The following is a 57,671-nucleotide window of genomic DNA, read 5'->3' as shown; positions in this document are numbered from 1 at the left end:
ATCGCCGATGTCCACGAAGCTCGACGACACCGACTTGCAGTACCAGGGCTCGGACGAGCACATGGCGTTCTGCACGTGGAAGTGCAGGTGCGCGGCGGTGATCTGCCCGCTCAGGCCGATCTCCCCCACCTTCTGACCGCGCCGCACGAGCTGCCCCACCCGCAGGCCCGTGGAGCCCATGCGCAGGTGCATGATCTGGGCCTCGCTGCCATCGTCGAACGCGAGCACCACATGGTTGGTGGAGCGCCAGCAGCCGCCATCGATCCCGCACGAGACATCGAAGCCGTCCTCGACCGCCCGCACCACGCCATCGTACGGAGCGACCACGGACTCTCCCTCGCCGAGCCCGACGTCCCACGCCCACGCATCGAAGGAGTCGGAGGAGTGGCTGCTGCCCGTGTTGTGCCCCTGGGTGATCTGCCGCTCCACGTCGCATGGCCATGGCGCATGGATGGGAGGCGCGGCGAAGGCGAGGCCCGAACCGAGGGCACAGAGCGCGAAGGCAGCGGTGACGAGGGCGTGGCGGGCGTGGGTCATGCAGGCTCCGAGTCCATGGTGCCGCATGACGAGGCATGGTTCAGCCTCGAGTCACGATTTCATCGGCTCGACCGCTGCGCATCGTGCGGGTGAGTGGAGCCCGCGCGAGTTCGGCCGCCCCCATGCTCGGCCGGCGCTCGAGGAGTGAGGTCCGACACCCTTGGAACGCAGGCCGCACTCGAATGGCGGGCTCGCGCCACGACCCACGGGATCCCGGGGCAGGTGTAGAGTCCGCCCCGCATGCTCGATCATCGCCCGCCCGCCCGCCGACCCGACGGCAAGCTCGAGCTGGTCACGACGTACCTGGAGCTACGCACGCCACCCCGACATCCCCGGGTCTCGATCACGGGACGCACCCTGGCGCTGGTGCACGCCAAGCGCCCCCCGCTGCACTTCTACCGCTACCTCTACCACACCGTGGGTGCTCCCTACCTCTGGTGGCAGCGCCGCGCGCTGTCCGACGAGGCCCTCGCCTCGATCATCCACGACGAGCGCGTCCATGTGCTCGTGCTCCAGGTCGACGGCGTACCGGCGGGCTTCGCCGAGCTCGACCGCCGCAGCTCCGCCAATGTGAGGGGTGACGTGAGGGGCACGGTGCGGCTCTCGTGCTTCGGTCTCGTCCCTGAATTCGTGGGACAGGGTCTGGGACTCCCGTTCCTGAGCCGCGTGCTCGATCACGCCTGGCAGCAGGACGACGTCGAGCGGATCGTCGTCCACGCACACTCGACCGATCACCCCCGGGCCCTGCTGGTGTACCAGCGCGTCGGCTTCGCCCCGTACGACGTCGTCCGCGAAGAGTTCGACGATCCCCGCGACCGTGGCCTGTTCCCCGAGTTCGCCCCCATCGAACGAGCCCCCACGGTTCCCGACGACGCCTGACGGCCCGCGCCACCAACGACTCGTACGACGGAGCCGATCCATGGGAGCATCCACGGCGATGCGTGCCAAGACCTGGATCCTCGTGACGTCGATGTTGGCCCCGAGCGCCTGCAAGGACGAGCCCGTGCCCTCCGCGGACGGCTCGAGCACCGGCACCACGGCGGGCTCGGACACCTCGGACACCTCGGACACCGGGACCGCATCGCTCGACGACACCGGCACGTCCACCGGCGGCGAAGACATCGACCAGTTCCCCGGCCTGTCGGGCCCGGTCGAGATCCTCATCGACGAGCGAGGCATTCCCCACATCTACGGCCAGGCCGACCTCGACGTGATGTACGCGTCGGGCTACCAGATGGCCACCGACCGCCTGTTCCAGATGGACCTGGTGCGCCGCCGTGCGCTGGGCCGCCAGGCGGAGGTGCTCGGCCCCGACTTCGTGGGCCAGGACGAGATCTCGCGCATCTTCGACCTGCCGCGCTGGGGCGCCGCCAACGTCGATCGCCTGCGCGCCGAGGACCCCGACACCTACCAGCTCATCGTGGCCTGGCTCGCGGGTGTCAACGCACGCATCGAGCAGGTGCTCGCGGGCGAGGTCCCCCTGCCCTACGGCTTCGGCCCCGGCGAGGCCGACTACCTCCCCGAGCCGTGGACGCTGCAAGAGCACTCGGCCATCGCCAAGCTGATGATGCTGGGCAACTCCAACTCGCTCGAGCGCGAGCTCCTGGCCACGATCGTCCAGCGCAACCTGCCCGCGGCCTGGGCCAGCATCGAGCTGTCGCGTCCTGCGTTCTCCGTCCCCACCATGCCTCCCGACGAGCTGCCCGCCCCCGCGCCATGGCGGCCCGGGGTTCAGCACGCCGCCAAGCCGCCCATCCCGGCGTCCCCCACCGAGATCGTCTCGGCCCTCGATGCGCTGCACCGCGCGATGCAGCACATCCCGCGGGTGGGCAGCAACAACTGGGCGGTGAACGGCCAGCTCACCGCCACGGGGCGCCCGCTGATCGCCAACGACCCGCACCAGCCGCTGCAGAGCCCCTCGCTGATGTACGCCCAGCACCTGAGCAGCGTCGATGCGGGCGGCCAGATCGACGTGATCGGCTGGGCGTTCGCGGGCACCGCGGGCGTGCAGCTCGGCCACAACCAAGACCTGCACTGGGCCGCCACCACCAACTTCGCCGACGTGATGGACATCTGGGAGGTGGAGCTCTCCGGTGACCAGGTCGCGGTGGGCGACCAGATGGTGACGATGGAGATCCGCAGCGAGGTCATCGAGGTGGCCGGCGAGGACCCCCAAGTGCTCGAGGTCCGCGACGTTCCCGGCTTTGGCGTGCTCTTGCCCGACGACATCGTGCCGCTGCCCATCGCGGCCCCGGGCAACGCGCTATTGCTGAACTGGACGGGCTTTGCCGCCACCGCCGAGGAGCAGACGTTCGTGGCCATGGCCAAGGCCGCCACCCTCGACGAGTACGACGCCGCGGCCGACACGATGGAGGTGGGCGGGTTCAACTTCGTGGCGGCCACCGCCGACGGCATCACCTACCGCGTCAACGTGCACGTGCCCGATCGCGGCGATCCCAGCGCGCGCCCGATGCCCTTCCTGGTGGTCGACGGCAACGACCCCGAGAGCCTGTGGAGCGGGCAATTCCTCCCGCCCGAGCAGATGCCCCGCAGCCGCGCCGAGAGCCGAGGGTGGATCGCCACCGCCAACAACGATCCCTGGGGCTTCACCTTCGACGGCGACGTGAGCAACGACCCCTGGTACTACGGCTACTTCTTCGCCTCGGGCTTCCGTGCGCAGCGGATCGACGAGGAGCTGACGCGCCTGGCCAACCTCGGAGGCATCTCGCTCGAGGACATGCAGGCGCTGCAGACCGACACCCACAGCACCGCATCGGATCTGCTGCTGCCCATCCTCGAGCAGGCCTGGAGCAACCTCGGCGTCGACCCCGAGCTCGCGCCCTACGAGGGCCGCCCCGAGCTGCAGACGCTCTACTCGCTGCTCACCGACACCTGGGATCAGCGGATGGAGCGAGACAGCCCCGGGGCCCTGGTCTTCCACCTCTACCTGATGATGCTGACCGACGAGGTCGTCCGCGACGAGCTGTCGTTCCTCTACAACATCGTGCTCGAGGCGGAGTCGCCCTTCGTCGTCAAGATCCCGATCCTCGCGATGCTCGATCAGTATCCCGACTCGGCCGCGCTGCTCGGAGCCTCGCGGGACGTGGTGGCCCTGGAGACGCTCTCGCGGGTGGCGAGCCTGCTCGAGGCGTTCTACGGCGACGTCGATCCGTCCGGCTACACCTGGGGCGACATGCACGGCACCGACTTCACCAACCCGCTCGGCGGCGACCTCTACGGCGGCTGGTGGCCGAGCGACGGCGGCGAGGACACCGTCAACGTGTCGTCGAGCGCGTTCCTCGACGAGAACGGCAACGTGGCCGAGCGCTTCGACTCGCACGACGGAGGGATCTTCCGCGTGGTGACGACGTTCGCCGAGGACGGCACGCCGCAGGCCTACTGCAACTTCCCGCCGGGCAATTCGGCCGATCCGGGCAGCCCCCACTTCGACGACACGCGCGAGGCGTGGCTCGAGGATCAGTACACGTTCCTGCCGTTCGAGCGCGACGAGGTCGAGGCGGTCACCGAGCAGACGATCGTGCTCGAGCCGTAGACCTCGCGGGGTCCCGTCAGCCGGCCTTGGCCTCGGCCGGTGCGCCCCCCGGCGCATCCGTCTTCTCCGGCTTGACCTGGACCGAGCCGTGCTCGGCCATCAGCCGCTCCCACAGCGGCTCGGTCGTCTTGAGCCCGTCCCCATCGAGCCGCAGCGTCCGCTCGATCTGCGCCTTGCGGAAGATCGCGGGCGGGGCATCGGGCTGCTGCGGATCGATGTCCTTGATGAGGACCTGCTCGTCCACCGTCACCACGCCCTCCTCGAACTTGAAGGTGCGAGCGAGCTCGAAGCGCCGCACGATGCCGTCCTCGCGCTTGATCTCCTCGAACCGATTCATCGCGAAGGTGGCCGCGCCCAGACACGCGCCCGACTCCGCATCGAGCAAGGGGCGCTCGACGAAGCGATCGCCCTCGCGCGGCAGCAGGCGCACCACCTTGGCGCACTTGGCCGGGTCGTCGGGCGGGCACACCATGCTCTCCACCACCAGCACCGTGCCCTCCCCCATCGGCTCGATCCGCATGCGGATGCGGTTGGGGTTGGCCCGCAGCGCCCCCAGGGCCCGCACGGCGATGCCGTTCTTGCGGTACTCGGCCACCGCGATGGGCCCCAGCGCATCACCATCCTCGAAGTACTCGGTGCGGACCCAGACCAGCGCCTTGCCTTCCTCGATGCCGATCACCTCGAGGTCCTGCTCGCCATCGAGCGGTCGCGCAGGCAGGGCCGGAGCCGGAGTCTCGGGCAGCACGCACGCGGCCACCTGCTCGTCCTGGATCTCGAGCGGACGGTTGGTGCAGTCCTTCGCCGGGCGAGCGGGCTCACCGGTCTTGGCGTTGAAGCTCTTGAGGATGAGCGCGAACCACACCTCGGGCGGCACGTTGTTGCTCTGGGTCTCGAGCGCCTCACCGCCCTCGACCTCCGACGAGCACAGCGCCATCGGGCCATCGACGGTCTTCTTGCAGGCGGCCAGGGCACAAAGGGACAGCGCGAGCGAAGCGACGATCGGACGTCTCACCCCCTCAGTCTTACCCCAACCCCTCTATCCCCGCGAGCCCTCGCCGCCGACCTCCGCGTAGGCGCGCGCGAACTCGGGCCCGAACACGTGCTCGGTGATGTTGCGATCGGCCTCGGTCAGCTCCTGGTAGCGCTGCACGAACGCCTTCCACGCCACCGCGGCCCGACTGCCCCAGGCCGACGACACGCCGCGCTCGATGGCGGTGGGATCGAGCCGCGCCAGCAGGCTCCGCACGCCCTCCATCACGCCGTTGATGAGCGCGACCTGGTGGATCATCACGTCGGCGTACACGCCCACCAGCTCCTGCGTGCGATGGGGCCCGCCCTTTTGCCAGTCGAGCAGGTACTTGAGCACGTTGTCGGGCGTCCCCGCCGCATGCAGCGGCGTGAACTCCTTGATGGTGCGCACGCCCATCTCGCGCCCGAACTGCTCCTGTCCCTTTTGCAGCTCCACGAACGCCTTGGCGCTCGCCCGCAGCACGTCCTCCACGCATGCGAGGAAGCGCTCGGCTTCCTCGGCGCTGCGCGGCGGCTCCTCGTCGGGCCGCACCCCCTGGGCCAAGCGCTGGACCGCGGCCATGCCCTCGGCCCCGTCACCGCCGCCTCCACCCCCGGCTCCGGGCACGCGTGCCCCCAGGCGCCGGGCCAGCCCGCCGAAGTCGGACTCGTGGGCCACGGCCGGGAACTCGCGCGCGAGCACCGAGACCGCGAACTCGTGCAGCGACGGGTGCATGCTCGTGAGCGACGACTGCAGCTCCTGCTGCACGCGCGTCCACGCCTGCCGATAGGCATCGTAGGCGGGGCGCAGCCGGTGGATCGCCTGATGCACGTCGGACATCTGGACGTGCGCGGTGTTGCCTCCTGGCGCCGCCGGCATCTGCATCGACGGCTGGCGATCGATGGTCCCCGTCATCGCGTTGCCCGCGTGTCCGTAGACCGGTGGCGGCGGCTGGGGAACGTAGGGGTCGGCCACCGGTGCGGGCGGCGCATAGCCGGCCTGATGCATGCTCGACACCATCTCGCCGCGGCTGAAGCGAAGCTCGAGCTTGCCGATGGTGACCGACAGCATCTCACCAATGACCACAGGCTCACCCGCCTGGATCTTGCGACCGTTGAGCAAGGTGCCGTTGGTGGAGCCGAGATCGAAGAACTTGGCCTGGCCGTCATCGAAGCGCACGACCGCGTGCCAGCCCGAGACGAACGGGAACGGCAGCGGAAGGTCGTTCAGCGGATTGCGGCCGATCCGAACCGGGGATGTGGCAAAGGTGTGGTCCGAGGTCGTGCCTGCCTCGGAATCGAACACGGTGATCACCACGGGGCGCATGGAAGCAGTGCGACACTCGGCTCCCCGCCGAGATGCGATCGCCAGGGTAACACGGGGCGCGGGTACAAGCGCGAGGAAGGGAATTCCCGGGGGGTCCGATGCGAGTAGCGGGCTTCGCGCGAAGGCACCGCGAGGCCGGGGGACGCCGAGCCCCGTGCTATCCTGGCGACTCGGACGCGTGACCCGGACGGGCCCACCTGGGTGCTGCGACCGCAAGGCCTTCTTCGAATGGGAACGAGCGATCAAGGCCCCGGCAAGGGGCGACGCGAGCCCGACGCGCCCGTGTCGACGCGGGGTCCTCTTCGCGTGGTGGACGAGGCCAACGCCAGCGCCGAGCCCCCCGCGTTCGACGAGAACGGCGGCGACTACAACATCAAGATCCTCCAGCCGCTGTTCGGCTACATCCGCAGCAAGCTCGATGAGGACACGCTCGCGGACATCGTGCACGACTGCGGGCTCCCGCGCGAGGTGATCGAGCGGCAGACGGGGTGGATCAGCCACGAGCGCCTCGAGCACTTCTTCGCCGCTGCCCGCGAGATCGTCGGCAGCGACGAGGAGTTCATGCGGGCGTGCGTGTACGAGTTCAAGAAGCTGTACGGCCCGTTCTTGCTCATCATGCGCAGCATGTCGGTACGCGGGCTGGTCGAGCTCGCGACGCGCACGACTCCGATGATCTGCCGCGTGGGACGCTACGAGATCGCTCGGAGCACCCGCACCTCCACTCTGCTCCACTACTACACCGATCGTCACGAGAGCCGCCTGGTGTGTCTGTCGCGCCAAGCCGCCATCAGGAACACCCCCACCCTGTTCCTGGGGATGCCGCCGGCCAAGCTGGTCGAACACTCGTGCGTCGCCCATGGTGACGAGCGCTGCGAGTACGAGATGTCCTGGTACGAGCCGCTGCGCTTGCGGCTCGTGGGAGCGGGCGCGCTCATCGGGCTGCTGGTCGCGCTCGGCCTGCCAGAGGGCGTGGCAGAGCCGTTCCTGTCGTTGTCCAGCCTGTCGCTCCTCGGTGGGATGACCGGGGCGCTCCTGGAGATGCGCCGCCTGCTGCACGAGCAACGGCGATTCGCCGACGAGACGACCCTCGAGATGGAGAAGATCATCGTCTCGCACGCCCAGGCCACCGACGAGCTGGCCTCGCTCCAGCAGCGCGAGCGCGACTGGAACCGCCACGTCGAAGAGGGCGTGGCCGCGCGCACGCGCAAGCTCAACGCGGTCGTCGAGCGACTCCAGGCGGTGATCCGTCAGCGCTCGGGCAGCTTCCCCGTGGCGAGCAAGGCCTCCACGAACGACGATGGCAGCGAGGCCTCGGCTTCGAGCCTCGCGTCGCACGCCGGGCGATCTCCGTCCATGGAAACGGCGGTCGACCGGGTCTCTCGCCTCGTCGGCGAGCTCGTCAGCATCGCCGGCGACGACGCGACCAAGCGTGATCTCAAGCCGGAGTCGGTGAGCGTGGACGTCTTGGTCGATCAGATCCGACGGCAGCTCAAGGCCACGATGGTCGGCCGCAACGTCCGCATCACCGTGTTCCAGACCCGCGAGGCGCCGCCGTCGATCACCACGCTGCGCCCCATCCTCGAGCGCGTGATCGACAACCTCCTGTTCAACGCCAGCCGCCACACCGACCGAGGCAGCGTGGTGGTGGAAGCGAGTGGCACGCCCGGCAGCCTGCTGCTCAAGCTCTCCGACACCGGCTCGGGCATCTCCAAGGAGCGGCTCGAGCAGGTGTTCGACAACGAAGGCGGCGCCAGCGGGCGGCTGTCCAACGACCGCTCGGGTCTCGCCTACGCGGCACGCCTGCTCGACCACATCGGTGGCCGCCTCGAGATCATGAGCGAGCCCGGGGTCGGAACCACGCTGTGGGTCTACATTCCAGTCGAGCCTCCCGTCGAGTCCTCGGACTCGCCGTCGCAGGACGGTGACGCACCGAGCACCGACGAGCCCCATGCGGCCCAGTCGAGCGTGGTCGGTCGGGTCGTCAGGATTCGCTCGAAGCTCAGCCCGGCCGCCGAGCCCTAGCGACGGGCAGTGTCGATGAGCCAACAGCGTGCGAGCCAGCCCGTCAAGCGCATGGTCGACATCACCATGCGCTACCTCCGGGCCGAGGGTGCACGGGTGGTGTTCGGCGTCCCCGGGGGCCTGCTGCATCCGTTCTTCCAGGCGGTGGAGTCCGAGCCCGAGATCCAGCTCATCGTCACCAAGCACGAGGCCGGCGCAGCGTTCATGGCCGACGGCTACGCGCGCTCGACCAACAGCCTGGCCGTGTGCGCGGGGACCTCGGGGCCCGGTGCCACCAACCTGCTCACCGGGGTCGCGGCCGCGTTCTGCGACGGCGTCCCCATGCTCGTGATCACCGGGCAGGCCCCCTCGCACGCGCTGGGCAAGGGCGCGGCCCAGGAGATGGCGCCCGAGGACATCGACATCGTCGCGATGTTCAAGCCGATCACCAAGTACTCGGCGATGATCCCGGCGCCCGATCGCGTCTCCCATCACCTGCGTCGCGCACTGCGGCTGGCACTCACTGGCCAGCGAGGACCCGTGCACCTCAACGTGCCCGTGGACTTCTGGGACCAGCCCGCCCGCCCGGAGTGGTTCGAGCCCCAGAGCTATCGCCCCTCCACCGAGGCGTTCGACCGCGAGGCCGTCCGGCACGCCTCCTACTACCTGGTGCGCGCCGAGTATCCGGTCTTGCTGGTGGGCTCCGGCGTGGCCAGCTCCAACGCGCGGGTCGAGGTTCGACAGTTCGCGGAGCGCTTCGGGGCGCGCGTGGCCACCACCGCCAGGGCCAAGGGCGTGTTCCCAGAGAACCACCCGCTGTCGCTCGGGGTGATGGGTCTGGCCGGGCACGCGACCGCCCGCGACACCCTGCTCTCCGATCAGGTCGATGTCCTGATGACCATCGGCGCGTCCCTCAACGAGACCACGACGCTCAACTGGGATCCCCGCCTGATGCCCCGCGAGGCGCTGATCCAGCTCGACATCTCGGTCGACAAGATCGGCCGCAACTATCCCGTGACGGTCCCCCTCGTAGGGGATGCTCGTACGGTCGTCAGCGAGCTCTCGTTCCACGCCGAGCGCGAGCTCGAGGGCACCGACACGCCCTCGCGCTGGCACGAGGAGCCGCCGATCATCCACGATCATGGGTTCTACGAGCACCCGGAGCTGCGCATCTCGACGGCCGTGCCCATCACGCCGCAGCGCTGGCGGGTGGAGCTCAACGAGATCCTGCCCCGCAACGCCATCGTGTTCTCCGACATCGGCGGCCACATGCTGTTCAACGTGCACGACCTGGCGATCCGCAACCGCCAGAGCTTCATCCTCAACCTGGGGTTCGGCTCCATGGGACACGGCACCGCCGGCCCCATCGGGGCTGCACTCGCGGCTCCGCACCGCCCGGTGATCGCGATCATCGGCGACGCGTGCTTCACCATGACCGGTATGGAGTTGCTGACCGCCAGCGAATACGATGTCCCGGTGATCTGGATCGTGGAGAACAACCAGATGCACGGGATCACCTGGCACGGCAGCCAGCACGTGGGCAACGGCCAGCCCATGGACTCGGTCCGCTACCGGCGACCGCTCGAGATCGCCTCCATCGCACGCGCGATGGGCCTGTCTGCCTGGGTCATCGAGCGCCCAGGCGAGCTGCGACTGGCGTTCATGGAGGCCCTCGAGCGCCGACAACCTGCGCTCATCGAGGTCTTGGTCGACGGCTCCGTATGCCCTCCCCTGGGGGAGCGGGCCAAGACCATCGCCGGGTTTCGCGACCGGTGAGGCAGACGACCAGCGCATCATCGACACTCGAGGAGTCAGGAGAGCTGAACATGGCCAAACGCACCGGTCCCTTCGAGGAAGGAAGATGGCCACAGCGCCTGAGGGCGGTGGCGGTCTCCCCACCGCCACATCCTCGCCTTCACGGCTACGACATCGCGCGCGACCTCTCCCGCCACTACAGCCTCGCCGAGGTCATGGTGCTGGCCGTGACGGGAGAGCTCCCCGATGAGGCCAGCGGCCGAGCACTGGAGATCGCCCTGATCATCGCGAGCACCTGCCCGATCAACGAGGCACCCACCCACGGCGCCGCGCTCGCCCGAGTCATGGGTGCTCCGGTCGGCAACGCCCTCGCCACGGGCTTCCTCATCGGCTGCGAAGCCTCTCGTGCCACGGTCGAGGATCACCGCGAGCTGCTGCAGTGGCTTCGCGACGGCCGCGAGGGCCCGCCACCGCCCTGTGCACGTGCCAACGAGGACCACGAGGCCGATGTGGTCGAGGAGCTCCGCCGAGCCCTCGCCCCGCTCGGACCGAGCCTGGCCCCTCCCAAGGGCACGAGCCGCACCGCGGCGCTGCTCTCGGTCATGTGGGCATGTGGCCTGCGCTGCGAGGATGCGCTCATTGCTGCCCTGAGCTGGGCCAAGACGCTGTCGATTGCCGCCGAGAGCGTGGGCAACCCCCGCGGAGAGCTATCGAACCTTCCGAACCGAGTCCCCGACTTCCAGTACGAGGCGCCAGGGTCATGAGCTCAGCCACTCTACACCTGACAACCGAGCTGGGGCACGCCGGTTGGCACGATCACGAGGTTCGTGGAGTCGTCGTCTTCGAGCTCGATCCTCGCAGCACCACCCTGATCGATCTGGCGCTGCTGAGCCTCGGCATTCGCGCCGACCGCGACGAGGCTCACCTCGTGCTCACGATCTGCGCCCAGGCGGCACTCAATCCCGACCCGCGGATCCCTCCCATGAAGCTCGTGCGGCTCGGCGCGACGCATGGCGGCCTGCTCTCGGCCCTCGCGGCGGGCCTGGTGGGGATCGAGCGCTCCTTGGTCGGCATGTCGGCCGTGACCGACTCCGCGGGCTTCCTTCATGACTTCGTGGCGCGGGTGGGCTGGGACGCGAGCGACGACCGGATCCATGCGGCCCTCCAAGAGCTCAAGCGCTCCGGTGCGGTCATCTACGGCTTTGGGGTGCCAGGGCGCCCGGTCGACGAGCGTGCCCGCTGGATGTCCGAGCGACTCGACGAGGTCCTGGCGTCTCCTCGCCCGTGGTGGAGAATGTACGAGAGGATTCGGGGGTGCCTGCGCCTGCCCCCCAATCTCGGGGCCGTGTTCGCGGCTGCGCTGCTCGATCTCGGGTGTACGCCGGACCAGATCGGAGCGATCTCGTGTGTCGTCAACCTGTTTCCCCTGCTCGGCAACGCCCACGAGGGGGCTCGACAAGCGCCCCGACTGCTGCGCACGCTCCCCGCAGAGACGGTGTCCTACGAGGGCCCCGCTCCACGGCGAAGCCCTCGCGCAGCCCGGGCCAGCAAGGAGTCCTGACCCCAGCCCCGCGCCGTGGTCGAGTTCATGCGCGCCGTCGATGACGGACCAAGCAGGGCACGACTGGCCGGCGCAGGATCTCCTTGGCCTCGACGACGGGCGCTCCGACGAGCTCGAGCTCGAGGTGTTGCAGCGCGGTCCCGACGAAGGTTCGGACGGCCTGCTGGGCAAACGCCTTGCCGATGCAAGCATGCGCACCACCGCCAAAGACGATGAGCGCGTGGCGTGGCAGCGGCTTCCCGTCCAGGAAGCGACCGGGATCGTAGCGCTCGGGATGCTCGAACACCTCGGGTAGGCGCTGCGCAACCGGCGGGCACAAGGCGACGATCCATCCCTTGCGGATCCCGAACCCCCCGAGGGTCAGGTCCCGACGAGCCACCCGCGTGATGATTCCGGTCGGCGGATCGTATCGCCCCGACTCCTGGACCACGGCGGAGAGGTACGCGAGCCCGGCGAGCCGATCGATGGTGAGCGCGGGGCCTCCGACCTCCTCGCGCAGCCGTGCGAGCACGTTGGGGTGTCGAAGGACGTGGACGATGGTCCACGCCATCAAGGATCCGGTCGTGTGGTGAGAGCCGAACAGCACCGAGACCACGAGATCCACGGTCTGCTCCATGCTCCAATACTCTCCTCGCTCGTCCCGAAGCGTGGAGAGCCACTGCATGGTATCGGCCGGCGCATCGGCCATGCCGCGCCGCTCGTCGACCGCCTCACCGATGATCCGGTCGAGGTAGGCCCGCGCACGGTCGCGGCGACGGAACTTCGGGAGCGGGAGGTTGGGCGGCACGAAGAGATCGAAGCTCTTGATGAGCGCGGAGAAGGCCTCGCGAAAGCGAGCGTCGGTGCCTTGGGCGAACGCGTCCCCGAGGATGCAGCGAACCGCAATGGTCTGGCTCAGCCGTTCCGTGAAGCCGACCAGCTCGAGCTCCCCCTCCGCTGGCAGTCCCAGCGCGGCCCGCTCGGCTTCCTGGAGCATCACGCGGGCGTGCTGCTCCAGGTGCGACTTGGTCACCAGCGGGGTCAGTGCATCCAGCAATCGCCGGTGCTCCTTCTTGCCGTCGGGGAACGCAATGTCGCCCATGATGGGCTTGACGGGCTCGGCCGCGAGGTTGATCGAGAGCACCTCGCCAGGCTGGCGAAAGTACTCGGCGGCGTACTCTGGCCCGATGAAGCAAGCCATCGTCTTGGGACCCAACGAGAGCACGAACGCCGGACCGAGCGTCTCGTAGGCGCGCCCGATGACCCCCACCGGATCCCGCATGAACGCAAGACCACTACCAAGCAGGGGCAGCCCTCGCATACGAGGCGGCGGTGGTCTCATCGTGGCGATCATAGCCCACCGTGATCAAGCGCTACCCACGCAGCAGGACGCGGCTCGGGCCAGCCGCGTCCTGCTCTCTGCTCGGGTCGGCGAATGCAGCTAGACCGACTCGCTGGTGTCGACCGGCGCGGGCTCGGCCACCTCGGCCTCGGGCTCCGCCGCGGCCCCTCCGTCGGGCGCCCCTCCGTCGAAGTCGAAGTTCCAGTGTCCACCAAAGCCCAGCCCGATGGTGAGCTTGGGCGGCATCTCGCCGATGGCCATGCGCTCGAGGATCGCCTTGGCGAGCACCGGCATCAGCGAGCCACGCAGCGCGTGGTCGAGGGCGCGAGCACCGGTCTCCGACTCGGTGCAGCGCGAGACCATCTCCTGGATGAGCGAGTCGGCGAACAGCGTCTCCATCCCGTGCGCCTCCTCGAGCCGCCGGCCGAGGCTGCGCAGCTTGAGCTTGGCGATGTCGGTGAGGATCGACGGATCCATCGGCCGGTAGGGCACGATCGACATGCGAGCGAGGAGCGCGGGCTTGAAGTGCTTGGACAGCGTGGGCCGCACCGCATCGACGACCTCCTGCATGGAGGGCTTGGCCCCGTTCTCGTGCAGGCTCATGATCACGTCGGTGGCGAGGTTGCTGGTGAGGATGACGACGGTGTTGCGGAAGTTGATGATCTTCCCCTCGCCGTCGCTCAGCATGCCCTTGTCGAACACCTGGTAGAACAGGTTCATGACCTCGAGGTCGGCCTTCTCGCACTCGTCGAGCAGCACCACCGAGTACGGGCGCTGGCGCACCGCCTCGGTGAGCACGCCGCCCTCGCCGTAGCCCACGTAGCCCGGCGGGGAGCCGATGAGCCGGGAGACGGTGTGCTTCTCCTGGAACTCGCTCATGTTGATGGTGACCATCGATCGCTCTCCTCCGTAGAGCAGATCGGCCAGCGCCAGCGCGGTCTCGGTCTTGCCCACGCCGCTGGGGCCCACGAACAGCATCACGGCCACCGGGGTCTGGGGGGCGCGCACGCCGGCCTGCGACATGCGGATCGCCTCGGCCACCGCCTCGGTGGCGTGGTCTTGGCCCTTGATCCGCTCCTGCAGCAGGCTCTCGAGCCGGAGCATCACCTCGATCGAGCTGCTTCGCATCTTGCCCACGGGGATGCCGGTCCAGTCGGCCACCACCTGCGCCACCGCGTCGCGATCGACCTCGTAGTGCACCAGCGGCTCCTCGCCCTGCACCTCGCGGAGCTTGGCCCGCGCCGTACCCACGACCTCGAGCTGCTTGGTCTTGGCGTCGCCCTCCGACTCGCGCAGCTTGGTGGTGGCCTCGCGCAGCGCGGTGATCGCCTCGCGCTCGGCGGTGAGCCGGGCCTCGAGCGCCGTGATCTCCCCCTCGAGCTCGGTCACGCGCTCGCGGATCTCGGCCACGCGCTCGGCCGAGTCGGACTCGGCCGCGGCATCGTCGATGTCGCGGGTGCGGGCGGCGAGCTCGCGCTCGAGGCTGGCCTTCTCGGAGCGCAGCTTGACCAGCGCGGGCGGCGGAGCGTCCTGCTCGATGCGCACGCGAGCGGCGGCCGTGTCGAGCAGATCGACGGCCTTGTCGGGCAGCAGGCGCCCCGAGATGTAGCGATCGGAGAGCTCCACCGCGGCCTCCACCGCGTCGTCGCGGATCACGGCGTTGTGGGCGTTCTCGTAGGTGGGCCGGATGCCGCGCACCATCACCTTGGCGTCGTCGACCGTGGGCTCGCCCACCTGCACGGGCTGGAAGCGGCGCTCGAGCGCCGCGTCCTTTTCGAAGTACTTCTTGTACTCCGACCAGGTCGTGGCCGCGATCGTGCGGAACTCACCGCGGGCCAGGGCCGGCTTGAGCAGGTTCGGGATGTCGTTGTCTCCGCCGCCGCCGCCGCCCACCAGGGTATGGGCCTCGTCGATGAACACGATGATCGGCGTGGGCGAGCCCTTGACCTCGGCGATCACCCGCTTGAGCCGGTTCTCCATCTCGCCACGCACGCCCGCGCCCGCCTTGAGCAGGCCCATGTCGAGCGACAGCAGCTCCACCTGCGCGAGCTCGGCCGGCACCTCCTTGTTGGCGATCGCCCGGGCGAGGCCCTCGACCAGCGCGGTCTTGCCCACGCCCGGCTCGCCCACCACGATCGGGTTGTTCTTCCGACGCCGCCCGAGGATGTCGATCATCTGGCGGATCTCGCGATCGCGGCCGAAGATCGGGTCGATCTCGCCCTTCTTGGCCTTGTCGGTGAACGAGATCGTGAAGCGGTCGAGCGCCTCGCGACCGGGTGCGCTGCCGGCCTGCCGCGCCTGCCCCGGCTCGGACGGCGGGGCCATCTCCACCGTCTCCTTGCTCGCCGCGATCATGGCGTCGAACGACTTCTTGAACTCGTTGACGTCGATCTCCTCGAGGATGGGGAACTCCTCGGCCGAGTAGTACCCGGTGCGCTCGAGGAACTGCAGCAGCAGGTCGGCGCCGCGCATCTGCGTGGCGCCGCGCTCGAGCGAGGCGGCCACCCACGTGTCTTCGAACCAGGCGAACAGCTTCTCGGAGAACACGGGTCGCCCGGCATTGCCCGTGCGCAGGGCCTGCAGGCTCTTTTCGAGCGACGCAGCGAGCTTGAGGCGATCCTTGCGGAAGAAGTGCAGCACGTGCCCCACGTCGCCGTCCTCCAGCTCGCAGAGGCCCAGCAGCATGTGCTCGACGGTGATCTCGTAGTAGCGACCCCCGGCGGCCCGCTCGACGACGGACTCGAGGATCTTGGTACACGTGGGATTGAGGCGACGGACGAGAGAACGGGGATCGGCGCGCATGGGAGAGGGACCTCTTGGGGGGTTGGCAGAGTGACGTCAGGAGGATTGGAAAAGGGAGTGGATGCCGGCTATGGCCGCTCGCGGGCAGCGGAGGCGCTCGGTGCCAGGGTGCCGGAGCCGACCTCGCGCTGGGTGACCCGCAGCAGGTCCTTGGGCAGCGGCACCTTGAGATGGGTCTGGCCGCGCTGGGCGGCTCGCGAGCTGAGCCACGAGTCGAAGCCGACGCGACCACCCTCCTTCTTGCCCAGCAGGAACGGTGGTCGGTCGACGAGCACGAGATCGAGCTCGTACTCGATGGGCTCGGGCGACAGCATCCCGACCAGCTCGCAGATCGCCGGGAACATGTCGCCATCGGCCAGGAAGCGGCGGAAGTTCTCGCGCAGGGGTCCGATCACGATCGTGGCCTTGCCCGCGCGGTGGAAGCACTCCACGCCCAGCACCGCGTTGATGCCGACCTCGCTGTTGGCCAGGCCCAGCGAGATCCGCTGCTCGGGATCGAGCAGCGTCCAGTCGCCGGTGAACTGCACCACGTGCACGGTCGCGTCCTGCAGCGCCTCGGAGGTCACGTCTTGCACGGCGAGCGCCAGCGTGTGGGCCGAGCGCACCTTCGAGGACAGCAGCGGGGCCAGCCGCAGCAGCTGGCTCCGCGACAGGTGACGCATGCGCCACCCGTCGTAGGCGTCGAACCCGGCCATCGCCAGCATGCGTCGCGACCAGGCGTCGTTGGCCCCCTGGGTGTGCTCGCGGGCAAAGTCGAACTTGATGCCGATGCGATAGACCAGGCTCACCAGGCGGTGATGGAACAGGTCGAGGAAGTCGCGCTTGATGCGGGCGCCGTCGTCGTCCTGGCAGACCTCCTCGGCGATGTAGAGCGGCATCGGGGTCATCGCCCCCGAGACGCCCATGAACGCGGTCGTGACCTCGTAGCGGTAGCGCTCCTCGTCGAGCACCTGCTCGGCCGAGTGCGGCACCCTCACGCGCTCGATGCGACCGAGCTCGCCGGCGTTGAACACCAGGTCGTGCGCGTGCCGAAAGCGGATGGCCTCGCGTGCATAGGGACCCTCGCCGCCCACCCGCACCGCGCCGGGGGTGAGGCGCTCGAGCATGCTCACCGAGACGAAGAAGTTGTAGCGCTGGCCATGGGCGAGCAGCCGCTCCTCGGCGGTGGGCTTGTGCGGGCGCTTGCGCGAGTCCTGCATGCGACGCTCCCCGTCCGCCCTCGGCTCAGATGATCTGCTGCCGGCCGCTGCGGGCCGGCCAGCGCAGCACGGTCTTGGACGGGTGCAGCCGCACCCGCAGCTCGTTGAAGGAGTTCAGCGAGGCGTGGCTGGCGAACAGCTCGTCGAGCACGCAGCCGAACAGGAACGCCTCGCCGGCCGTGCCGAGCCGCGCCTCGTCGAGCTCGACGAGCGTCTGCACCCCACGCACCGGTGCGCCCTGCATCATGCGGGTGATGGGCGTGGAGTCGACGGTGCGGATGGCCTCGATCTTGAGCTCGTTGGCGCGCCCCACCACGGGACTGACGTCCTTTTGGAAGTTGTAGAGCGCGAGCAACGAGCGCAGGGTCTGGGCATCGGCCAGGCTCTGACGATTGATGGCCAGGTGCGACAGCAGCCGCCAGTGCAGCTCGGAGCCCAGCGGCGGCCGCACCGGCGTGGTCACGGCGTTGATGTTCTTGAACGGCGCGGGGCTCGAGGTCCCGCGCGGGGTGGCCGAGATCTCGCCCAGCTGCAGCTCGGCCGGCAGCGAGCGGTTGGTGCAGCGCACGTCGATCGACAGCGTCTCCTCGACCTCGGAGGGCGCCACGTCGCGCGGGGTGACGACCGACAGGTACATGTCGATGCCATCGTCGATGGGCGAGACGGTGGGGTGGAGCGTGTAGTAGGAGGGCTCTTGCGGGTTGCCCCGAGCGTCGCGAGCGTTGGCCTTGCCGCCGTGGGCGAAGCCGAAGAACGGCTGGTAGGTGCGGCGCTGGGTCTGCCCCTGGCGCACCCCGATCACCTCGGTGAGCTCGTAGATCTCCATGTGCTTGGGGTTGAGACCCGAGGCCCGCAAGAGGTGCTCGTAGACCAGCGGATCGAGCTTGACCGGATCGGCGGAGACCTCGAACAGGTTCAGCACCGGGGTGCAGTGCAGACGGAAGTTGTCGGGTGAGATGCGCCCCTCGAGCGCGGGCGGGCGTTCGAAGGAGAAGCGCAGCTCGAAGCGATCGTCGGTGAGCTCGCTGGCCTTGTGCAGATCGACGACGTCGAGGAACAGGAACTTGCCGGGCTGGGTGAAGTACTCCTGCAGGTAGCGGTAGCCCGGCTGCGAGAACGTGGGCCAGGGCAGCAGCGCCTCCTCGGGTGTCCAACCCACCGGGCGCACCACGTTGGCGCGACCGATGGCCGACGTGCGGCCGTCGCAGCGCAGCTCCACGTCGACGAGGTGACGACGCATCCACAGGTAGAGCGTGGCGCAGATCGACATGTCGCCGTGCAGCAGCAAGCGAATGCCCTCGCGGCGCGGGATCAAGGGGCGCCCCGCTTCCGTGGTCTCGAACATCAGCCGGATCACGGGACGCGACGCGGCCGTCTCGTCGAGCTGCACGTCGACGATCTGCAGCGGCAGCAGCTCCACGTCTTGCGTGGTCTGGAACTGGCACGCCGTGCCCTGCATGGGCGTGCTGGCCACCTTGGCGCCGCGACCGATCGGCTGGACGCCGCGCAGCGCCTTGATCGACGGGCTGTACTGGATGATCGAGGTCGCGGGGATCGAGCGCAGGAAGTGCGGCAGCAGCAGCTCCGTGATGCCCTGCACGATCGCCGGGACCGCATCGTCGACCTTCTCGCGGATGCGGGCGGTGAGGAAGGCAAAGCCCTCGAGCAAGCGCTCGACGTCGGGATCGTTGCCTCGCTCGGCCAGAAGGCCCGCGGTGGATGGATGCACGAGCGCAAACTCGCGGCCCATCTCGCGGAGATACGCCAACTCGCTCTCGTAGTACTTGGCGCCCACTGGGCGCCTACTCTACCTTGACTCGCCCGCCCTGGGACATCTCGGTTCGCACGCGGACCAAGCCCTTGCGCTTGTCGCCCACCATGCGCGCCGAGACCTCGAACGCCAGCGAGAGAGGGTCACCGCTGTCCACGAGCCTCACCCTCACATTGCGGAGGCGGGGCTCGAACTCGGCGACGGTGTTTCGGATGCTGCGCTGGATCACCTGGGCAGCGCTGGGAAACTGATGAACGAGGTCGACGAAGTCCACCACCCCGAACCCTTGAGCGGCCATCGAGTCGCCCAGGCGCGTGTTGAGCAGCGCCCGCAGGTTTCCGACGATGGAGTGGACTTCGTCGACCGGTCGAGAGGGATCGGCCGATGCCAAGCGGGAGAGCAATCCTCGCGCTGCCATCGTCCGATCCCCCCTTGCCTATCCTCTGGGTACCCCTTGGGTCCGATGGGCTAGGAGTTCTCGCGCCAGTTGTCGTGGTGGCTCGCGCCCGACGGCTCGTAGGTCCACGTGATGTTGTGGAACACGAACGAGACCTGCTCGGTCGGGGGCTCCTGCGCGCTGGCCGGGTCGATCACGTCGGGCGAGCCGCGAGTGATGCTCGCGACGCGACCCTCGGCGATCTCGACGGTGAAGAAGTGCTCCGTGGTGCCGTCCCCCGCGGGGTTGGGCCGGAAGAACTTGAACACGCCTTCGATGACCTCGTTGTTGCAGAGCGAGCGAGCGAGCAACGGCGAGGACTTGTCGATCCGCTTGCGAAACTGAATGGGCTCGTAGGTGCGACGGCCGGTGGCCAGCGCGGAGCCCTTCTCGCGAGCGGTGCGAACGGAGTCCACGAACGAGAGGCACTCGATCGAGTTCTCACGACCAAGGCTCGTCTGGGTCGACTCGCCTTGGATGTCCTCACCGTTGGACTTGAGGTAGAGGTGTACGGTTTCCGCCATGCTCGGACCCTAGCAGTGCGGGGTAGGAGCGGCAACCACTGTTTGGTGCCCGACGTGCTGATTCCTTTGCCCGCTCCGCGCTGCTACGGGGCCCCTTTGGGTCTGTTTTCGGTCGGCAGTCGCGTCCGCATCTGGTTTGCTTGCCAGTCTGCTTTCCGGATCGTGGACAATCGTCCCGATCGGAGTGACCGCACACCGGACGCGGGCGCGTTGGTTCGTGACCCGAGCGACCCCATGGCTGCCAGTTGGGGCTGCCTGTTGGGGCCGGCGGTTGGGGCCGGCGAGTGGGACCGGTCCCCATGGCCGACCTCGCAGTGTTTGGCCGCGTCGGTCTGCGACCCGGGTTGGGACACGCGAGCAAGGCCGCATTCGCGCATGCGCGCGCATCGACGCGGATGCATCCGAAACCTCGGGCACGCTCGGCCGGACCCGTGCGGAGGATCGGCCGAGCGCTCGCGCTTGCCCGTGAACGGGGCCGGGCAACATCAATGGGACCGCCCAAAAAACGGCTTGGAGCCACGGCCGGGGCGGGTCATTCTCGCATGCCCCGCCCATGCTTCGGATCACGGTCACCAAGGATGGAGGGCTGCCGCAGGTCAGCACCTTCGACAAGCGCGAAATCACCATCGGCCGCACCAAGGCCAACGACTTGGTGATCGGCGAGCCCGGTGTCTCGAGCGCGCACGCCCGGATCCTCTCTACGGGCGACGGCATCACGCTCATCGACCTCGAGTCGACCAATGGCACGTTCGTCAACGGCGAACGGATCCGCGGCCCTGCCCTCGTGCAGCCCGGAGACGAGGTCTACATCTGTGCGTATCGCCTCGACTTCGAGCTGGCCGGGTCGGGCGCGCAGCCCGTGTCCGATGGGCCTCCTCCGATGATCGGTCAGCCGAGCCCGCCCCAGGTGCCCGGCCCGATGTCCAGTCCAATGCCCAGTCCAATGCCCGGTCCAATGCCGGGCGCGATGGACGACGGGCCTCCTCCGATGTTGGGTGGTCCTCCGATGCTGGGGGGTCCCGAGTACCCAACGCCGGCCGAGCTCGGTCCTCCTCCGCTGCTCGGCGGCTCCAGCCGCCCAGAGCCCGCGTTCGACGGCCCGCCCATGCTCGACGGGCCTCCGCTCATGTCTCCCGCTCCAATGGGGGCTCAGGAGGATGCGCCGCCGCTGCTTCCTCCTCCCCTCGAGCAAGCACCACCGCCGAGCCCAACGCCGATTGCACCTCCGGTCGGGCTCGCCGAGCCCGAGACTCCGCCTCCGATGGCGCCTCCCCCCATGGCGCCTCCCCCCATGGGTGCGCCTCCCCCCATGGCGCCTCCTCCGATGACGGCGCCCCCGATGGCTCCTCCGCCGCCGATGATGACGGCGCCCCCTCCCAACGGGCGTCCATCGAGCGCGAGCACCCCCTCGGCTCCCACCCCCGTTTCGGAGCCTGCTCCCGCGCCACCGGCAGCGGCTCCCACCCCTCCCGAGGACGACGAATCGCGGCCTCCGTCGATGGTCTCCGGCCAGATCTCTGCGGTCGAGCCTCCACCACCCTCCGGGCCTCCGACCCCCAGCGAGCTCCCGCCGCCGCTCGGGGCACGTGCGGTGCCCGTGGCCATCGATCCCACGCCCACGCCCATGCCCGCTCCCCTGGCTCCGCTCCCGGCACGGACCGGGACCGAGCCCATCCTCCTGCCGGCACCGAGCGACGATCTGTCCGATCTCAGGGGCCCGGGGGCCGGAGCCGAGGCCTGCGCGCGCGTGTTCGCGATCGTTGCCTACCGCCTCGCTCCCGACGGCAGCCTTCCCGCCAAGGACGCCCAGACCCGCGCCAGGGCGCGTGGCGAGGCCCAACGATTGCTGGCGGAGGTCGCCGAGCGCGTGCCCGAGGTGCAGGCCCGCCCCTGGGCCAATCGCATCGCCAACGAGCTGTGCGGCCTGGGAGCCCTCAGCGCGCCCATGGCCGAGCCCGACGTCTGCGACGTGCACGTGCACGGACCCAACCTCGTGCTCGTGCGTCGGCGTTCGGAAGCCCTCGCGCCCATCGACGCCAAGTTCACCTGTCCTGCCGCCGTGGAGCTGGTGGTGCGGCGCCTCACGGGTCAGCCCTTCGGACCCGAGCACGCGATCGTCGAGGGTCGCACGCCCTCGGGGGCCGACGTTCGCGCGCTGCATGGCTCGCTGACGTCGCCGGGCCCGTTGGTGACCATTCACCGCAACACGGTCGACAAGGAGCCCCGTGGGCTCGAGTCGTTCGTGCGAGCCCGTGCGCTGCCCTCGGGCATGGCCACGCTCCTCTGCCACGCCGTACAAGCCGGCCTCAACGTGCTGGTGTGCGGAAGCCCGGGTACCGCCACGTTCTCGTGGCTGGCGGCGCTCACGGCCGAGGCTCCATCGTCGGATCGCGTGGTGGTGGTGCGACCCGGCCCCGAGCCGGACCCGCTGCCCAGCAGCGCAGTGGTCGTGCACGGTGGATCGCTGCCTCCGCGCGACGGCCTCGGTGGGTCGCAGCAGGCGATACGCGGCGCGCTGAGCCTGGCGCCCGATCGCCTGGTGGTGCACGAGGTCGCCGGGCCGGAGGCGAGCGAGGTGCTGATGGCGATGGGCCGCGATCTCTCGGGGACCATCGCATCGGTGCGTGCGAGCTCGGCCAGTGCCGGCCTGACCCGCTTGGCCGCGCTCGCGGGGCTGGGCGGCGACGCACCCGATGCGGCCGCACGCGCGCGCCACGTGGCGTCGTCGGTCGATCTCGTGCTCGCGGTCTCGCGCTTCGGCGACGGACACGTTCGGGTCACCGAGCTGGCGGAGGCGTCCGTATCCGGCGCAGGGGCCATCCAAGCGGTCTCCCTGGTCATGTACCAGCCCCATACCGGGGGCTGGAGGGCGAGCGGGTCCGCCTCGACGGTGCTCCAGACGCTGCAAGGCCGCGGGTTCCCGGTGGACGACAGCCTCCTCCACGAGTGACCCGTCCTCCGCCTTGCCAAGGCGCTCGCCGGTGTGTGAAATTTCGCGACCAGTGCGCGCCCCTTCTTCACCGATGCCCTCGCTCGACTCGAGACCTCGCCGCAGCCGCTCGCGCCGCTCGCGATGGATCACCGGCTCCGTGCTCGCGGGGCTGACCGCCGCCATGGCGCTCCTGCCCGCGTGCAAGAAGAAGGAGAAGGACACCTGCAATCCCGACGAGAAGGGGTTCACCAAGGTCCGCGTGGTGGTGCAGCCCACCGCCGACATCAACCCCGATCCCGAAGGCACGCCGCGTGCGACCAGCCTGCGCATCTATCAGATCAAGGGCGGTCGCAGCCTCGACGTGCCGCTCGACTTCCGTCAGGTGTGGCAAGACGCCACCGCGGTGTTCGGCGACGAGCTGCTCAAGGAAGAGGAGCTGACGATCTACCCGGAGAAGATCGACGTCTTCGAGATCGAGCCCGAGGAAGATGCCACGCACTTCGTGGCGGCCGCGATCTTCCGCGAGCCGCTGGGCAGCTCCTGGTACGCCGAGTGGGAGACTCCCCTCTACCACGGCGACTCGGTCTGCATGGCCGAGAAGAAGAAGCAGACCTACGAGGACCCGTGCTTCCTCATCTTCATGGAGGGCAGCCAGATCGACGGCGGCCACAAGCCGCCGCCCGGGATGGAGCTCGACAAGATCACCGTCCAGTGCCCGCCCGAGCCGCTCGAGGTCAAGCCCAAGCCCGAGGTCGACCCCAAGCAGAAGAAGAAGGAAGAGCGCAAGAAGAAGCGCAAGGAGAGGCGAGCCAAGCTCAAGGGCAAGGCCGAGGACACCCAGGCGACGGGAGAGGACGCGCAGGGCAAGGCCGACGCCGCCGAGGGAGCCGGCGACAAGGCCTCGAGCGCAGGCGACAAGGTCTCCAACCCCGAGGCCCCCAAGGGTCCGGACGTCCCGGGCAAGGACTAGGCGCCCCCTACCGTCCCGGCATGGCCCCCAACCCAGACCCAGCATGGCTCACTGACGTGATGCGAGCGTGACCGAGTAAGGAATCGACGAGCGATGGCGCGACGGCATCTCGATAGGGTGGTTTGGAGCGAGGGCATGTTGATGTGCCCCCAGCACCTGCAACAAAACGACCTCTTTCACGAGGCCACCCTGGCCGCGCGACTGGCCGCGCTGAGCCCCTACCACTTCGGGGTGGCGAGCCAGAAGATCGACGAGGGCGAGCTCAAGAGCGGGGTGCTCAAGCTCGTCGCGTTCACCGGGGTGCTCGCGGCCGGGCTCCCCGTCGACTACGGCGTGGGCGAGGTGGGCGGCCCGCCCAGCCGCCCCATCGAGGAGCACTTCTCGAGCACGGCCACCACGCTCGAGGTCTACCTCGCGGTGCCGATGGCGCGCGAGGGCATCCCCAACTACCAGGATGCGGTCGACGACGCCGCCGTGGCTCGCTACAAGACCGTCAACCGGCCCGTGCCCGATCTCACGATCGCCAAGACCGAGCAAATCATCGGGTTCGGGCGACCCAACCTGGTGATGCTGTTCGGCAACGAGCAACGCGAGGACTTCGAGACCCTCAAGATCGCCGAGATCGTCCGCGACCCCACCGGCTCGTTCTCGCTCTCGCGCAACTACATCCCGCCGTGCGTGTTCGTCTCGGGCAGCAAGGTGCTGGTGGCGTGGGCCACCGAGCTGCTGTCGGTGATGCTCACCAAGCAGCGCGCGCTCTCCGAGACGCGACGCCAGATCGACGCGTCCGCGGTCGAGTTCACCTCGCAGGACATCACCCGCTTCCTGCTGCTCAACGCGCTCAACACCCACATCCCGGTGATGCGCCACGTGGTCGAGAACCAGCTCGCGTCGCCGCTCGAGCTGTTCCTGACGCTCATCCAGCTCGCGGGCGAGCTGACCAGCTTCTCGAGCGAGATCGATCCCTCGAGCTTCCCCAAGTTCAACTACGGCGACCTGCGCTCCACGTTCGAGCCGCTGTTCGGTGCGATCAACCAAATGCTCGGAGCGACCGTGCGCGAGCGCTGCATCACCGTGCCGCTCGAGCCCCGCGCCGACGGCATGTGGATCGGCCAGCTCAAGGACGAGCGCCTCGTTCGCTGCCCGCGCTACGTGCTGGCGGTGGAGGCCCAGTCGCCGCAGCAGGAGACCGCCAACCGCCTGCCCAAGCTCAGCAAGATCGCCTCGTGGAAGACGATCAACACGATCGTGCAATCCGCGACGCCCGGCGCGCCGCTGACGGCCACGCACCGCCCGCCGCCCGAGATCCCGGTGCGGCCCAAGCAGGTCTACTTCATCGTGCGCACCGACGACCGCTTCTGGCAGCAGATCATCTCCGAGAAGACGGTCGCCGTGTACCTGCCTCCGCCCTTCGATCCCTCCAAGGCCAAGATTCAGCTGATGGGGATCCCCGATCGCAACACCGACGCCTGAGGTCGGCGGCACGCTTCGTGCCCCGGCCCTCGCCCTGAACCCCAAACCCCGGTCCGGCCGTTCCAAGCGGCCCCCCTCGAGCAAGCCCCATGGATCGCGTCAACGAAGTCACCGCCGAGTGCTTCAACGCCCTGATCCAGATCCGCAATCTGGCCGACGACGGGCACCTGGCTCCCGAGATGTTCCACCAGCGGCTCATCTCGTTCATCGATGGCGTGTTCATCAAGGGCCGGCAAGCCGGCATGCAGGAGCACGACGTCCAGGACATGGCCTACGCGCTGGTCGCCCTGGCCGACGAGCTGGCGCTGCGGCGCCCCGGAGGCATCCGCGACGTGTGGATGAGCAACCCGCTCCAGCTGCACTACTTCAACGAAAACGTCGCCGGTGAGGGCTTCTTCTACCGGCTCGAGCACATCATCCGCGACCCGTCGCGGATCGACGTGCTGCGCGTCTACTACCAGTGCCTGCTGTTCGGCTTCCTGGGCAAGTACGCCATCCGCGGCGGCGAGCTCGAGCTGGCCGCCGTGACCCGGCGGGCCCAGGACGCGCTGGCCGGCATCCTGCGCCCCGAGGCGCTGTCCAAGCGGCACCTGCGACCCAAGGAGCGCATCAACCGGCAGCGCCAGGGCTTCCTCACGATCTGGATCGGGCTGTTCGCCCTGCTGTTCGCGCTGGCGCTGCTCATCGTGCTGCGCGTGACCCTCAACTCCCAGACCGAGTCTCAGGCCGAGCGCATCGAGACCATGGTCGGCGGCTAGGACCAAGGAGCCAGACCGATGCTCAAGTACATCTTCTCGGTGCTCCTCATCGCGGCGGTCTGGACCACGGTCCTGCTGCTCAAGCTGCCGCTGTGGATCGCGGTCGTCTCCACCATCGTGATCCTTGCGGTGCTGCTGACGGTGGTGATCTACCGCGTCATCAAGGCCAAGCGCGCCGCCAAGGAGATCGAAAAGGCGCTGCAGGCCCAGGCCGATCAGCACGCCCGCGGCGCCCGCCCCGATCTGCAGCACGACATCGAGGCCATGAAGGGCGAGTTCATGCGGGCGGTCGCCGCCCTCAAGACCTCCAAGCTCGGCGGCAAGCGCCCGGCCGAGGCCCTCTACGCCCTGCCCTGGTACATGATCATCGGGCCTCCGGGCTCGGGCAAGTCGACGGCGCTGCGCAACTCGGGCCTGCGCTTCCCCTACCTCAGCAAGAGCGGCGGCGGGGTCCAGGGCGTGGGCGGTACCCGCAACTGTCAGTGGTGGATGACCAACGACGCGGTCATCCTCGACACCGCGGGCCGCTACACCACCGAGGAGAGCGACCACGACGAGTGGATGGCGTTCCTCGAGATGCTCAAGCGCAACCGCGCCAAGGCCCCCGTCAACGGGGTGCTGGCCGCGATCGCCATCACCGACCTGCTCGACGTGCACGCCGAGCAGATCGTGGCGCAGGCCCGCGAGATCCGGGCGCGCATCGACGAGGTGATGAACAAGCTCGAGATGGTCGTGCCGGTGTACGTGCTGTTCACCAAGTGCGACCTCATCCCGGGCTTCGTCGAGACGTTCGGCGACCTCGGCAACAACGAGCGCGGCCAGATCTGGGGCTTCACGTTCCCGATCTCCAAGAAGATCCGCGACCCCATGGGGGTGTTCGCCGAGCACTTCCAGGAGCTGGCCGGGGTCACCGAGCGCCGAGCCCTGCGCCGCATGAGCGAGGAACGCAGCCTCGAGATGCGCGACAAGATCTTCGCGTTCCCGCAGTACTTCGAGCCCATGCGCGACGCGCTGGCGATGTTCACGGGCGAGCTGTTCGCCGAGAACATCTACAACGAGTCGCCGATCATGCGCGGCTGCTACTTCACCAGCGGCACCCAGGAGGGCCGCCCCATCGACCGCATCATGAACTCGATGGCGGAGGCGTTCGGGGTGCAGCCGCGCATGCAGATGATGCACAACCCGCAGCACGTCGAGGCCAAGAGCTACTTCCTCGGCCAGCTGTTCACCAAGGTGCTGTTCCCCGACCGCTACGTGGCGGGACGCTCGGCCGCTCGCATCAAGCGAGCCCGGCTCGTCGGGCACGGCATCGGCGCGGGGCTGATGGCCACCGCCGGCGGCATGGTCGTGCTGCCCGTGATGTCGTTCCAGAACAACCGCGAGCTGCTCGAGGAGACCGACGACGCCGTCGCCAAGGTCAACGAGCACTACCAGGAGAAGGCGGAGACCGAGAGCGTCGACCCGATCCGCATCGAGCGCATCGAGCCGCTGCGCCGGGTCGAGCGCAAGCTGTTCGAGTACGAGGACGACGGCCCCCCGATCGGCAGCCGCTGGGGCATGTACCAGGGCGAGGAGATCTATCCGCCGGTCCGCGATCTCTACTTCACCGCGGTGCGCGAGGAGCTGCTCGTACCGATCCGCGACATGGAGATCCGCGAGCTCAAGCGCTTCAAGCTGCAGTACGGGCAGCTCTCGGAGCCCGCGCCCGACGACGAGCACGCGGCGATGAAGGATCGCCTGCGGATGTACCTGCTCATCACCGCACCGGTCGAGGGCGAGCGCCCCGAGTCCGAGCCGGGCCTGAACGAGGACGAGCAGGCGTGGCTGACCGAGCGCGTCGCCACCCTGTGGGAGAAGCCGCTCGAGATCGCGGGCGACGTGGCCAGCAAGGGCGAGATGCGCGAGGTGGCCCGCGCCTACGTGGCGATCCTGGCCACCGAGCCCGATCGCCTGTTCGAGCGCGACGACAAGCTGGTGGCGGACGTGCGCAAGATCCTGATGCGTACCAACCGGACGCAGGCGCTGCTGGCCCAGATCCTCGAGGACGTGGACACCCCCGACCTCGACCTCAAGCTGCTCACCGACACGCGCGAGGCGATGAGCAACGACAACCGCAAGGTGCAGGGCAAGTACACCCGCACCGCGTGGGAGGAGTACGTTCGCGATCGCCTCTATGCTCCGCTCGACGACATGCTGGGCGACGAGTGGGTGCTCGGCATCTCCGAGGAGGACATGAAGAAGGACCGCGACAAGCAGCTGGCCGAGCTGCGCTCGCTGTACTTCGAGCAGTACATCCAGGAGTGGATGCAGTTCATCAACGCGATCAACGTGCGACAGCCGGGCAACTACAACGACGCGCTCACGGTGCTCGAGGACCTCACCCGCGGCGAGCCGGCATCGTTCAAGCGGCTGTGCCAGAACCTGGCCGTGCACACCACGCTGCCGCCGCCCGAGGAGGAGGAGACCGAGGAGGCCACGTCTGGAGTGCTCGACGCGGTGGAGGGCGAGGCCACCAAGGCGCTGCAGAAGAAGGGCAAGGCGGGGCGCATCGCGGCCGAGCAGGCCCGGCGCCGCAAGATGGAGCGCGAGAAGAAGAAGAAGTCCCAGGCCTCGCTGCTCAAGGACGAGTACGACGTGCAGTACGCGTTCGAGGGCCTGGTGGGGTTCGGCTACGCCGAGCCGCCGCCCGCCCCCGAGGACGGCCCGCGCCCGCCGCCACCGAGCGTGCCGGTCGACGACTACATCGAGACGCTCAAGGAGCTGCGGGTCGCCGTCAAGGGCAAGGTGCAAAACGACACCGAGGAGGACGCCAAGGCGCTGGCCGGCGCGGTCAAGTCGGCGGGCAACACGGTCGACTCGCTCATCAACGACACCGACACCAAGGGCTGGAGCACCACCCTCGACAAGTGGCTGCGGCCGCCCGTGCGCGGGCTCGAGAGCGTGGGTCGAGGCCAGGCGGGCGCCGACCTCACCAAGGCCTGGTGCGACGAGGTGGTGCGGCCGTGGAGCAAGCTGGCCAAGCGCTACCCGTTCGACACCAAGGGCAAGGAAGTGGCCCTGGCCGACTTCGCGGGCTACTTCCAGCCCGAGACCGGCACGCTGTGGAAGTTCTACAACAACCTGCTGGTCGCCCGGATCCCCAGGCGCCACGAGGGCTACACGATCGAGACCAGGGGGGCCAAGGCCACCAACGCCATCAACCCCAAGGTGGCCGACTTCCTCGATCGCGCCCAGGCGGTGACCACGGTGATGTTCCCGCCCGGTACCGACGCGGTGACGTTCGAGTTCAGCGTGCAGGTGCAGGGCGCGGCAAAGAACGTGGGCACGGTCAGCCGCACCATCTTCACCGTCGACGGCCAGCAGATCGAGTACAAGAACGGCCCCTTCGAGTGGAAGCCCATGACCTGGCCGGGCGAGGATCCCAAGCAGGGACACATCAGCGCGCTGGGCTTCGGCACCAAGGGCGAGGTGGGGCCACACGAGGGCGAGTGGGGCCTGTTCCGGCTGCTCGAGGCCGGCACCGCCACGGGTGACGCCACCAAGGACACGTTCAAGTTCGAGTGGGACATCCGAGATCAGAGCGCGGGCATCATCACCGTGCTCATCAAGCCCAACCTCGACGACACCCCGATCTACGGCACGCGTGCGCGCGGGGTGGAATTCATGCAGGTGTTCCGGCACCCCGATCTCTCCCCGCCGCGACAGATCGTCATCGGCGGCCCCACCTGCGGCGGAGGCTGAATCCACCATGAACCCGCGCCTCGCGTTGTTCGGCAAGCTGCCCGCGATGGGTGACTTCGTGGCGTTCAACGCGGTCCACCCCGTGGCCCGTCAGCTCGACAAGTGGCTGCAGGCCGGTGTCGACGTGGTGGTCGGACGGGGCAAGCCGCTGCCCCCCGCCCCGGTGCGGTTCCTCTATCGCGACCCCGCGAGCACGGGGGCGTGCCTGGGCGTGTTCGTGCCCAGCCAGGACCGAGTCGGCCGTCTGTTTCCGCTGTCGACGTTCGTCTATCTCGACATGCCGGTCGCGGTGCACCGGTTCCCGTTCCTCCCAGCGGCATACGCGCCGTTCCTCGATGGCGCGGCGGCGATGCTGGGCCAGGCCGCCGGTACCGAGCCCAACGTGCTCCTGCAGCACCTGGCCACGCTCCCGCTGCCCGCGCCGCAGGAGCTCGAGGAGGCGCGCATGTGGGGCTCCGCCGCGCTCGACGCGACCCCGGGACAGGCGCTGCTCGAGGCGCTGTTCGGCCCCGTGGCAGGCGGGGTGCAGTACCACGGCCTCAACATGTTCCTCACCGCGTGCGGCATGGTGCAGGGCGGTGCGGTGGCCCAGGCCTCCACCGTGCTCGAGTGCAACGCCTCGGACGACGTTCAGCTGGTCTTCTGGCTGCGCCTCGCCCAGGAGCTCTTGCAGTGGCACCGCAGCCCTCCGTGCTTGTTCTGGAGCGGTGCCGACTCGAGGGATCCACGGCTGCTGCTGGCCCTGGGCTCACCCGAGCCCGCGGTGCTGCACTACTTGGCCGATCCACCGCTTCGAGCCGAGCGCCTGTGGCCCACGCTCACCGACAATGCTCGTAGCATCGAGCACGGTCGAGCCAGCCTTCCCCCCGCGGTCCTCAAGGCGCTCGAGCCTCCCGCCCCGACCGCCTCGCACCTGCTTGCGGCTCTGCTGACCCCGCCGCCTCCGCCCGAGGGCTAGCGGTCGGTGAGGTCGAGCGAGTACGAAGCACTCGCTCGCGGTTCCGCAACGGCGCGCCCCTCTACCCCGATGGAAGCGTCGAGCCCGATGCGTCACGTTGGTGCCTCGCGTCGGTTTGGTGGCCTCGATCGCGGGATCACCGTACGTACGCGAACGCGCAGCGGCGGGCTCACTCGAGCCTTGCCCCACGCTCGGTGTTTTCTGATAGCCTGCGGGCCTCCTACGCCCCACCCCATCGCGGGCGAGGAACCCCCGAACCCCCGCTCCCACGACGAGGATATCAGGATGGCAAAAGAAGGATCGGTAGCGCCCAAGGAGCGCGTCAACATCGTCTACAAGCCGGCCACCGATGGTGCCGAAGAGGTCGAGCTCCCGCTGAAGATCCTCGCCATCGGCGACTACACCGGTCGCACCGACGACCGCGCCGTCGAGGACCGCAAGCCCATCAACATCGACAAGGACAACTTCAACGAGGTGATGGAGAAGCACGAGCTCGGCGTCGATCTCAACGTCGCCGACAAGCTCTCGGGCGCCAACGACGGCTCCGAGCTCGCGGTGTCGCTCAAGTTCAAGAACCTCAAGGACTTCACCCCCGAGGGTGTTGCCAACCAGGTGCCCGAGCTCAAGAAGCTGCTCGAGCTCCGCGCCGCGCTGACGGCTCTCAAGGGCCCGCTGGGCAACCGCCCCGCGTTCCGCAAGCAGCTTCAGAACCTCCTGGACGACGATGCCTCGCGCAAGAAGCTCATGGACGAGCTGGGCATGGGCGAAGGCGGCGGCGGCGAGGGCGGCGGCTCGTAGGCCACAGGCATCGGCCCGGTAGGACGAACCACGAAACGGACAACCTCAAGCCTCTTCAACGGTTACGACGATGGCAGACGAGCAACAGCAAGCACAAGGCGCGACCACCACCACCCTGGGCGGGTCGCTGCTCGACGAGCTCCTTTCCGAGGCGAAGGTCACCCCCGAGCAGGAGACCTACGCAATCGCCCGGCAGGGCGTGGAGACCTTCATCACCGAGGTGCTCAGCTCCTCGGACAAGTACCGCAAGATCGACAAGGCGGCGGTCGACGTGATGATCGCCGAGATCGACGAGCGGCTCTCGGCGCAGATCAACGAGATCATGCACCACCAGGACTTCCAGAAGCTGGAGTCGGCGTGGCGCGGTCTCAAGTACCTCGTCGACAACGTGAACTTCCGCGAGAACGTTCGCATCGAGGTGCTGAACTGCTCCAAGCAGGACCTGCTCGACGACTTCGAGGACTCGCCCGAGATCCCCAAGTCGGGGCTGTACCGCACGGTGTACTCGGCCGAGTACGGCACGTTCGGCGGCAAGCCGTTCGGCCTGATGGTCGCCAACTACGACTTCGGCCCCGGCCCGCAGGACATCCAGCTGCTGCAGAATGCGGCTGCCGTGGCCGCCATGAGCCACTGCCCGTTCATCGCCAACTCCTCGCCCGAGTTCTTCGGTGAGGAGAAGTTCGAGGCGCTGCCCAAGCTCAAGGACCTGCAGTCCCTGTTCGAGGGCCCGCAGTATGCCCGCTGGCACGCCTTCCGCGAGAGCGAGGACGCGCGCTACGTGGGCCTCTGCATGCCGAGGTTCTTGCTGCGGCTGCCCTACGGCGAGAAGACCATCCCGGTCAAGTCGTTCAACTTCAACGAGGAGTGCATCGGCAATCACGACTCGTACCTGTGGGGGCATGCCTCCATGGCGTTTGCGACGCGGGTGGCCGACTCGTTCGCCAAGTACCGCTGGTGTCCCAACATCATCGGCCCGCAGGCGGGCGGTGCGGTCGAGGACCTGCCGCTGCACCAGTACCCGGCGATGGGCGAGATCCAGACCAAGATCCCGACCGAGATCCAGCTCACCGAGCGTCGCGAGTACGAGCTCTCCGAGCAGGGCTTCATCGGCCTGGTGTTCCGCAAGGACAGCAACAACGCGGCGTTCTTCTCGGCCAACTCCTGCCAAAAGCCGAAGATCTTCGCCGACACCCCCGAGGGCAAGGAGTCGGAGACCAACTACCGACTCGGCACTCAGCTCCCGTACATGTTCGTGATCACCCGCCTGTCGCACTACCTCAAGGTGATGCAGCGCGAGCAGATCGGTACGTGGAAGGAGCGCGCCGACCTCGAGCGCGAGCTCAACCTGTGGCTGCGCCAGTACATCGCCGACATGGAGAACCCGGCCCCGGCGGTGCGCTCGCGCAAGCCGCTTCGCGCCGCGAAGATCCTCGTGGAGGACGTGCCCGGACAGCCCGGGTGGTATCGCTCGACCATCCAGGTGCGCCCGCACTTCAAGTACATGGGCGCCTCGTTCACGCTGTCGCTGGTGGGCAAGCTCGACAAGAACTAGCCGTAGCCCCCCGCGGCCAGCGGTAGGCAAGCAGACAGCCAGGTGCCCCCCCACAGGGGGGCTCATCGAGGTCCTTCGGGGCCTCTTTGCTTTTGCGGCCAGCGGAAGCGGTAGGCAAGCAGACAGCCAGGTGCCCCCCCACAGGGGGGGCTCATCGAGGTCCTTCGGGGCCTCTTTGCTTTTGCGGCCAGCGGAAAGCGGTAGGCAAGCAGACCGCCAGGTGCCCCCCACAGGGGGCTCATCGAGGTCCTTTGGGGCCTTTTTTGTCTTGTGGCTTGCATTCAGTTGCGCTGGTCCCCACGTGCAACGTCGGGCGCATTCGTGGCTGTTGCGAGCGAGCGCTTTGGCTCGATGCATTCGTCGCTCTCCGTGATTCGCGGCAAGGCGACAACGGGAGCGTCGGTGATGCGCGCGGTTGCGAGCCGAGCCGAGCCGAGCCGAGCCGAGTGCGGCCGCGCTCGATGGTCGCGTCGATTTGACGGCTCGCGGGGCCTCCCCTATAAACGAACATGTGCCTTAGGATGCGTTACGCGACTCTGTCCCAAGCCATCGAGGATCTGCGCAACGCCCAGGAGGGGAATGGATTTCGGTTCTTGTCCGAGCGTTCCGTCCACTCCAAGGCGATCATCTCCACCGACACCACGTTTCGCGCGCTCGCCGACCGCACCGCCGACATCGCCGGCGCCCTGCTCGAGCTCGGTCTGCGCAAGGGCGACCGCGTGGCGCTCGTCATCATCGACAACGAGGAGTTCATCAGCGTCTTCATGGCGGCGCTGCGCGTCGGCGTGATTCCGGTGCCCATCCACCCGCCCCACTCGCTGACGCAGGTGACGCTCTACATGGATCGGGTCATGCACATCCTGGTCTCGTGCGATGCACGCGTGGTGGTGGCGTCCCAGCGGATCCACAAGCTGTTCGGCAGCCTGACCGTGTCGAACGGAGTTCAGCGCCGGGTGGTCCCGGTGTCGACGCTGTACGAGCATCGAGGGGGCTGCCCCTCGGTCGCGATCGAGCCGGACGACGTCGCGTTCCTGCAATTCACCAGCGGCTCGACGTCCCGTCCCAAGGGCGTGACGCTCACCCATCGCAATTTGATGGCGAACATCGAGCACTTCATGGCCAACGGGCTGCGCGTCACCGACGAGGACACGGGCGTGTCCTGGCTGCCGCTCTACCACGACATGGGCCTCATCGGCTTCATGCTGGGCCCCATGGTCTATCAGCGGCGGATCCACTACATCCCGCCGCTGGTGTTCCTCAAGCGACCGTCCCTGTGGCTGCGCCTCATCTCCCACGACCGCGCCGCGATCTCGTTCTCGCCGACGTTCGGCTTCGCCCTGTGCTGCAAGCGTGCACCGCTCTCCGAGCTGGAGGGCGTGGATCTGTCGAGCTGGCGCGCCTCGGGCAGCGGCGGTGAGCCGATTCGTGCCGAGGTCATGGAGAGGTTCGCGAAGATGTACGCGCCGCTCGGCTTTCGTGCCGGCGCCCACCTGCCGACCTACGGGCTGGCCGAGTCGTCGCTGGCGGTGACCTTCAGCCCGCTGGGCCAGGGCGTGCAGAGCACCCGCTTCGACGTGCACGAGCTGGTCGAGCACGGCCGAGCCGTGCCCGCCGAGGGCTCCACCGAAGACGAGCAGGGGACGATCGAGCTGACGAGCTGCGGCCGATGGTTTCACGACCACGATCTGGGCATCTTCGACATCGACGACCCCCGCAGCGAGGCGCGCCTCGAGGACGGCCGGCTCGGCGAGATCCGCATCAAGGGTCCGAGCGTGATGCGCGGGTACTGGGACGACGACGAGGCCACCGCGCGCGCCATGGCGGGGGACATGCTCAAGACCGGTGACATCGGCTTCCTGCACGACGGGAACCTCTACGTGTGCGGGCGCCTCAAGGAAGTCATCATCATCAACGGTCGCAACTACTTTCCCCAGGACATCGAGTGGGCCGTGTCGAACAACCCCGGCATCCGCCGCGGCAATGTCATCGCGTTCGGGGTCGATGGCCTGACGCCCGGCGCAGACGGCGAGGGGCAGGAGTCGGTGGTGATCCTGGCCGAGCGACGCCCCGACGCGGAGCAGACCGACGCCGTGCTGCAGCGGCAGCTGCACGAGCTGGTGCGCCGCGACGTCGGCGTGGAAGCGCGTGACGTCCTGATCCTCGAGCCCAACACGCTGCCCAAGACCTCGAGCGGGAAGCTCCAGCGCGTGGCCGCCAAGGACATGTACCTGCGCGGAGGCTTTCACCAGGGAGCGAAGCCGTCCGTCGTCGCCGACCGCCTCGAGCTGGTCAAGGTCCTGCTCTCCAGCCAACTCGGCTATCTTCGTGCGAGACTCTCGAGGTAGTGCCGTGACTCGAACCGAACCCAATCGGGAACGAGACGAACCATGACCGCGTTGCCGAGCATCCTGTTCACGACCATCTACGATCCCGCGCACATCCTCGATCGCTGGGCCGCCACCGATCAGATGGCCTATCGCCTGACCCGGGGCCAGGGCATCTTCACCATGGAAGAGCACGCCCACGCGTGGCCGCTGCACATCCTGGCCCAGAACGTCGACAGCCCCAGCCGCGTGCTCGAGTGGCCCACCCGCGAGGCCTTCATCCAGGAGCTCGGCCAGGGGTCATGGGACTACGTGTGCATCTCGTTCATGAATCGCGACATCAACAAGCTCCGGGACATGAGCGCGTTGATCCGCGAGCTGCAGCCCAACGCCCAGATCGTGATCGGTGGCTACGGCGTCATCTGCCTCCCCGACCACAAGAGCGTGGACCATGCGCCGGACTACGATCACATCTGCCGCGAGGAGGGCGTGGAGTACCTGCGGCGCCTGCTCGGCCAGCGCGAGCACGAGCCCGTCGTGTGCCGCATGCCCATGTCGGGCTCGTCGCTGCCCTGGATCAGCCAGCGGCGAAGGGGCTCCGTGGGCGCGATCCTGGCGTCGCTCGGCTGCACCAAGCGCTGTCCGTTCTGTGCGACCAGCTTCTACACCTCTGGTCGGCGCGACCAGCTCATGGACGAGGCGGCGATCTTCGCCGCCATGAAGAACTACTGGAAGACCAACCCGTTCACGACGTCGGTCAACATCTACGACGAGAACTATCTCGACTACAAGGATCGCGTGACCAACCTGGGCGCGATGATCCGCAACGACGACGAGCTGGGCCTCGAGCACCTGAATTTCTTCACGTTCGGCTCGATCAGCGCGGTGTGCAAGTACGACCCCGAGGAGCTGCTGCTGTGCGGGCTCGACACCGTGTGGGTCGGCGTGGAGTCGCTGTTCACCAATCTCAAGAAGGCCAAGAAGAAGAACGGCGCCCTCGAGGTCTGGGGCGAGGAGACGCCCAAGGGCCTGACCGACGCAACCGAGGTGTTTCGTACGCTGCACGATTCCGGCATCAAGACCATCGGCTCGTGGATCGCCGGCCTCGACGTCCAGAACACCGCCAACATCTCCCGCGACATCGCCTACTTCGTGTCGCTCGGCGCGACCTTCCAGCAGGTGTCGATCCTGACCATCGAGCCCGAGATGCCGTGGGCCAAGCGCTTCAACACCGTGGCCAAGGACGGCGGCCGCTACCCGTGGGAGAACTACCACCTGTACGGGCAGACGTTCGAGCCCAAGAACTTCGACTACCCGCAATTGCTCGACGTGGTCGAGAACGTCTACGCGTCACTGTACGAGACCCATGGCCCCTCGGTCATGCGAGTGCTGCGGACCAACGTCAACGGCTATCGGACCTGCAAGAACTCGAAGCACGAGCAGCTGCGTGGGCCCAAGGCGGCCTACTTCCAGCGACGGATTCGCGCCTACAGCCCGCTGCTCCGGAGCTGCGAGACCTTCGCCCCCACCGAGCGAGTGGCGAGCGGCATTCGTGAGCTCCGCCGCGAGATCACCGAGCTGTTCGGCCCGTTCTCGCGGGAGCACGAGGACTACGAGGCCATGCTGCTGCGCCGCGCCGAGGTCGAGCACGAGCACCTCGCGGGCCGCGAACGCGGCCCGCGTCCCGACGACCAGCGTTGCTATAGCTATGCAGCCGGCATCGAGAATCGCGGAGGGAAGAAGCCCTATCGGCTCGAGTCGCTGGTCGTGCGCCCGCGCGAGTCACCGAACCCGAGTCGAGCCGAGCCACGGCCGAGCTTGCCGGACTCGGGTGAGGCGTATAGGATCCCCGCGTCCCCCCGTGTTCATTGACACCATGTGAATGGGCCCCAGGCGGCACATCGGCAAGAGGAGCAGATTGCATGGACCAACGAGAAGTCGAGAAGAAGATCGCCGAGATCCTGATCGCCGTGGAGCCCAAGCTGGAGGGGCAAGAGATCGGACCGGAGTCGACGCTTTCGGGTCTTGGACTCGATTCACTGAAGCTGGTGGAGATCGGCGTTCGGGTGGAGGACGCGTTCGGAGAAGAGATCGTCTTCGACGACTGGCTGGAAGAGGAGCAGGAGAAGGCCGAGGCCGGGTTCAGCGTCGGCTCCCTCACCAAGCTGATCCTCGACACCCTGGGACGCTCCACCTGAGCGGCTCGCCGCCGAGGGCCGCATGACCGACAAATACAAAGTCTCCGTAGTCAGCAACTACATCTACGAGCCGGATCCGGACAAGCCCTATGCCAAGATGGGCAAGAAGAACCGCTGGATCAACGGCTTCGTCACGGGCCTCATCCGCAACAAGAGCGGGCTCAGCGAGTTCGAGCTCGACTTCATCCGGCTGCCCGAGGACCCCGCCGAGGTGGCGAGCATGGCCGCGCGCCTGCGGGAGCAGGGCTGCCAGCTCACCATCTGCCCCGGGACCGACGGCGCCATTCGCTGGAGTCGAGCCAACGAGGCGATCCCCACCCTGTACTTCGGCGCCCACCCGGACAACCACGGCCTCGAGCTCGTGCACCAGCGAAACTTCGCCGGGGTGCGGCTCAACCTGCCGCTCATCTGGGAGTGGGAGCGCTTCCGCCTGCTCACGCAGGTGCTGCCGATGGCGCGGCGCCTGTACGTCCCGCTGAACCTGAACTCCGAGTTCGCGTTCCCGGGCATCCGCACCGTCTACGGGCTGCACCGCGCGCGCAACGAGTCCATGTGGATCCCCGGCGGCTCGCCCTACCTGGGCTATCGCGGGGTCTACTTCATGTGCCAGCGCCTGGGCATCGACTACTTCGAGGGGCCCTACACCTCGCCCGAGGAGCTCGACGCGGGGCTCGCCACGATCGAGCGCGGGCCCGAGAGCATCGTCCTCGGCTTCAACGACACCCTGCTGATGCCGGGCGCGCCGGAGGTGCTGTTCCGGCACACGCGCGCCAGCGAGCTCCCGCTGGCGTGGGTCAACAACGCGGCCATCATCAGCGCCGAGGGCGTGATGGACTTCTCGTCGGACTTCCAGCGCATTGGACAGGTGCTGGCGGGCCTGGCCCTGATGATCCTGCGCGACGGCAAGTCGATGGACGAGGTGGGTTATCACCCGGACCCGGGGGTCCGCAGCCTGCTCAACACCGTCCGCCTGGAGGCGCTGGGCGTCTCGGTCGACGAGGCGATGCGAAAGGCGTTCGACGATGTCCAGTGAGCCGCCCTTCGACGTGCTGGGCTACTACTGCACCGACCTGCGGGTGCGCTTTGGCGAGACCGATCGCTTCGGCTACATGTGGCACGGCTGGGTGCTCGCCTACTTCGAGCGCGCGCGGGCCGACATCGCCCGATTCTGTCGGCTCACCCCCTCGGACCTGCTGGAGTTCGACCTCACGGTGCCCATGGTCGACGTCGACGTCCGCTACACGCACGTGGCCTACGACGACGAGGAGCTGATCGTCCAGGCCACGCTGCTGCGCCACCGGCTGCGGATGCCGTTCCTCGACTTCTACTATCGCATCGTGCAGAAGGACGGCGGCAAGGAGGTGGCCCGCGGTCGCACCCGGCAGGTCCTGCTCAAGCAGAACGGCCGGCTCATCACCCGCGTGCCCGCCGAGGTCTCGAGCCGGCTGGCCACGCTGTACTCCCACCTGGAAGCGCAGCCTCGCTGGCCCGACGACTACATCGAGGAGCTCCTCGAGCGACGGAGGTAGGCCATGTCCGGTCACGAGCTCTCCGAGGACGAGCGCGCGCAGCTCGTCGACCGTCTCTACGCGCTGCTCAACACCGCCAACGAGGACTGCGCCCGCGAGTGTCGCGCGTGGTTTCAGGCCAATTGGAGCGCCGACTACGACTATGACGACGAAGACCTGTACGGCTACCGGGTCAAGACCCACGTCATCGTCGAGAAGATGCTCAACTCCGGCCTGATGACGCTCGACGACCTGCGGGAGCGTCCCACTCGGTTCTTCAAGCTGTGCGAGCAGGCGTGCTGGGTCGACGGCAGCGTGGCGGCGACGCTGTTCGCCGGCTACCTGATCTTCGGCGGCAGCCTGGTGCACCTGGGCACCGAGCGCCACCGCAAGTGGTTCTCCGAGGTCGACTCGTACGAGATTCCGGCGTGCTTTTGCATGACCGAGGTCGGCCACGGCAGCAACCTGCGGCAGGTCGGCACCATCGCCACCTACGATCCGAGCACCGAGGAGTTCATCGTCAACACGCCGAGCTGGCACGATGCCAAGTGGGCCATCGCCCTGCTGGCCCACAACGCCAAGCTGGCCACCGTCATGGCGCAGCTCCACCTGCCCGACGGCAGCAACAAGGGCCCCCACTCGTTCCTCGTGCCCATCCGCGACGACGAGGGCAAGCCCCTGCCCGGCGTGCGCATCGCCGACTGTGACAACCTCATCGGCCTCAACGGCGTGGGCATCGGCGGCATGTTCCTCGACCACGTGCGCATCCCCCGGGAGAACCTGCTCAATCGCTTCTCCGACGTCACGCCGCAGGGCGAGCACGTCAGCGAGTACGGAGCGGCCAACGCCCTGTTCCAGGCCCAGGTCTCCCCGCTGATGATCGAGCGCCTGGTGCCGTTCTCGTCGTCGGGGTGCAAGATCTCCATGGTCATCGCGACGCGCTTCGCCCGGACTCGCCGACAGTTCGGCAAGCCGGGCGAGTCGGAGACCGCCGTCATCGACTACACCACCCACCAGCGTCGCCTGATGCGGGGGTTCGCCGACACGTACGCGCTGTCGTTCATGATGGAGCGTCTCCACACGGAGGCGGAGCGATTCCTGCCCGCCCCCATTCCCTACGCGATCCAGCCGGCCACCGCCGCGTACAAGGCCTACTCGTACGAGACCGCCATGCGCGTCATCGGCGATGCGCGCGAGTGCAGCAGCGTGCACTCGTTCCGACATCGCAACAAGATTGCCCGCTGCTACCTGGACATCCAGGGCTTCGCCCATGCGGCCGGCGACATCACCGTGCTGTATCAGTACGCGGCCCGCATCCTGGTGGGCAACTCCGCCCGCCGGGCGGCCGCCGATCCCTTCCTTGCGCCGACGGCCTCGCACGATGCCGACGGCGGAGTCCTCGAGGCCCAGCAACGATTGCTGGTCGGACGCTACCAGGAGCTGCTGGAGTTCGTGCGCACGGAGTTCCGGCGCCAGGCCGAGCAGCACGAGGACATCGAGGACGCCTGGAACGAGGTGCTGACCTTCGCGGTGGAGCTCGGACGCGCCTACGCCGAGCTGATCACCCACCGGCAGTTCCTGACGGTGGCCAGCACCGCCGAGCACGAGGGCGCCGCGGCGCTGCTGCGGCGCCTGTGCGAGCTGCACGGCTGGACGACCATCGCACGCAACCTGGGCTGGTATGCGGACCGCGAGCCGCCCGGTCTGGGGCTGCGCCTTCGCGGCCTGGAGGTCGAGCAGCGCATCCTGAGCATGTCCCGCGCGCTCATCGACGACGTCGACGTCTTGATCGACGCCTTCGGCATTCCGAGCACGATGCTCCCGGACGCGAGCCTGATGGCGGATCTGCCGGCCAAGTTCGCGCCCGAGGTCGCGCCCGGGCTGGCCCCCGAGCTGGTCCGGTAAGGGGCGCGGCTCCCGGCCTCAGGCGTTGGCGGCCCGGTCGCCGGGCTCCGCGTCCTGCTCGCGCCGCGCCTCCCTCTCCCTCTCCCTCACGCGGCGATAGGCCTGCTGCATCTCCTCGCGAGAGACGTCGAGCTTCTTGAGCAGCGGCGCCCAGATCTTGACGCGGAATCCCCAGGTGTCGAAGGCATCGTGAGCCCGTAGCGCACGCAGGCGCGCATCCAGATCATCGAACAGATCGAGGACCGGCATGCGAAAGTTCAGTCCCACGTAGGCCAGGTCGTCGAGCGCGGCCTGGCGGTCCTCCTCGAGCTCGACCGCCAGCACCTGGCGATAGAACTCCCCGTGAGCGGCCTCGTCGCGGGCGATGAGCGTGAGGATGGCCGCCAGCAGCTCGTCCTCGTGTCGCTTGCTGTCGGCGATCAAGCGCTTGTAGGCCAGCAGGGTGCTGGACTCCTGAATGGCGCCGTAGCAGGTCATGCGTCGCGCGGTGTGGAACGGCAGCTCCCAGGTCTTGGCCGCGATCGACTCCTCGAGATCGAAGAGCTGCGCGGTGGTGCGCTGGCCGGTATTCTCCAGGTAGAGCCGCAGGGCCAGGCCGTGCTTGCTCTCCTCGTAGCCCCAGTTGACCTGGAACCAGGTCTGCCCGAAGCACTCGCGCACGAGGTTGACGCCCTTGGACACGAAGTCGGGCAGGTAGAGCTCGACCGCGCAGAACGTCTCCACGTTCAGCGCCCGCTCCTCGTCGTTGCGGGACGGATCGTGCAGCTCCCAGGGGATGTCCTCGAACACGCTCCAGCGTCGCTTCCGCTCCGCTCGCTCGAAGAACTCCATGTACATGCGGTACAGGTTTTCGCGACTACGACGCGAGCGATTCATGGCCATGTGGTCATAGTGTACTGACTCGGCGAAGGACGGACGACGGGGTCACGGTCGACGCGCGGTTCGCGTTGGGCTCGGAGGCTGGCGATCACATGCGAGCCGCCGTCCCGGCGTGGTGGCTGCGCGGGCGCGACCGAGCACGTGCCGCGCCGGACGGCGCGCCTCCACGTTGACAGCGTGCCCGCCCTCCCCTACCGTGGCGCAAGAGGCTCTGGCCCGAGCCGTCCTTGCCTGGAGTGCCACGGTGGCATCGGCTCCCGAGCCTCATCACTACAGCACACTTCACGAGGCCCTACTGCAGGTCGGGAGCAACAATCCCGGCCGTGGTTTCGTCTTTCAGGACAATCGTGGGCAGGAGCGACGCCTGTCGTTCCCGGAGCTGAGCGACGAGTGCCTGCGGCGGGCCGCCGCCATGCAGGCGCTGGGGCTGCGGGCCGGGGACCGGGTCGCCCTCATCATCGCCTCCCCCGAGGAGTTCGTGCTGACCTTCCTGGCCTGCTTGCGGATGGGAGCGGTCCCCGTGCCGCTGTACCCGCCCATCCACCTCGGGAACCTCGAGGGCTACCTCGAGCAGACCGCCCGGATCATCGCGTCGGCCCAGGCGGCCCTGGTGATCATCGCCCCGGAGCTGGGCCGGATCGCATGGTCGTTCACCGCCAAGATCCCGTCGGTGCGCGCCATCGTCAAGTCGACGGATCTGGTCGGTGCCGGCGCGACGATCGACGAGCCGCGGGTCCGCCCGGACGACGTGGCGTTCCTCCAGTACACCTCGGGATCGACCGGCATCCCCAAGGGAGTACGAGTCACGCACGGCGCCCTGGTCGACAACATCCGCGCGTTCATGGGCGCGGGTCTGGCGATGGATCCCGAGGTCGACAGCGGCTGCGGCTGGGTCCCGCTCTATCACGACATGGGCCTCATCGGCTTCGTGCTCGGGCCGATGTACTGGGGCGTATCGGTCGTGTTCATCCCGACCGTCCGCTATCTCAAGCGGCCCAACTGCTGGTTCGACACCATCGCGGCGCATCGCTCCACCGTCAGCTTTGCGCCGGCGTTCGCCTACAGCATCGCCCTGCGCTCCGCGACCCCCGAGCACCTCGAGCGCTGGGACCTGTCGTGCGTCAAGGCGCTGGGCTGCGGCGCGGAGCCCATCCCCGCCGGGGCGATCACGCGCTTCGTGGAGACGTTCGGGAGCCACTGCGGACTGCGGGAGTCGGCCCTGCTGCCCGCCTACGGCCTGGCAGAAGCCACCGTCGCGACCACCATGAAGCCGCTGACCGAGCGCTTCCGCGAGCGCATGGTCAACCGCAAGGAGCTCCACGCCACGGGCCGCGCACACGAGGTGAGCGAGGACGGGCCGGACGTCGAGCGCCACGTGTCGTGCGGGCGGGTGCTGCCCGGGCAAGAGCTGCGGATCGTGGACGACGACGGCCACGATCTGCCCGACACCGCGCAGGGTCAGGTGCTGATCCATGGGGTATCGGTGTGCCCCCGCTACGAGGAAGAGCAGGTCGAGTTCCCGGTCGATTCGTCCGGCTGGCTGCACACCGGCGACCAGGGCTACCTCCATGAGGGACACCTCTACATCACCGGTCGAATCAAGGACATGATCATCATTCGCGGACGCAACATTCCGGCCGCGTCGATCGAGTGGGAAGTCAACAAGATCGAAGGAGTCCGCACCGGCAATGCCTGCGCCCTGGGCGTGATGACGGACGAAGGAGAGACCCTGGTCGTGTTGGCCGAGACACACCTCGAGGACACGACCGAGCTCGATGCGGAGATCCATCGAACGGTGCTGCACGTGTGCGGCACGCCGGTGGACGCGCTCGTGTTGCTGCCGCCCGGCACGCTGCCCAAGACGTCGTCGGGAAAGCTGCAGCGCGCCAAGGCCCGGAGGCAGTACGTCGAGGGCCGCCTGGGAAGGGAAGGCACCCGGACCTCGGGCGACCTCGTGGATCGTGTGCGCCTGGGAGCGCGCGTGATACATTCCGGGTGGCGACGACTCTTGAAGAGCGGCGGACGAGGTCCATGAGCTCGTCCTCGCAAGTGAGCTCGACGATGGACTCGACCTACCAACCGGGGGTGCCCCATGAGTGACGAAGAACTGCTGAAGTTGATCGGTGAGGCCTTGATCAGCGCCAAGCCGAAGCTCAAGAAATCGGTCGCGAACCTGACGATGGAGACGCGCCTGGACGAGTTCAACCTGGACTCGCTCGCGACCACGACCACGTCGGGCTACATCGAGGACCGGCTGGACATCATGCTGGACGAGACGGCGCTGCCCGAGGTCGAGACCCTGGGCCAATTCGTGGCCTTGATCCGATCGTCCATGAAGTCCTAGACCCCGGACACGGACACGGACCGACCGCGAGGCTCGCATGACGACGGAAGCGACCACGGAATTCGAGGAGACGAAGGTCACGATCGAAGCGAGCGACGGCTTGCCGCTGGCGGGGATCCTGCTGCTCCCCAGGTCGCCGAAGCTCGCGTGCCTGGTGTCGCCGGCGACGGGTCTGGCCAAGGAGCTCTACCTGGGGTTCGCACGCTTCGCCGCCGAGCGCGGCGTCGCCTGCCTGCTCTTCGACTTCCGCGGCACGGGAGGCTCGACCCCCAGCAACCTGCGCTCGTTCCAGATGGACTATGCCGACTGGGGGCGACTGGACATGGTCGCGGCCCTCGACTTGCTGCGCGAGAAGACGGGGTCGGACGTCCCCGTCGTCCACCTGGGCAACAGCGTGGGTGGACACATGGTGGGGTTCATGTCCAACCACGACGCGGTGACCCGGCACGTGTTGGTGAGCGTCGGCTTCGGCACCTGGTGGACCCATCGATTCCCCAAGCAGCAGCTGATGGATCTGTTCTTCTGGTGGATCTACGGCCCCTTCAAGCTCGCCATCAAGGGCTACATTCCGGCGGGGGGGATCTGGGGAGGCACCACGCTGCCCGCGGGCGCGTTCAAGACCTGGCGCCGATGGTCGCACAGGGGTGACTACTTTCGTCGGGAGCTCGAGCAGCGCTTGCAGCCCCACTGGTTCAACGAGCTCCGCTCTCCCATCCTGACACTGGTGTTCACCGACGATCCCTTGACCACGCCCGAGACGGCGCGACGCTTCCAGGAGTTCATGCCCAACGCTCCGAGCGAGGTCCGAGTGCTCTCGCCCTCGGACCTCGGCGTCAAGCAGCTCGAGCACCAGAACGTCTATCGCAGCCGCAATGCGGCTGCCTGGCCGACCATTCTGGAAGCCATCCTCGGCGACGCCTGAGCGCTCGCCTCGTTCTCGTCCCGGTCGTGCGAGCGAACGTGCGAGCGATCCCGCGGTCGTCCCCGTTCTTGTCCTGGTCGTGCGAGCGCGTTACGCTTGGTGCGGACGAGCTCGATGAACGTGGTCGGTGCATCCATCGCGCAGGTCGATGACGATGTGGCCAGGAGCCTCGGGATCCACATCCTGGACTACCCGATGCTGGTCAACGGAGAGCAGGTCGAGGCCCGGGTTGCCGACTGGCCCACGATCCATCACGAGCGGCGCGAGCTCATCAAGAACCGCGACAACCGCTGCACCACCTCGAGCCTGTCCGAGGCGATATTGCTCGAGACCTACGAGAGGCTCAAGCACGAGCCGTTCTTGTCGATGCACCAGGGCGAGCGGTTCAGCGCGGCCACCTGGGCCGTGCTGCGCAAGATCGAGCGGGAGCACCCGGAGTACCCCTGCACCCTGGTCGACGCCCAGCACACGCTCTCGGGCTACACGGTGTTGTTGCTGCAGGCAGCGCGGGCCCTCGCGGGCGGGGAGACCTGGGAATCGTACCGGGAGCGCTTCGAACGAGCGCGCGACAACACCACCAACATCGCCGCCGTCTACGACCTGTTCTACCTCAGCCGCACCGGTCGCGTGAGCTTTGCCAAGGCGCTGCTGGGCACCGCGTTGCGGACCATTCCCATGCTGATCTACCGCAACGGCATGGACGGCGTCCGTCCGCTGGCGCGGGCGCGGACCTACGCCCAGGCCAACCTGCGGATGGTTCAGAGCATCGAGAGCGACCTTCGGCGCGTCGGGGGGGATCGCGTCGACGTGGTGATCGCCTGGTTTGGCCCTCGAGACGACGAGCGCGAGCACCTATTGTCGCTCATCGAGGCGCGCGGCTGGAACGCACGGATCGATCAGTTCATCGGCAAGTACAGCGCAGCCGCCCACCTGGGGCCGGACTACTGGGAGATCGGCTACACCGTCCATGCCGACTGAGCACTTCGATCTGGCGAGCGTCCTCGACGCACTACGCGGGGGACTCGAGGCGCTCGAGACCAACTTCGGGGTCCTCGACGATCTGAACGTGTTTCCGGTGCCGGACGGCGACACCGGCAGCAACATGCTGCACACGGTCCGGGCGGGCGTGACCCCGGCGCTCGCTGCGGCGCCGGCATCGCTGACGGAGCTGGCCGCGGGACTCCGCGAGCGGTTCAAGCTCGCCGGGCGGGGCAACTCGGGGTTCCTGTTCGCCACCTTCCACGAGGGGTTCCTGGGGGCGCTCGAGGGCAGCGAGCGCTGGGACCGGGCCGCGCTCGGAGCCGCGTTCCAGAAGGGAAGCTACCTCGCGACGACGTCGCTCTTGCGGCCGCGGGACGGCACCATGCTGTCGGTGATGGCTGCGGTCGCGGAGGTCTTCACCCACGACGCCCCCACGGCGATCGATGCGCTGATGGAGCACCTGGCGAGGGTGAGCTTCGAGGCGGTGCGCCGCACCCCGGATCAGCTCTCGCTCTTGCGTCGGGCCGGCGTCGTGGATTCCGGCGGCCTGGGATTCACGGCGTGGATCGATGGCCTGAGCCGCGGACTGACCGGCCAGGGCGCGCTCGTGCTGACCCGCGAGCAGTGGTCGTTCCCGCCGCAGGACGTGCCCGTGGACCCCGAGGACGAGGCCAAGGGGCACCGCTACTGCACCGAGATCATCGTGGAGAATCCCCGACGAGAGTCGACCGAGCGGCTGCGCGCGTGGCTGGCCGACCACGGCAGCAGCATCGCGGTGCTGGAGGATGCCTCGCGGATCAAGGTCCACGTCCACCTCGACGAGCCGCAGCAGCTGCGGGTCCGGACCGCTTCGTTCGGCGCCGTCGTGCACGAGAAGATCGAGGACATGCACGCGCAGATCGTGACCCGGCGGGGCAGCGACACGCGCGAGGCCGCGGTGATGGCCCTGGTTCCCGGCGCGGGGCTGGGCGAGGCGTTCCTGGAGTTCGGGGCGGCGAAGGTGCTGGAGTACGGCGTCGAGCTGCCCTCTCCCGAGGAGCTCGAGGCGGCCATCGGTGAGATGAACGCCGACGCCGTGCTGCTGCTGCCCAACAACGGCAACATCGTGCCGAGCGCGATGCAGGTCGAGCAGCAGCACCCCGACCGCGTGTTCGTGCTGCCCACCCGGACCCCGATCGAGGGGCTGTGTGCCCTGTCGCTCTACACCCCGGGCCTGACGATCTCCGAGTGTCTCGAGACGATGCAGGGGTGGGAGGCCCTGAGCGAGGAACTCGGGCTGTGCCGGAGCTCGCGCGACACCCTGTTCGGTTCGGTCGACCTGTCGACCGGCACCTACTTCACGATTCGGAACGACACGATCCTGTCGTCGGGCACCGACCCCTTCGCGGTGCTGTGCGACGGGATCCGTGCCCTCGACCACGACGGTCGCAGCCTGCTGACCCTCTACCGGGGGCGGAACCTCGCCGAGCTCGACGCGGACGACATGGCGCAGTACGTGAGCGAGGAGTTCGATCGACTCGAGGTCCAGCACCGAGACGGCGGACAGAGGCGGTACCTGATGCTCGTCTCGCTCGAGTAGCGGCGCTGGGGTTCGTGCTCCAGCTCCTCGTGCTACCGGGCGTTCTCTACGTTGGGCTGAGCACCGGACTGGGCATCGGACTGGGCCTCGGCCTGGCCATCGGGCTCGAGCCGATGCTCCTTGCCCGCGAGCAGGCGTCGGATGTTCGACTGGTGGGCTCCCACGATGACGAGGGCCAGTGCGGCCAGCAGACCGACGACCACGAGCCGCTCGGGATAGAGCAGGTAGGTCGCGATGGGGGCCACGATCGCACCGATGATGGTCCCGACCGCAGGGATCTTGGTCACGCGCACCAGCACGAGCCACACCACGAGGATGATGGGGACGGCCAGGGGCGCGAGGGCCAGCACGACCCCCGTGCCGGTGGCGCCTCCCTTGCCTCCCTTGAACCGCACCCACACCGAGAACATGTGCCCCAGCACGGCGATGACGCCGAGCCCCACCCACACGACCTCCTGATCGGAGATCGCCGGCCCGAGGATGCCGGCCGGCAGCGCCCCCTTGGCGACGTCGAACAGCGCGACCGGTACCGCGTAGTGCGGGCCGAGGACGCGGTAGACGTTCGAGGCGCCCAGGTTGCCGCTGCCGTGCTCCCGCAGGTCGATGTTCTTGAACAGGCGACCGACCAGGTAGCTCGTGGGGATCGACCCCAGGAGGTACGCGGCGAGGACGGCGACAGCGAGCAGGGGAATGGAGGGCATCACGCCACCAGCCAGCAGGTCTCGAAGATCATGCGGCCATCGACCCGCTCCCGACCGCTCGGTCCCTCGATGAGCAGCTGCGCGTCGGTCACCAGGGTATGGTAGATCTGTCGCGTCGTCGCCGAGGGAAACGAGAGCATCGGAACCTGGCCATCGGGCTCGGCATGGATGCTGAGGGTGTACTTGCCCCGCTGGAAGCGCATGTCCCCGCCACAGTAGACCTTGGGATGGCGGGGCACGCGGGTGCTCCGCCGATTCTCGAGTTCGAAGCGCTTGCCGAGCAGGTTGAAGCCGCGAAACACGGGCTCGTCGGTGCCCCTCTGAACGTAGAGGAACATGCCGGGCGAGCCGAAGACGTTCCACTCGGGGTGCAGGAAGTGACACCAGAACCACCCGCGACTGAGGGCATGCGCCGGATCCATGAAGCGGCCCTGCTCGTGGTAGGCGGCGCCGCAGACGGAGACCTCCTCGCCGCGCAGCGTCAGCTGGCCGCTCGCCTCGCCGCGGGGCACGTACGTCACGTAGCTGAAGGGCTCCCGCCCTCCGCCTCCGCCCAGCAAGAAGGCCCGTGCCCAGCTCGGCAGCGTGCCCCGCGGAAACGCCGAGAACACGTCCGTCCGCGAGCGTAGGTCCACCCGGCCGCGGACCTCCTCCAGTTCGAAGAAGAAGCTGTAGCCGTCGTCGTTTCGAACGATGCGCACGGCGTCGGGGAGCTCGTAGGACAGCGGCGACTCGGTGCCACGGGCGTTCGCGGTGTCGATCGTGCGGGACACCGACAGCACGTCACCCTGCTCGGCACGCATGAGCGAGACCATCACGAACGCGTCGTCGAGGTCCGCTCCCTCCTGGTCGGGCCACCACTTCTTGGGCACGACCGCGATCATCAAGACGCTTCCGTCGTCCATCAGGACATCGACGTACCACCACTGCATCTTGCCCATCTCACCCACGAAATTGCGGGTCTCCAGCTTCCGCAGCGTGGCCGGGGACTGGATGCGGCGGTAGTCGATCAGCATGGCAGCGGTTGTACCGATCGCCGGCGGGCGGGTAAAGCGGATTCGCTCGTTCAGTAGGTCTGCATGCCGCCGATCAGGAAGAACGTGGTCACGCCAATGATGATGTGCGCGATCGTGACTCCGACGAGCGTCCCGTGACGCGAGAACAACCAGCCGAAGCCGATGCCCGGGACGGTCACGGCGAGCGCGTCCATGGGCTCGGCGAACAGGTGCATCGTGCCGAAGATCACCGAGGACAGGGCGATCGCGACCGCGGTGCGGTACCGGACGGTCAGCAAGCGCTCGAGCGTGGACTGCAGCACGCCGCGGGCCACGAACTCCTGCAGCGGGCACTCGATGACGTACACCAGCAAGTCCACCGACCATGTCAGCCAGTGCGACCCCCCATACAAGGTCCTGTGCTGCAAGGGCCCGAAGATGTCGAACATCGGCGTGTTGGCATAGGCGGGGTGGAACAGCATGAACGACCCCTTGAACAGCACGAGCAGCACGGCGAAGGAGAGGCCGAACGTGACGGACTCCCTCAGCGCCTTCCTCCAGTTCTCCGTGGTCACGCCGACGGTGGAGAGCGGCATCCGCGACACCCGCAGCTGGACCAGGAGCGCCGCCGTGATCGGGAGCAGGATGATCGTGGTGACGAGGAACTCGGCCGGCCACTCCTGCCGCAGCTCCTTGAGTGCGTTCATGGTGAAGGCGAACACGCACAGGATGGTGACGATGTTGATCAGCAACATGCTCGCCCGCGCGCGCAAGCGGAAGGCGATGCGCTCGCGACCCAGCGTGGCCGTGGTGAGCTCGCCCAGCGCCCGCATCCGGCTGACGATGCGGCGCGCCAGCTCGATCTCCACGCGATGGAACACGGGATTGGTCTCCGCGAGCCCCTCGAAGTCGAGGACGGTGATGCGGAGCACCGTCGATGGACACGCGGCCCGGACGGATGCAGAGCGGGGTGCCGCTTCGAACAGCCGCATCTCGCCGATGGGCTCTCCCGCTTCGATGGTGGCGATCTCGAACTCGCGCTCGGCCTCGTCGTTGTGCCGGTGGATCACCAGGCCGCCGTCGAGCAGGAAGTAGAACTCGTCGCCCATGTCGCCCTCGACCATCAGCAGCTCCCCCTCCTCGAGAGCGACGACCTGCGAGCGCTGGGCGAGCTGCGCGAGCGGGTCGTGGTCGAACGCCCGAAAGGCCGGGATCGATCGCAGCTCTTCGACCGTGGGCGCTTGGTCGCGTGCCTTCTGCCTCGACTCCATCGTGCGACGTCTCTGGGGTCTCGCGCCGAGGGCGCCACTCCCTTCGGTGGCCCGGATCCTCGCATACGTGGGTCAAGGGGGCGAGCACGGCCGGTTGCCCTTGGTGATGGGCATGGGCTATGCCCGGCGCATGGTCACTCCCGCGCGTCAGGCCCTGGTGCCGCTGTTGTGGGTCTTCCTGGCGGGGGGGCTGGGCGCCACGCTTCGCGTGGTGCTCGAGGGGCTCGTCGACGTGCGGTGGTCCGAGCGACTGCCCTACGCCGGCACGCTGCTCGTCAACGTAGTGGGGTGCTTCGCGATGGGGCTGGCGGCGGTGGCAATTCCGGCCGGCACCATGCGCACGGCGGTGGTGGGTGGCTTGCTCGGAGGATTCACGACCTACAGCGCGTTCGCGCTGCTGTCCTACGAGCTGCTGCGGGACGAGCGGGTCGGAGTGCTCGCAGTGCAGATCGGGCTGCACCTGGTGCTGGGGGTCGCATGCGTCGCGGGCGGGATGGCCCTGGGGCGAGTCGCGTTCGGGGCGGCGGGAGGCTAGCCCCCGAACCCCACCCGACCCCCCACCCGAGCCCCCACCCATCGTCGCTCGAACCCGCCCTCGGCGGATCCCCCTTTACACGACGCCACCGTGAGCCCTACCGTAGGGTCGCGGAAGGATTGACGATCACATGACGACGAGCTTGGGATTGAACGTGCGCTCCACCCCGCTGTGGCTGAGTGCCGCGATGATGTTGCTGGTGGGCTGCCCCGGAGGCGGAGACGGTCGAACGACCAACACCGACACCGGGATCGACTCCATCGGTCCCAATACGGGCGACGGATCCGGATCCGACACCGGCGGCGACGATCCCAACACCACGGCCGACGACGTGGCCACGACCAACATGACCGGGGTCGACAGCACTGCCACCAGCGACACCGGGCCTCCGCCCGGAGCCGAGCTGCTCTACGTGGCGGTGGCACCGGCCAACTCGGTCATCGAGCTCGACCTCGACTCGCCCTCCTCGCAGGACTTCATCGCCACCGCGGTCTACACCGACGGCTCGGAGATCGACGTCACGGCCGCGGCGACCTGGGATCTGACCAACGCTGCGGTGGGCAGCATGAGCGGGGCCACGCTGGACATCCCGGGCTTCCCCATGCCGTTCTTCGAGTCGACGATCATCACCGCCGACTACATGGACAAGCAGGGGCAGGCGCAGGTCACCATCGCCGCCTACCAGCAGAGCGGGGCCACGCCCGACTTCTTCTTCGTGCTGCCCTACAACGATCCCGCCGGGCCCCAGACCAAGGAGCTGACGTTCAGCACCTCGGTCAAGAGCATGGACGTGTTCTTCAACATGGACACCACGGGCTCGATGGACGGCGAGGTCTCCAACCTGCAGAACTCGCTGTCCGCGACCGTGGTCCCGTCGATCGTGGCGACGATCCCCAATACCCAGTTCGGGGTGGGTGCCTACGAGGACTTCCCGGTCGCGCCCTATGGCGAGTCCAACTGCACCTACGGCGCGCTGGGCGGGCCCGATCAGCCGTTCCAGCTGTTCCAGGAGATCACCGACAACATCCCGGCGGTGCAGGCGGCCGTCAACCAGCTCGGCATCGGCGGCAACGCGATCGGCTGCGGCAACGACGGTCCCGAGTCGGCCGTCGAGGCGATGTATCAGATCGCCACCGGCGACGGCGTCAACGCGCCGGCGCCGACCAACGTGCCCGCCAACGCCTCCGGGATCGGCGGCGTGGGCTTCCGCGACGGCACCATGCCCGTGGTGGTCAACATCACCGACGCGGTCAGCCACCACTCGGGGCCGTCGGGCTGTGCCGGGGTGACCTACGCCGGGGCCACGGCCACGAACGCCGCCACCGAGGCCGAGGCGATGACCGCTCTCAATGCGATCTGTGCCCGGGTCATCCAGGTCTCGACCACGTCGGCCACCAGCTGCTCGGGCCGCAGCGACGGCATCGCCTACAACAACGCCACCGGGGCCGTCGTGCCGCCCGAGGCGTGGGACGTGGCGGGGCATCCTCCCGGCTGCGCCGTCGGTCAGTGCTGCACGGGCATCAACGGGGCGAGCGTGGCCCCCGACGCCGCCGGCATGTGCCCGCTGACCTACCTCGCCAACGGCAACGGCACGGGGGTCGACAGCTCGATCGTGGCGGGCATCCAGATGGTCGCGCGCTACTCCCCGTTCGACGTGACGCGCGAGTGGGACGGCGTCGACACCGACCAGGACGGCGTGCCGCTGCCCGCGGGAACGACCACCGCCGACTTCATCAAGGCGGTCACCCCGCTCTCGCACGGCCCGGTGCCCGTGCCCGGTGTGGCCAACCCGGTGCTCACCCCGACCACGTTCGAGGGGGTGGTGCCCGACACCGACGTCACCTTCACCGTCGAGGCCTACAACGACTTCGTGCCGCAGGGCCCCGAGCCGCGGCTGTTCGTGGCCACCATTCGGGTGCTCGCGGACGATTGCGGCGCGCTCGACGAGCGCGACGTGTTCATCCTGCTGCCGCCGATGAACCTCGAGCCGCCGGGATAGACCGTCGGCGGGGGTGCCCGCCGAAGCGCGAGCGCCTCCTCGGTCGAGGGGGCGTTCGCGGCGGAGCCAGCCGATCGCCGACCCCCCGAGCGCTCTGCTACGCTGCCCTTCGTCCATGAGCACCCTCTCGCCGATCCCACCCAACGACACCCACCCGGCGATCCACGCCCTCCAGATCGAGGGCTACCGCAGGATGTCGCCGTCCCAGAAGCTCGAGTGTGTGTGGGGCATGATGCGGTCCGCGCGAGAGCTCGTCCTCCTCGAGGTACGTCGGCGTCACCCGAATGCCGATGCGCGCGAGCTGGCGCTGCGGGTCGCCTCCCGCTTCATCGAGCCGGAGTTGATGGCACGAGCATTTGGATGGGATCCCCGCGAGGTCGGGTACTGATGTTCGAGGATCCGAACCTCGTGGGCCTGCTCGCTCGCGCGAGACGGGAGCACCGCGGAGGTGCGTGAGTTCGGCGATCCGCCCGCTCACCGCTCCGCTCCCCTCCTCTCGCGCTCGCGCGCTCGAACCCCAGCAAGCGAGCCCAGGCAAGATGGTCCGCCTGCAAGACCTCGACCCCCTGCGCCGGCGCCCCGAGGGCCCTGCGCTCGGGCGGGTGCTCTCGGCCGCGCTGGAGGCCGTCGATCCCTCGCGGCTGATCGAGCAGACGGTGGACGCCACCACCCATGATGCCCTGCGCCTCGGCGAGCACGTGCTCCCGCTCGCCCCGGCCCACGGCGTGTGGATCGTGGCCGTGGGCAAGGCCGCACCGAGCATGGCGGCGGCGCTGTCTCGACGCATTCCGCCATCGCGCCTGCGCGGCGGCGTGGTGGTGGCCAAGCACGCGCTGGCCGAGCCGGAGCCCGGCCCAGCTCCGCTGCCGCTGGTGCTGGGCGCTCACCCGATCCCCGATGCGCGTAGCGAGGCCGCGGGACGGGCGGTGCTCGACGTGCTCGCGCGCGCCGGCCCGGGCGACGTGGTCGTCGTCGCGCTCTCGGGCGGCGCATCGTCGCTGATGGTGGCGCCCGCGCCCGGGCTCGCGCTCGACGAGCTCCGAACGGTCGGCGAGGCGCTGCTCTCGCGCGGCGTCCCCATCGAGGAGATCAACACGGTCCGCAAGGCGCTCGACGAGCTCAAGGGCGGCGGTCTGCTCGCGCATGCGTCCCATGCCCGCGTGGCAACGCTGCTCCTCTCCGACGTGGTCGATGCCCCGCTTCACGTGGTGGGCTCGGGGCCCACGCTGCCCGATCCCACGGGGCCCTCGCATGCCCGAGCCGTGCTCGCCCGCTACGCCATCGAAGTCCCGCCCACGGTCCGAGCATGCCTGGCTCGTGCCCCGGACCCGTCGCCCCACCCCATCGTCACCGGTCCAGTGATCGAGCTGGCGAGCAATGCCACGGCCACCCACGCCGCGATCGCGGCCGCCCGCGCCGAAGGCTGGCACGTGGAGCCGCTGCCCACCCTGCGCGGCGAGGCACGCGATCAGGGTCGTACGCTCGCCGCCCGCCTTCGCGCGCTCGATCCCCCGCTTCCCACGATCCTGATCGCGGGCGGCGAGACCACGGTCACCGTCCGCGGTCCCGGCCGTGGCGGGCGCAATCAAGAGCTCGCCCTGGCCGCGATGCTCGAGCTCGACGGACCCCTGGGCACGACCCTGGTGACCCTGGCCACCGATGGCGAGGATGGCCCCACCGATGCGGCGGGCGCCGTGGTCGACGGAGCGTCGGCCGCACGCGCTCGTTCGCTCGGGCTGGATCCCACCCGGCACCTGCACGCCAACGACGCCCACCCGGTGTTCGACGCCCTCGGCGATCTGCTACGAATCGGCCCCACGGGCACCAACGTCTGCGACCTGGTGCTCGCGCTCAACCGACCGGACCGCTCATGAACGACCCCCTCCCGCTGGTGTTGGTGACCCGTGCCCTGCCCGACGGGTGGCTTGGGGCCCTCGATGGGCGCTGCACCATGATCGTGGGAGACGCCGACACCCCGGGCCTGGACCCGCCCTTGCTCGACGCGCTGCCCCGGGCCGAGGGCATCCTGTGCCTGCTCACCGAGCGCATCGATGCCGATCTGCTCGACCGCGCGCCCCAGCTACGGGTGGTGAGCACGATGGCGGTGGGCGTGGACAACATCGACGTGGCCGCGTGCACGGCCCGGGGAATCCCGGTGGGGCACACGCCCGGCGTGCTCACCGAGGCGACCGCCGATCTCGCCATGGCGCTGCTGCTGGCGACGGCCCGCCGCCTGCCCCAGGCCGCGGCCGATGTCCGCGAGGGCCGATGGTCCACGTGGTCGCCCACCGGCTGGCTGGGCGCCGATCTATGCGGCGCGACGCTGGGCATCGTGGGGCTGGGCAAGATCGGCGCGGCGTTGGCTCGGCGCGCGCACGGGTTCGGCCTCGCGCTGTGCCACGCCAGCCCCTCCCCTCGCCCGGAGCTCGAGGCCGCCCTGGGGATCCGTCACGTGCCCCTGCCCGAGCTACTGGCATGCAGCGACTTCGTCTCGCTGCACGTGCCGCTCACCGAGCACACGCACCGGCTCATCGATGCACGCGCGCTGGCGCGGATGAAGCCGACCGCGCTGCTCGTCAACACCGCACGGGGGCCCATCGTCGATCCCGGTGCCTTGGCCGAGGCGCTGCATGCGGGCACGATCGCCGGCGCCGCCCTCGACGTCACGGACCCGGAGCCCCTACCCCCCACCCACCCGCTGCTGACGTGCCCCAACCTCATCGTGCTGCCGCACATCGGCTCGGCAACGTGGGGCACGCGCCGTCGGATGGCCGAGCTTGCCGCCAACAACCTGCTGGCCGGACTCGAAGGTCGCCGCTTGCTCCATCCCGTCGACCCCACGATGGCGATCCGTCCCCGACCGTGACGACGAGGCGAGGAGGCCACTACAATCGCACTGTGCAGGGACGGTCGCTCGGCGTGCTGCTGGGGCTGGTGGCAGGCACCACCGCTGGTTGCCTGGTCGAGCTCGAGCTCCGCCAAGCGTGCGGCGACGGCCACCATGACCCGCGCTTCGAGGAGTGCGACCCCGCCGACCCGTCCTCCTTCGATACCGCATGCGCAGAGGACGAGATCCCCACGTGCAACCCACGAACCTGCGAGCTCCACTGCGGGTTCTGTGGCGACGGTCGCCTCGACGAGGGTGAGGCTTGCGACGGCAATGCCGTGCTCACCTTGCCACCGTGCCAGGGCTGGACCTGCGTGGCCTGCCAGGTCGACTGCCCCACGTGCGGCAATGCGGAGCTCGACGCGGACGAGCAGTGCGACATCGTCCTGAACGAGCCCCAGACGACCCGCTGCGAGGACGTCGAGGTGTTCGACAAGCACTTCTTGCCCGGTGGGGTTCGCACCTGCGGCAGCGACTGCCAGTGGAACCTGTCGCAGTGCACCGTGTGCGGGGACGGAGAGGTCGATCGCGCGATCCCCGGCGTGGCCGCAGAAGAAGAGTGCGACGGCAACGCGGTCAACCGAGACAATCTCATCGAGCAGTGCAAGCTCCACTGCGCGGGGCTCGAGCAGGAAGGGCTGGCCTGCGCGTACTCGTGCTCGTCCGACTGCCTGATCTACGTCGAGGGCGGCACCTCCGATTGCTGTGTCTTGTCGGGCAACACGCGCTCGGAGACGTTTCCGTGCTGCTGCGAGCTGCCGCCCGGCGAGCGGCCGGTGCATTGCACGGGCAACATCGACGGGCTCACGCCGAACTCTTGCCCGGGGTAGTCCGCCTTCGGCACTACGGTCACCCGAACGGATCGTCGCCCCGAGGCATCGCCCCGCGCTCGACCGAGCCCACCGCCGCCAGCAGGGCCGCGGCACGCCGCTCGATCGCGGCCAGATCGCGAGCCGCGAGCGCGGCGGGCTCGAACAACCCCGTGGTCATCCCCACCGCAAAGGCCCCCGCGCGCAGCCAGGCCGCCGCATTGTCGAGGTCGACCCCGTTGGTGGGCACGACCCGCAAGAACGGCAGCGGAGCCAGGGCCGAGCGCAGATAGGCAGGCCCGCCCGCGGGGCCTGGGAACAGCTTGAGCAGGGGCGCGCCCGCTCGATGCGCGGCGACCATCTCGGTGGGCGTGTGCACGCCCGGCAGGATCGGCACGCCGAGCTCACCTGCGAGCGCGATGATCTCGGGATCCATGATCGGCGACACCAGGAAGCGAGCCCCGGCCGCCACCGCGTCGCGGGCCTGCTGCGGCCGCAGCACGGTGCCCGCGCCCACCACCAGTCGATCGAGGCCCCGCGAGGGAGGCAGACCCTCGCGGGTCGACAGCGCGGCCACGATCTCGAGCGCACCCGGCGTGGTGAGGGTGAGCTCGACGATGCGCATCCCGCCCGCGATCGCGGCGTCCATCGCGTCGGACGCGAGCTGCTGGTCGGTGGTGCGCAGGATCGCGGTGATGCGATGATCCCAGAGCGTGGCGAGGAATTCGTCGAGCGAGCCCATGGCGTCGCCATCCTAGCCCGGTGGGATCATGGGTGTAAGCCGAGCCTCAATCGTCCGTTGGGCGCCCGCCTTGGCGTCCCCGCGTCACCAGGGCACCATCGAGGGGATGGTGCCG

At 68.6% G+C, this 57,671-nt stretch carries 46 protein-coding genes (2 of these 46 cut by a window edge); 32 read left to right on the top strand and 14 right to left on the bottom strand.

Features of this window, described 5'->3' with window-relative positions:
* Nucleotides 1–537, bottom strand: the 5' portion of a protein-coding gene (locus OEB96_RS20520; protein ID WP_266218060.1) for a golvesin C-terminal-like domain-containing protein. The gene continues 1,206 nt to the left of window position 1, outside the view; the window shows 537 of its 1,743 coding nt (coding positions 1–537); its start codon is at nucleotides 535–537; its stop codon lies off the left edge, out of view.
* Nucleotides 538–777: 240 nt separating this feature from the next.
* Between OEB96_RS20520 and OEB96_RS20515 the strand changes: the two genes are divergently transcribed.
* Nucleotides 778–1,416: a GNAT family N-acetyltransferase gene (locus OEB96_RS20515; RefSeq protein ID WP_266218059.1), complete on the top strand. Its 639-nt coding sequence runs from the start codon at nucleotides 778–780 to the stop codon at nucleotides 1,414–1,416.
* Between the two features lie 58 nt (nucleotides 1,417–1,474).
* The gene (locus tag OEB96_RS20510; RefSeq protein WP_266218058.1) at nucleotides 1,475–4,090 is read left to right on the top strand and encodes a penicillin acylase family protein; all 2,616 of its coding nucleotides are present in this window, start codon (nucleotides 1,475–1,477) and stop codon (nucleotides 4,088–4,090) included.
* A 16-nt stretch (nucleotides 4,091–4,106) separates the two neighbouring features.
* Here OEB96_RS20510 and OEB96_RS20505 read toward each other — a convergent pair whose 3' ends face one another.
* Together OEB96_RS20505 and OEB96_RS20500 are read right to left on the bottom strand one after the other, a co-directional pair.
* Nucleotides 4,107–5,102, bottom strand: coding sequence for a hypothetical protein (locus OEB96_RS20505; RefSeq protein WP_266218057.1), 996 nt, complete (start codon nucleotides 5,100–5,102; stop codon nucleotides 4,107–4,109).
* A gap of 24 nt (nucleotides 5,103–5,126) precedes the next feature.
* Nucleotides 5,127–6,425 carry a type VI secretion system-associated FHA domain protein gene (locus OEB96_RS20500; RefSeq protein ID WP_266218056.1) on the bottom strand — a complete coding sequence of 433 codons (1,299 nt, stop codon included), beginning with the start codon at nucleotides 6,423–6,425 and terminating at the stop codon, nucleotides 5,127–5,129.
* A gap of 228 nt (nucleotides 6,426–6,653) precedes the next feature.
* Here OEB96_RS20500 and OEB96_RS20495 point away from each other — a divergent pair, with 228 nt between their 5' ends.
* From OEB96_RS20495 to OEB96_RS20480, 4 genes are read left to right on the top strand one after another with little or no spacing between them, the layout of a single operon-like run.
* The gene (locus tag OEB96_RS20495; protein WP_266218055.1) at nucleotides 6,654–8,447 is read left to right on the top strand and encodes a sensor histidine kinase; all 1,794 of its coding nucleotides are present in this window, start codon (nucleotides 6,654–6,656) and stop codon (nucleotides 8,445–8,447) included.
* A 15-nt stretch (nucleotides 8,448–8,462) separates the two neighbouring features.
* Nucleotides 8,463–10,202, top strand: coding sequence for a thiamine pyrophosphate-binding protein (locus OEB96_RS20490; RefSeq protein WP_266218054.1), 1,740 nt, complete (start codon nucleotides 8,463–8,465; stop codon nucleotides 10,200–10,202).
* Nucleotides 10,203–10,252: 50 nt separating this feature from the next.
* Complete coding sequence (locus OEB96_RS20485; protein WP_266218053.1) at nucleotides 10,253–10,945, top strand: citrate synthase family protein; 693 nt, start codon at nucleotides 10,253–10,255, stop codon at nucleotides 10,943–10,945.
* Nucleotides 10,942–11,742: a hypothetical protein gene (locus OEB96_RS20480; protein ID WP_266218051.1), complete on the top strand. Its 801-nt coding sequence runs from the start codon at nucleotides 10,942–10,944 to the stop codon at nucleotides 11,740–11,742. Before OEB96_RS20485 ends, OEB96_RS20480 begins: the two co-directional genes overlap by 4 nt.
* Nucleotides 11,743–11,767: 25 nt before the next feature.
* Here OEB96_RS20480 and OEB96_RS20475 read toward each other — a convergent pair whose 3' ends face one another.
* From OEB96_RS20475 to tssD, 6 genes are all read right to left on the bottom strand, one after another.
* Nucleotides 11,768–13,063: a cytochrome P450 gene (locus tag OEB96_RS20475; protein ID WP_266218050.1), complete on the bottom strand. Its 1,296-nt coding sequence runs from the start codon at nucleotides 13,061–13,063 to the stop codon at nucleotides 11,768–11,770.
* Nucleotides 13,064–13,162: 99 nt separating this feature from the next.
* Nucleotides 13,163–15,865 carry a type VI secretion system ATPase TssH gene (gene tssH / locus OEB96_RS20470; RefSeq protein WP_266218049.1) on the bottom strand — a complete coding sequence of 901 codons (2,703 nt, stop codon included), beginning with the start codon at nucleotides 15,863–15,865 and terminating at the stop codon, nucleotides 13,163–13,165.
* A 68-nt stretch (nucleotides 15,866–15,933) separates the two neighbouring features.
* Nucleotides 15,934–17,064 (bottom strand): type VI secretion system baseplate subunit TssG, encoded by a 1,131-nt coding sequence (gene tssG, locus OEB96_RS20465; RefSeq protein WP_266218048.1) that lies wholly within the window; start codon nucleotides 17,062–17,064, stop codon nucleotides 15,934–15,936.
* 25 nt (nucleotides 17,065–17,089) lie between these two features.
* Nucleotides 17,090–18,859 (bottom strand): type VI secretion system baseplate subunit TssF, encoded by a 1,770-nt coding sequence (gene tssF / locus OEB96_RS20460; RefSeq protein ID WP_266218047.1) that lies wholly within the window; start codon nucleotides 18,857–18,859, stop codon nucleotides 17,090–17,092.
* A 7-nt stretch (nucleotides 18,860–18,866) separates the two neighbouring features.
* Nucleotides 18,867–19,253, bottom strand: coding sequence for a type VI secretion system baseplate subunit TssE (gene tssE, locus OEB96_RS20455; RefSeq protein WP_266218046.1), 387 nt, complete (start codon nucleotides 19,251–19,253; stop codon nucleotides 18,867–18,869).
* 50 nt (nucleotides 19,254–19,303) lie between these two features.
* Nucleotides 19,304–19,795, bottom strand: coding sequence for a type VI secretion system tube protein TssD (tssD, locus tag OEB96_RS20450; protein WP_266218045.1), 492 nt, complete (start codon nucleotides 19,793–19,795; stop codon nucleotides 19,304–19,306).
* 553 nt (nucleotides 19,796–20,348) lie between these two features.
* On the opposite strand from tssD, the gene OEB96_RS20445 reads away from it, so the two are divergent.
* The 14 genes from OEB96_RS20445 to OEB96_RS20380 all read left to right on the top strand — a co-directional run bounded on the left by OEB96_RS20445 (nucleotide 20,349) and on the right by OEB96_RS20380 (nucleotide 40,912).
* The gene (locus OEB96_RS20445; protein WP_266218044.1) at nucleotides 20,349–22,745 is read left to right on the top strand and encodes an FHA domain-containing protein; all 2,397 of its coding nucleotides are present in this window, start codon (nucleotides 20,349–20,351) and stop codon (nucleotides 22,743–22,745) included.
* Between the two features lie 73 nt (nucleotides 22,746–22,818).
* Complete coding sequence (gene tssJ, locus OEB96_RS20440) at nucleotides 22,819–23,697, top strand: type VI secretion system lipoprotein TssJ (RefSeq protein WP_266218043.1); 879 nt, start codon at nucleotides 22,819–22,821, stop codon at nucleotides 23,695–23,697.
* Nucleotides 23,698–23,790: 93 nt separating this feature from the next.
* Nucleotides 23,791–25,170, top strand: a complete 1,380-nt coding sequence (tssK, locus tag OEB96_RS20435; RefSeq protein WP_266218042.1) for a type VI secretion system baseplate subunit TssK — start codon at nucleotides 23,791–23,793, stop codon at nucleotides 25,168–25,170.
* Nucleotides 25,171–25,259: 89 nt separating this feature from the next.
* Entirely contained in the window at nucleotides 25,260–25,928 is a 669-nt protein-coding gene (locus OEB96_RS20430) for a DotU family type IV/VI secretion system protein (RefSeq protein ID WP_266218041.1), read from the top strand.
* Nucleotides 25,929–25,946: 18 nt separating this feature from the next.
* Nucleotides 25,947–29,669 (top strand): type VI secretion system membrane subunit TssM, encoded by a 3,723-nt coding sequence (tssM, locus tag OEB96_RS20425; RefSeq protein WP_266218040.1) that lies wholly within the window; start codon nucleotides 25,947–25,949, stop codon nucleotides 29,667–29,669.
* A 7-nt stretch (nucleotides 29,670–29,676) separates the two neighbouring features.
* Nucleotides 29,677–30,627: a type VI secretion system-associated protein TagF gene (gene tagF / locus OEB96_RS20420; RefSeq protein WP_266218039.1), complete on the top strand. Its 951-nt coding sequence runs from the start codon at nucleotides 29,677–29,679 to the stop codon at nucleotides 30,625–30,627.
* A 285-nt stretch (nucleotides 30,628–30,912) separates the two neighbouring features.
* Nucleotides 30,913–31,425: a type VI secretion system contractile sheath small subunit gene (tssB, locus tag OEB96_RS20415; protein WP_266218037.1), complete on the top strand. Its 513-nt coding sequence runs from the start codon at nucleotides 30,913–30,915 to the stop codon at nucleotides 31,423–31,425.
* Nucleotides 31,426–31,495: 70 nt separating this feature from the next.
* Nucleotides 31,496–32,977 (top strand): type VI secretion system contractile sheath large subunit, encoded by a 1,482-nt coding sequence (gene tssC / locus OEB96_RS20410; protein ID WP_266218036.1) that lies wholly within the window; start codon nucleotides 31,496–31,498, stop codon nucleotides 32,975–32,977.
* 521 nt (nucleotides 32,978–33,498) lie between these two features.
* A complete protein-coding gene (locus OEB96_RS20405; protein WP_266218035.1) occupies nucleotides 33,499–35,322 on the top strand; it encodes a fatty acyl-AMP ligase in 1,824 nt (607 codons plus the stop codon).
* Between the two features lie 42 nt (nucleotides 35,323–35,364).
* Nucleotides 35,365–37,173, top strand: coding sequence for a B12-binding domain-containing radical SAM protein (locus tag OEB96_RS20400; RefSeq protein ID WP_266218034.1), 1,809 nt, complete (start codon nucleotides 35,365–35,367; stop codon nucleotides 37,171–37,173).
* Between the two features lie 50 nt (nucleotides 37,174–37,223).
* Nucleotides 37,224–37,499, top strand: coding sequence for an acyl carrier protein (locus OEB96_RS20395; RefSeq protein WP_266218033.1), 276 nt, complete (start codon nucleotides 37,224–37,226; stop codon nucleotides 37,497–37,499).
* 22 nt (nucleotides 37,500–37,521) lie between these two features.
* A complete protein-coding gene (locus OEB96_RS20390) occupies nucleotides 37,522–38,532 on the top strand; it encodes a type 1 periplasmic-binding domain-containing protein (protein ID WP_266218032.1) in 1,011 nt (336 codons plus the stop codon).
* The gene (locus OEB96_RS20385) at nucleotides 38,522–39,028 is read left to right on the top strand and encodes an acyl-CoA thioesterase (RefSeq protein ID WP_266218031.1); all 507 of its coding nucleotides are present in this window, start codon (nucleotides 38,522–38,524) and stop codon (nucleotides 39,026–39,028) included. The genes OEB96_RS20390 and OEB96_RS20385 overlap by 11 nt, the downstream gene beginning before the upstream one ends.
* A 3-nt stretch (nucleotides 39,029–39,031) precedes the next feature.
* Nucleotides 39,032–40,912: an acyl-CoA dehydrogenase family protein gene (locus OEB96_RS20380; protein ID WP_266218030.1), complete on the top strand. Its 1,881-nt coding sequence runs from the start codon at nucleotides 39,032–39,034 to the stop codon at nucleotides 40,910–40,912.
* 18 nt (nucleotides 40,913–40,930) lie between these two features.
* Here the strand turns inward: OEB96_RS20380 and OEB96_RS20375 are convergent, their stop codons facing one another.
* Complete coding sequence (locus OEB96_RS20375) at nucleotides 40,931–41,788, bottom strand: acyl-ACP desaturase (RefSeq protein ID WP_266218029.1); 858 nt, start codon at nucleotides 41,786–41,788, stop codon at nucleotides 40,931–40,933.
* Between the two features lie 247 nt (nucleotides 41,789–42,035).
* Between OEB96_RS20375 and OEB96_RS20370 the strand changes: the two genes are divergently transcribed.
* The 5 genes from OEB96_RS20370 (at nucleotide 42,036) to OEB96_RS20350 (ending at nucleotide 47,617) form a co-directional block, all read left to right on the top strand.
* On the top strand, nucleotides 42,036–43,826 hold the full coding sequence (locus OEB96_RS20370) for a fatty acyl-AMP ligase (protein WP_266218028.1): 1,791 nt from the start codon (nucleotides 42,036–42,038) through the stop codon (nucleotides 43,824–43,826).
* Between the two features lie 57 nt (nucleotides 43,827–43,883).
* Entirely contained in the window at nucleotides 43,884–44,135 is a 252-nt protein-coding gene (locus OEB96_RS20365; RefSeq protein WP_266218027.1) for an acyl carrier protein, read from the top strand.
* Nucleotides 44,136–44,172: 37 nt separating this feature from the next.
* Nucleotides 44,173–45,057: an alpha/beta hydrolase family protein gene (locus tag OEB96_RS20360; protein WP_266218026.1), complete on the top strand. Its 885-nt coding sequence runs from the start codon at nucleotides 44,173–44,175 to the stop codon at nucleotides 45,055–45,057.
* Between the two features lie 99 nt (nucleotides 45,058–45,156).
* The gene (locus tag OEB96_RS20355) at nucleotides 45,157–46,035 is read left to right on the top strand and encodes a DegV family protein (RefSeq protein WP_266218025.1); all 879 of its coding nucleotides are present in this window, start codon (nucleotides 45,157–45,159) and stop codon (nucleotides 46,033–46,035) included.
* Nucleotides 46,025–47,617 (top strand): DAK2 domain-containing protein, encoded by a 1,593-nt coding sequence (locus tag OEB96_RS20350; protein WP_266218024.1) that lies wholly within the window; start codon nucleotides 46,025–46,027, stop codon nucleotides 47,615–47,617. Before OEB96_RS20355 ends, OEB96_RS20350 begins: the two co-directional genes overlap by 11 nt.
* A 32-nt stretch (nucleotides 47,618–47,649) precedes the next feature.
* On the opposite strand, the gene plsY is transcribed toward OEB96_RS20350, so the two are convergent.
* The 3 genes from plsY to OEB96_RS20335 are packed head-to-tail and all read right to left on the bottom strand — an operon-like array spanning nucleotide 47,650 to nucleotide 50,584.
* Nucleotides 47,650–48,318 carry a glycerol-3-phosphate 1-O-acyltransferase PlsY gene (gene plsY, locus OEB96_RS20345; protein WP_266218023.1) on the bottom strand — a complete coding sequence of 223 codons (669 nt, stop codon included), beginning with the start codon at nucleotides 48,316–48,318 and terminating at the stop codon, nucleotides 47,650–47,652.
* Nucleotides 48,318–49,334 (bottom strand): hypothetical protein, encoded by a 1,017-nt coding sequence (locus OEB96_RS20340; protein ID WP_266218022.1) that lies wholly within the window; start codon nucleotides 49,332–49,334, stop codon nucleotides 48,318–48,320. The genes plsY and OEB96_RS20340 overlap by 1 nt, the downstream gene beginning before the upstream one ends.
* Nucleotides 49,335–49,384: 50 nt before the next feature.
* Nucleotides 49,385–50,584, bottom strand: a complete 1,200-nt coding sequence (locus OEB96_RS20335; RefSeq protein WP_266218021.1) for a cyclic nucleotide-binding domain-containing protein — start codon at nucleotides 50,582–50,584, stop codon at nucleotides 49,385–49,387.
* Nucleotides 50,585–50,651: 67 nt separating this feature from the next.
* Here OEB96_RS20335 and OEB96_RS20330 point away from each other — a divergent pair, with 67 nt between their 5' ends.
* The 6 genes from OEB96_RS20330 (at nucleotide 50,652) to OEB96_RS20305 (ending at nucleotide 56,835) form a co-directional block, all read left to right on the top strand.
* Nucleotides 50,652–51,119 (top strand): fluoride efflux transporter FluC, encoded by a 468-nt coding sequence (locus OEB96_RS20330; RefSeq protein WP_266218020.1) that lies wholly within the window; start codon nucleotides 50,652–50,654, stop codon nucleotides 51,117–51,119.
* Between the two features lie 130 nt (nucleotides 51,120–51,249).
* Nucleotides 51,250–53,118 carry a vWA domain-containing protein gene (locus tag OEB96_RS20325; RefSeq protein WP_266218019.1) on the top strand — a complete coding sequence of 623 codons (1,869 nt, stop codon included), beginning with the start codon at nucleotides 51,250–51,252 and terminating at the stop codon, nucleotides 53,116–53,118.
* Nucleotides 53,119–53,233: 115 nt separating this feature from the next.
* Nucleotides 53,234–53,506, top strand: a complete 273-nt coding sequence (locus OEB96_RS20320; protein WP_266218018.1) for a hypothetical protein — start codon at nucleotides 53,234–53,236, stop codon at nucleotides 53,504–53,506.
* A 151-nt stretch (nucleotides 53,507–53,657) separates the two neighbouring features.
* Nucleotides 53,658–54,992 carry a glycerate kinase type-2 family protein gene (locus OEB96_RS20315; RefSeq protein WP_266218017.1) on the top strand — a complete coding sequence of 445 codons (1,335 nt, stop codon included), beginning with the start codon at nucleotides 53,658–53,660 and terminating at the stop codon, nucleotides 54,990–54,992.
* Complete coding sequence (locus tag OEB96_RS20310) at nucleotides 54,989–55,984, top strand: 2-hydroxyacid dehydrogenase (protein ID WP_266218016.1); 996 nt, start codon at nucleotides 54,989–54,991, stop codon at nucleotides 55,982–55,984. Before OEB96_RS20315 ends, OEB96_RS20310 begins: the two co-directional genes overlap by 4 nt.
* A complete protein-coding gene (locus OEB96_RS20305; RefSeq protein WP_266218015.1) occupies nucleotides 55,981–56,835 on the top strand; it encodes a hypothetical protein in 855 nt (284 codons plus the stop codon). The genes OEB96_RS20310 and OEB96_RS20305 overlap by 4 nt, the downstream gene beginning before the upstream one ends.
* A 19-nt stretch (nucleotides 56,836–56,854) precedes the next feature.
* Here OEB96_RS20305 and OEB96_RS20300 read toward each other — a convergent pair whose 3' ends face one another.
* Nucleotides 56,855–57,556, bottom strand: coding sequence for a bifunctional 4-hydroxy-2-oxoglutarate aldolase/2-dehydro-3-deoxy-phosphogluconate aldolase (locus OEB96_RS20300; RefSeq protein WP_266218014.1), 702 nt, complete (start codon nucleotides 57,554–57,556; stop codon nucleotides 56,855–56,857).
* A gap of 106 nt (nucleotides 57,557–57,662) precedes the next feature.
* Here OEB96_RS20300 and OEB96_RS20295 point away from each other — a divergent pair, with 106 nt between their 5' ends.
* Nucleotides 57,663–57,671, top strand: the start of a protein-coding gene (locus OEB96_RS20295; protein ID WP_266218013.1) for a hypothetical protein. The gene runs 825 nt beyond the window's last position; only the first 9 of its 834 coding nucleotides appear in the window; the start codon lies at nucleotides 57,663–57,665; its stop codon lies beyond the right edge, outside the window.

Source organism: Paraliomyxa miuraensis, assembly GCF_026337845.1.
Lineage (GTDB): Bacteria > Myxococcota_A > Polyangia > Nannocystales > Nannocystaceae > Paraliomyxa > Paraliomyxa miuraensis.
Note: the sequence above shows the minus strand (reverse complement) of the source record. Positions and strands in the feature narration are given on the sequence as shown.

What these genes read in the sequence shown, in the direction of transcription:
- OEB96_RS20515 (WP_266218059.1), top strand. Translation starts at nt 778, where the DNA reads ATGCTCGATCATCGCCCGCCCGCCCGCCGACCCGACGGCAAGCTCGAG.
- OEB96_RS20510 (WP_266218058.1), top strand. Translation starts at nt 1,475, where the DNA reads ATGCGTGCCAAGACCTGGATCCTCGTGACGTCGATGTTGGCCCCGAGC.
- OEB96_RS20500 (WP_266218056.1), bottom strand. Translation starts at nt 6,425, where the DNA reads ATGCGCCCCGTGGTGATCACCGTGTTCGATTCCGAGGCAGGCACGACC.
- OEB96_RS20495 (WP_266218055.1), top strand. Translation starts at nt 6,654, where the DNA reads ATGGGAACGAGCGATCAAGGCCCCGGCAAGGGGCGACGCGAGCCCGAC.
- OEB96_RS20490 (WP_266218054.1), top strand. Translation starts at nt 8,463, where the DNA reads ATGAGCCAACAGCGTGCGAGCCAGCCCGTCAAGCGCATGGTCGACATC.
- OEB96_RS20485 (WP_266218053.1), top strand. Translation starts at nt 10,253, where the DNA reads ATGGCCAAACGCACCGGTCCCTTCGAGGAAGGAAGATGGCCACAGCGC.
- OEB96_RS20480 (WP_266218051.1), top strand. Translation starts at nt 10,942, where the DNA reads ATGAGCTCAGCCACTCTACACCTGACAACCGAGCTGGGGCACGCCGGT.
- OEB96_RS20475 (WP_266218050.1), bottom strand. Translation starts at nt 13,063, where the DNA reads ATGAGACCACCGCCGCCTCGTATGCGAGGGCTGCCCCTGCTTGGTAGT.
- tssH (WP_266218049.1), bottom strand. Translation starts at nt 15,865, where the DNA reads ATGCGCGCCGATCCCCGTTCTCTCGTCCGTCGCCTCAATCCCACGTGT.
- tssG (WP_266218048.1), bottom strand. Translation starts at nt 17,064, where the DNA reads ATGCAGGACTCGCGCAAGCGCCCGCACAAGCCCACCGCCGAGGAGCGG.
- tssE (WP_266218046.1), bottom strand. Translation starts at nt 19,253, where the DNA reads ATGGCAGCGCGAGGATTGCTCTCCCGCTTGGCATCGGCCGATCCCTCT.
- tssD (WP_266218045.1), bottom strand. Translation starts at nt 19,795, where the DNA reads ATGGCGGAAACCGTACACCTCTACCTCAAGTCCAACGGTGAGGACATC.
- OEB96_RS20445 (WP_266218044.1), top strand. Translation starts at nt 20,349, where the DNA reads ATGCTTCGGATCACGGTCACCAAGGATGGAGGGCTGCCGCAGGTCAGC.
- tssJ (WP_266218043.1), top strand. Translation starts at nt 22,819, where the DNA reads ATGCCCTCGCTCGACTCGAGACCTCGCCGCAGCCGCTCGCGCCGCTCG.
- tssK (WP_266218042.1), top strand. Translation starts at nt 23,791, where the DNA reads ATGGCGCGACGGCATCTCGATAGGGTGGTTTGGAGCGAGGGCATGTTG.
- OEB96_RS20430 (WP_266218041.1), top strand. Translation starts at nt 25,260, where the DNA reads ATGGATCGCGTCAACGAAGTCACCGCCGAGTGCTTCAACGCCCTGATC.
- tssM (WP_266218040.1), top strand. Translation starts at nt 25,947, where the DNA reads ATGCTCAAGTACATCTTCTCGGTGCTCCTCATCGCGGCGGTCTGGACC.
- tagF (WP_266218039.1), top strand. Translation starts at nt 29,677, where the DNA reads ATGAACCCGCGCCTCGCGTTGTTCGGCAAGCTGCCCGCGATGGGTGAC.
- tssB (WP_266218037.1), top strand. Translation starts at nt 30,913, where the DNA reads ATGGCAAAAGAAGGATCGGTAGCGCCCAAGGAGCGCGTCAACATCGTC.
- tssC (WP_266218036.1), top strand. Translation starts at nt 31,496, where the DNA reads ATGGCAGACGAGCAACAGCAAGCACAAGGCGCGACCACCACCACCCTG.
- OEB96_RS20405 (WP_266218035.1), top strand. Translation starts at nt 33,499, where the DNA reads ATGCGTTACGCGACTCTGTCCCAAGCCATCGAGGATCTGCGCAACGCC.
- OEB96_RS20400 (WP_266218034.1), top strand. Translation starts at nt 35,365, where the DNA reads ATGACCGCGTTGCCGAGCATCCTGTTCACGACCATCTACGATCCCGCG.
- OEB96_RS20395 (WP_266218033.1), top strand. Translation starts at nt 37,224, where the DNA reads ATGGACCAACGAGAAGTCGAGAAGAAGATCGCCGAGATCCTGATCGCC.
- OEB96_RS20390 (WP_266218032.1), top strand. Translation starts at nt 37,522, where the DNA reads ATGACCGACAAATACAAAGTCTCCGTAGTCAGCAACTACATCTACGAG.
- OEB96_RS20385 (WP_266218031.1), top strand. Translation starts at nt 38,522, where the DNA reads ATGTCCAGTGAGCCGCCCTTCGACGTGCTGGGCTACTACTGCACCGAC.
- OEB96_RS20380 (WP_266218030.1), top strand. Translation starts at nt 39,032, where the DNA reads ATGTCCGGTCACGAGCTCTCCGAGGACGAGCGCGCGCAGCTCGTCGAC.
- OEB96_RS20375 (WP_266218029.1), bottom strand. Translation starts at nt 41,788, where the DNA reads ATGAATCGCTCGCGTCGTAGTCGCGAAAACCTGTACCGCATGTACATG.
- OEB96_RS20365 (WP_266218027.1), top strand. Translation starts at nt 43,884, where the DNA reads ATGAGTGACGAAGAACTGCTGAAGTTGATCGGTGAGGCCTTGATCAGC.
- OEB96_RS20360 (WP_266218026.1), top strand. Translation starts at nt 44,173, where the DNA reads ATGACGACGGAAGCGACCACGGAATTCGAGGAGACGAAGGTCACGATC.
- OEB96_RS20350 (WP_266218024.1), top strand. Translation starts at nt 46,025, where the DNA reads ATGCCGACTGAGCACTTCGATCTGGCGAGCGTCCTCGACGCACTACGC.
- plsY (WP_266218023.1), bottom strand. Translation starts at nt 48,318, where the DNA reads ATGCCCTCCATTCCCCTGCTCGCTGTCGCCGTCCTCGCCGCGTACCTC.
- OEB96_RS20340 (WP_266218022.1), bottom strand. Translation starts at nt 49,334, where the DNA reads ATGCTGATCGACTACCGCCGCATCCAGTCCCCGGCCACGCTGCGGAAG.
- OEB96_RS20335 (WP_266218021.1), bottom strand. Translation starts at nt 50,584, where the DNA reads ATGGAGTCGAGGCAGAAGGCACGCGACCAAGCGCCCACGGTCGAAGAG.
- OEB96_RS20325 (WP_266218019.1), top strand. Translation starts at nt 51,250, where the DNA reads ATGACGACGAGCTTGGGATTGAACGTGCGCTCCACCCCGCTGTGGCTG.
- OEB96_RS20320 (WP_266218018.1), top strand. Translation starts at nt 53,234, where the DNA reads ATGAGCACCCTCTCGCCGATCCCACCCAACGACACCCACCCGGCGATC.
- OEB96_RS20315 (WP_266218017.1), top strand. Translation starts at nt 53,658, where the DNA reads ATGGTCCGCCTGCAAGACCTCGACCCCCTGCGCCGGCGCCCCGAGGGC.
- OEB96_RS20310 (WP_266218016.1), top strand. Translation starts at nt 54,989, where the DNA reads ATGAACGACCCCCTCCCGCTGGTGTTGGTGACCCGTGCCCTGCCCGAC.
- OEB96_RS20300 (WP_266218014.1), bottom strand. Translation starts at nt 57,556, where the DNA reads ATGGGCTCGCTCGACGAATTCCTCGCCACGCTCTGGGATCATCGCATC.